Source organism: Cupriavidus sp. GW823-FHT07B10 (assembly GCF_058794355.1).
In genome coordinates this window covers 394920-451506 of record NZ_JBXAGS010000004.1, presented here as the reverse complement: position 1 = coordinate 451506, position 56587 = coordinate 394920, and the positions used below count along the sequence as shown (strand labels likewise).

General features: G+C 67.7%; 48 protein-coding genes (2 of these 48 only partly in view). 25 read left to right on the top strand and 23 right to left on the bottom strand.

What is annotated here, in order from left to right; genetic code table 11:
- From AC1Q6V_RS12145 to AC1Q6V_RS12125, 5 genes are all read left to right on the top strand, one after another.
- Nucleotides 1-558 carry the 3' portion of a branched-chain amino acid ABC transporter permease gene (locus AC1Q6V_RS12145; RefSeq protein WP_010812722.1) on the top strand. Its footprint begins 306 nt before the window's first position, so the window shows 558 of its 864 coding nt (coding positions 307-864); its start codon lies off the left edge, out of view; its stop codon occupies nt 556-558.
- Between the two features lie 13 nt (nt 559-571).
- Nucleotides 572-1603 carry a branched-chain amino acid ABC transporter permease gene (locus AC1Q6V_RS12140; protein WP_439672053.1) on the top strand — a complete coding sequence of 344 codons (1032 nt, stop codon included), beginning with the start codon at nt 572-574 and terminating at the stop codon, nt 1601-1603.
- The gene (locus AC1Q6V_RS12135) at nt 1596-2360 is read left to right on the top strand and encodes an ABC transporter ATP-binding protein (protein ID WP_035824305.1); all 765 of its coding nucleotides are present in this window, start codon (nt 1596-1598) and stop codon (nt 2358-2360) included. The genes AC1Q6V_RS12140 and AC1Q6V_RS12135 overlap by 8 nt, the downstream gene beginning before the upstream one ends.
- The gene (locus tag AC1Q6V_RS12130) at nt 2347-3054 is read left to right on the top strand and encodes an ABC transporter ATP-binding protein (RefSeq protein WP_010812719.1); all 708 of its coding nucleotides are present in this window, start codon (nt 2347-2349) and stop codon (nt 3052-3054) included. Before AC1Q6V_RS12135 ends, AC1Q6V_RS12130 begins: the two co-directional genes overlap by 14 nt.
- 75 nt (nt 3055-3129) lie before the next feature.
- Nucleotides 3130-4302 carry an ABC transporter substrate-binding protein gene (locus AC1Q6V_RS12125; protein ID WP_454750803.1) on the top strand — a complete coding sequence of 391 codons (1173 nt, stop codon included), beginning with the start codon at nt 3130-3132 and terminating at the stop codon, nt 4300-4302.
- 156 nt (nt 4303-4458) lie between these two features.
- Here the strand turns inward: AC1Q6V_RS12125 and AC1Q6V_RS12120 are convergent, their stop codons facing one another.
- Together AC1Q6V_RS12120 and AC1Q6V_RS12115 are read right to left on the bottom strand one after the other, a co-directional pair.
- Nucleotides 4459-7245 (bottom strand): DUF6600 domain-containing protein, encoded by a 2787-nt coding sequence (locus tag AC1Q6V_RS12120; protein WP_492350765.1) that lies wholly within the window; start codon nt 7243-7245, stop codon nt 4459-4461.
- Between the two features lie 287 nt (nt 7246-7532).
- On the bottom strand, nt 7533-8861 hold the full coding sequence (locus AC1Q6V_RS12115) for a putative bifunctional diguanylate cyclase/phosphodiesterase (protein WP_010811092.1): 1329 nt from the start codon (nt 8859-8861) through the stop codon (nt 7533-7535).
- Between the two features lie 245 nt (nt 8862-9106).
- Here AC1Q6V_RS12115 and AC1Q6V_RS12110 point away from each other — a divergent pair, with 245 nt between their 5' ends.
- The 8 genes from AC1Q6V_RS12110 (at nt 9107) to AC1Q6V_RS12075 (ending at nt 18661) form a co-directional block, all read left to right on the top strand.
- On the top strand, nt 9107-10762 hold the full coding sequence (locus AC1Q6V_RS12110; RefSeq protein ID WP_011617610.1) for a methyl-accepting chemotaxis protein: 1656 nt from the start codon (nt 9107-9109) through the stop codon (nt 10760-10762).
- 18 nt (nt 10763-10780) lie between these two features.
- Complete coding sequence (locus AC1Q6V_RS12105; protein WP_010811090.1) at nt 10781-11257, top strand: chemotaxis protein CheW; 477 nt, start codon at nt 10781-10783, stop codon at nt 11255-11257.
- A complete protein-coding gene (locus AC1Q6V_RS12100; protein ID WP_454750801.1) occupies nt 11254-12525 on the top strand; it encodes a CheR family methyltransferase in 1272 nt (423 codons plus the stop codon). Before AC1Q6V_RS12105 ends, AC1Q6V_RS12100 begins: the two co-directional genes overlap by 4 nt.
- On the top strand, nt 12518-13204 hold the full coding sequence (locus tag AC1Q6V_RS12095) for a chemotaxis protein CheW (protein ID WP_454750800.1): 687 nt from the start codon (nt 12518-12520) through the stop codon (nt 13202-13204). The genes AC1Q6V_RS12100 and AC1Q6V_RS12095 overlap by 8 nt, the downstream gene beginning before the upstream one ends.
- A complete protein-coding gene (locus AC1Q6V_RS12090; RefSeq protein WP_454750799.1) occupies nt 13201-15456 on the top strand; it encodes a hybrid sensor histidine kinase/response regulator in 2256 nt (751 codons plus the stop codon). Before AC1Q6V_RS12095 ends, AC1Q6V_RS12090 begins: the two co-directional genes overlap by 4 nt.
- Nucleotides 15453-16472, top strand: a complete 1020-nt coding sequence (locus AC1Q6V_RS12085) for a chemotaxis response regulator protein-glutamate methylesterase (protein ID WP_010811086.1) — start codon at nt 15453-15455, stop codon at nt 16470-16472. Before AC1Q6V_RS12090 ends, AC1Q6V_RS12085 begins: the two co-directional genes overlap by 4 nt.
- Nucleotides 16473-16526: 54 nt before the next feature.
- On the top strand, nt 16527-17546 hold the full coding sequence (locus AC1Q6V_RS12080; protein WP_454750798.1) for a diguanylate cyclase domain-containing protein: 1020 nt from the start codon (nt 16527-16529) through the stop codon (nt 17544-17546).
- A 335-nt stretch (nt 17547-17881) separates the two neighbouring features.
- On the top strand, nt 17882-18661 hold the full coding sequence (locus tag AC1Q6V_RS12075) for a DUF4397 domain-containing protein (RefSeq protein ID WP_010811084.1): 780 nt from the start codon (nt 17882-17884) through the stop codon (nt 18659-18661).
- Nucleotides 18662-18758: 97 nt separating this feature from the next.
- On the opposite strand, the gene AC1Q6V_RS12070 is transcribed toward AC1Q6V_RS12075, so the two are convergent.
- From AC1Q6V_RS12070 to AC1Q6V_RS12055, 4 genes are all read right to left on the bottom strand, one after another.
- Nucleotides 18759-19061 carry a helix-turn-helix transcriptional regulator gene (locus AC1Q6V_RS12070; protein WP_010811083.1) on the bottom strand — a complete coding sequence of 101 codons (303 nt, stop codon included), beginning with the start codon at nt 19059-19061 and terminating at the stop codon, nt 18759-18761.
- Nucleotides 19062-19278: 217 nt separating this feature from the next.
- The gene (locus AC1Q6V_RS12065) at nt 19279-20781 is read right to left on the bottom strand and encodes a tripartite tricarboxylate transporter permease (protein WP_010811082.1); all 1503 of its coding nucleotides are present in this window, start codon (nt 20779-20781) and stop codon (nt 19279-19281) included.
- 12 nt (nt 20782-20793) lie between these two features.
- Nucleotides 20794-21255 (bottom strand): tripartite tricarboxylate transporter TctB family protein, encoded by a 462-nt coding sequence (locus tag AC1Q6V_RS12060; RefSeq protein WP_010811081.1) that lies wholly within the window; start codon nt 21253-21255, stop codon nt 20794-20796.
- A gap of 443 nt (nt 21256-21698) precedes the next feature.
- Nucleotides 21699-23189 (bottom strand): MATE family efflux transporter, encoded by a 1491-nt coding sequence (locus AC1Q6V_RS12055; RefSeq protein ID WP_010811080.1) that lies wholly within the window; start codon nt 23187-23189, stop codon nt 21699-21701.
- Between the two features lie 229 nt (nt 23190-23418).
- Between AC1Q6V_RS12055 and AC1Q6V_RS12050 the strand changes: the two genes are divergently transcribed.
- Both AC1Q6V_RS12050 and AC1Q6V_RS12045 read left to right on the top strand, forming a co-directional pair.
- Complete coding sequence (locus AC1Q6V_RS12050; RefSeq protein ID WP_010811079.1) at nt 23419-24207, top strand: MHYT domain-containing protein; 789 nt, start codon at nt 23419-23421, stop codon at nt 24205-24207.
- A 122-nt stretch (nt 24208-24329) separates the two neighbouring features.
- Nucleotides 24330-25757 (top strand): NAD-dependent succinate-semialdehyde dehydrogenase, encoded by a 1428-nt coding sequence (locus AC1Q6V_RS12045; RefSeq protein ID WP_011617618.1) that lies wholly within the window; start codon nt 24330-24332, stop codon nt 25755-25757.
- A gap of 66 nt (nt 25758-25823) precedes the next feature.
- Here AC1Q6V_RS12045 and AC1Q6V_RS12040 read toward each other — a convergent pair whose 3' ends face one another.
- The 6 genes from AC1Q6V_RS12040 to AC1Q6V_RS12015 all read right to left on the bottom strand — a co-directional run bounded on the left by AC1Q6V_RS12040 (nt 25824) and on the right by AC1Q6V_RS12015 (nt 31484).
- Nucleotides 25824-26207: a cytochrome C oxidase subunit IV family protein gene (locus tag AC1Q6V_RS12040; protein ID WP_010811077.1), complete on the bottom strand. Its 384-nt coding sequence runs from the start codon at nt 26205-26207 to the stop codon at nt 25824-25826.
- Nucleotides 26208-26212: 5 nt separating this feature from the next.
- Nucleotides 26213-26920 (bottom strand): heme-copper oxidase subunit III family protein, encoded by a 708-nt coding sequence (locus AC1Q6V_RS12035; protein ID WP_011617619.1) that lies wholly within the window; start codon nt 26918-26920, stop codon nt 26213-26215.
- Nucleotides 26921-26946: 26 nt separating this feature from the next.
- Nucleotides 26947-27594 carry a cytochrome c oxidase subunit 3 family protein gene (locus tag AC1Q6V_RS12030; RefSeq protein WP_011617620.1) on the bottom strand — a complete coding sequence of 216 codons (648 nt, stop codon included), beginning with the start codon at nt 27592-27594 and terminating at the stop codon, nt 26947-26949.
- Nucleotides 27591-29348 (bottom strand): cytochrome c oxidase subunit I, encoded by a 1758-nt coding sequence (gene ctaD / locus AC1Q6V_RS12025; protein ID WP_010811074.1) that lies wholly within the window; start codon nt 29346-29348, stop codon nt 27591-27593. Before ctaD ends, AC1Q6V_RS12030 begins: the two co-directional genes overlap by 4 nt.
- 10 nt (nt 29349-29358) lie before the next feature.
- On the bottom strand, nt 29359-30717 hold the full coding sequence (locus AC1Q6V_RS12020; protein WP_439669291.1) for a cytochrome c oxidase subunit II: 1359 nt from the start codon (nt 30715-30717) through the stop codon (nt 29359-29361).
- Nucleotides 30718-30980: 263 nt separating this feature from the next.
- A complete protein-coding gene (locus tag AC1Q6V_RS12015) occupies nt 30981-31484 on the bottom strand; it encodes a membrane protein (RefSeq protein ID WP_011617622.1) in 504 nt (167 codons plus the stop codon).
- A 284-nt stretch (nt 31485-31768) separates the two neighbouring features.
- Between AC1Q6V_RS12015 and AC1Q6V_RS12010 the strand changes: the two genes are divergently transcribed.
- Both AC1Q6V_RS12010 and AC1Q6V_RS12005 read left to right on the top strand, forming a co-directional pair.
- Nucleotides 31769-31948, top strand: coding sequence for a hypothetical protein (locus AC1Q6V_RS12010; RefSeq protein WP_010811071.1), 180 nt, complete (start codon nt 31769-31771; stop codon nt 31946-31948).
- Between the two features lie 42 nt (nt 31949-31990).
- Nucleotides 31991-32155 (top strand): hypothetical protein, encoded by a 165-nt coding sequence (locus AC1Q6V_RS12005; RefSeq protein ID WP_010811070.1) that lies wholly within the window; start codon nt 31991-31993, stop codon nt 32153-32155.
- A 57-nt stretch (nt 32156-32212) separates the two neighbouring features.
- Here the strand turns inward: AC1Q6V_RS12005 and AC1Q6V_RS12000 are convergent, their stop codons facing one another.
- Complete coding sequence (locus tag AC1Q6V_RS12000) at nt 32213-33229, bottom strand: LysR family transcriptional regulator (RefSeq protein WP_010811069.1); 1017 nt, start codon at nt 33227-33229, stop codon at nt 32213-32215.
- A gap of 130 nt (nt 33230-33359) precedes the next feature.
- Between AC1Q6V_RS12000 and AC1Q6V_RS11995 the strand changes: the two genes are divergently transcribed.
- The 3 genes from AC1Q6V_RS11995 to AC1Q6V_RS11985 are packed head-to-tail and all read left to right on the top strand — an operon-like array spanning nt 33360 to nt 36967.
- Nucleotides 33360-34670, top strand: coding sequence for an MFS transporter (locus AC1Q6V_RS11995; protein ID WP_454750019.1), 1311 nt, complete (start codon nt 33360-33362; stop codon nt 34668-34670).
- Nucleotides 34671-34697: 27 nt separating this feature from the next.
- A complete protein-coding gene (locus AC1Q6V_RS11990; RefSeq protein ID WP_454750020.1) occupies nt 34698-35729 on the top strand; it encodes a histone deacetylase family protein in 1032 nt (343 codons plus the stop codon).
- Nucleotides 35726-36967 carry a Zn-dependent hydrolase gene (locus tag AC1Q6V_RS11985; RefSeq protein WP_010811066.1) on the top strand — a complete coding sequence of 414 codons (1242 nt, stop codon included), beginning with the start codon at nt 35726-35728 and terminating at the stop codon, nt 36965-36967. The genes AC1Q6V_RS11990 and AC1Q6V_RS11985 overlap by 4 nt, the downstream gene beginning before the upstream one ends.
- A gap of 39 nt (nt 36968-37006) precedes the next feature.
- Here the strand turns inward: AC1Q6V_RS11985 and AC1Q6V_RS11980 are convergent, their stop codons facing one another.
- A complete protein-coding gene (locus tag AC1Q6V_RS11980; RefSeq protein WP_010811065.1) occupies nt 37007-37189 on the bottom strand; it encodes a rubredoxin in 183 nt (60 codons plus the stop codon).
- Between the two features lie 121 nt (nt 37190-37310).
- Complete coding sequence (locus AC1Q6V_RS11975) at nt 37311-41300, bottom strand: DUF748 domain-containing protein (RefSeq protein WP_454750021.1); 3990 nt, start codon at nt 41298-41300, stop codon at nt 37311-37313.
- 271 nt (nt 41301-41571) lie between these two features.
- Between AC1Q6V_RS11975 and AC1Q6V_RS11970 the strand changes: the two genes are divergently transcribed.
- On the top strand, nt 41572-42882 hold the full coding sequence (locus AC1Q6V_RS11970; protein WP_439672065.1) for an MFS transporter: 1311 nt from the start codon (nt 41572-41574) through the stop codon (nt 42880-42882).
- A gap of 82 nt (nt 42883-42964) precedes the next feature.
- Here the strand turns inward: AC1Q6V_RS11970 and AC1Q6V_RS11965 are convergent, their stop codons facing one another.
- On the bottom strand, nt 42965-44053 hold the full coding sequence (locus AC1Q6V_RS11965) for an extracellular catalytic domain type 1 short-chain-length polyhydroxyalkanoate depolymerase (RefSeq protein WP_010811062.1): 1089 nt from the start codon (nt 44051-44053) through the stop codon (nt 42965-42967).
- A 240-nt stretch (nt 44054-44293) separates the two neighbouring features.
- Here AC1Q6V_RS11965 and AC1Q6V_RS11960 point away from each other — a divergent pair, with 240 nt between their 5' ends.
- Nucleotides 44294-45073, top strand: coding sequence for a Crp/Fnr family transcriptional regulator (locus AC1Q6V_RS11960; protein WP_058696572.1), 780 nt, complete (start codon nt 44294-44296; stop codon nt 45071-45073).
- Between the two features lie 30 nt (nt 45074-45103).
- Here AC1Q6V_RS11960 and AC1Q6V_RS11955 read toward each other — a convergent pair whose 3' ends face one another.
- From AC1Q6V_RS11955 to AC1Q6V_RS11940, 4 genes are all read right to left on the bottom strand, one after another.
- A complete protein-coding gene (locus tag AC1Q6V_RS11955; protein ID WP_011617628.1) occupies nt 45104-45973 on the bottom strand; it encodes a DUF2950 domain-containing protein in 870 nt (289 codons plus the stop codon).
- A gap of 3 nt (nt 45974-45976) precedes the next feature.
- On the bottom strand, nt 45977-47323 hold the full coding sequence (locus AC1Q6V_RS11950) for a DUF3300 domain-containing protein (protein WP_454750022.1): 1347 nt from the start codon (nt 47321-47323) through the stop codon (nt 45977-45979).
- Nucleotides 47324-47372: 49 nt separating this feature from the next.
- Nucleotides 47373-47747, bottom strand: a complete 375-nt coding sequence (locus tag AC1Q6V_RS11945) for a hypothetical protein (protein ID WP_041688188.1) — start codon at nt 47745-47747, stop codon at nt 47373-47375.
- Nucleotides 47748-47823: 76 nt separating this feature from the next.
- On the bottom strand, nt 47824-48114 hold the full coding sequence (locus tag AC1Q6V_RS11940) for a transposase (RefSeq protein WP_010811057.1): 291 nt from the start codon (nt 48112-48114) through the stop codon (nt 47824-47826).
- Nucleotides 48115-48943: 829 nt separating this feature from the next.
- Between AC1Q6V_RS11940 and AC1Q6V_RS11935 the strand changes: the two genes are divergently transcribed.
- A complete protein-coding gene (locus AC1Q6V_RS11935; RefSeq protein ID WP_010811056.1) occupies nt 48944-49903 on the top strand; it encodes a LysR family transcriptional regulator in 960 nt (319 codons plus the stop codon).
- Nucleotides 49904-50301: 398 nt separating this feature from the next.
- Nucleotides 50302-50967 carry a response regulator gene (locus AC1Q6V_RS11930; RefSeq protein ID WP_454750023.1) on the top strand — a complete coding sequence of 222 codons (666 nt, stop codon included), beginning with the start codon at nt 50302-50304 and terminating at the stop codon, nt 50965-50967.
- 26 nt (nt 50968-50993) lie between these two features.
- Here the strand turns inward: AC1Q6V_RS11930 and AC1Q6V_RS11925 are convergent, their stop codons facing one another.
- Complete coding sequence (locus AC1Q6V_RS11925) at nt 50994-51455, bottom strand: MarR family winged helix-turn-helix transcriptional regulator (protein WP_010811054.1); 462 nt, start codon at nt 51453-51455, stop codon at nt 50994-50996.
- Nucleotides 51456-51478: 23 nt separating this feature from the next.
- A complete protein-coding gene (locus AC1Q6V_RS11920) occupies nt 51479-53005 on the bottom strand; it encodes an MFS transporter (protein WP_454750026.1) in 1527 nt (508 codons plus the stop codon).
- Between the two features lie 266 nt (nt 53006-53271).
- Here AC1Q6V_RS11920 and AC1Q6V_RS11915 point away from each other — a divergent pair, with 266 nt between their 5' ends.
- Nucleotides 53272-54393 (top strand): hypothetical protein, encoded by a 1122-nt coding sequence (locus AC1Q6V_RS11915; RefSeq protein ID WP_010811052.1) that lies wholly within the window; start codon nt 53272-53274, stop codon nt 54391-54393.
- A 233-nt stretch (nt 54394-54626) separates the two neighbouring features.
- Here the strand turns inward: AC1Q6V_RS11915 and AC1Q6V_RS11910 are convergent, their stop codons facing one another.
- Nucleotides 54627-56587: the 3' portion of a hybrid sensor histidine kinase/response regulator gene (locus AC1Q6V_RS11910; protein ID WP_454750024.1), read on the bottom strand. The gene runs 1360 nt beyond the window's last position; 1961 of the gene's 3321 nt are visible here — the last part of the coding sequence; its start codon lies off the right edge, out of view; its stop codon occupies nt 54627-54629.

Below are 56587 nucleotides of genomic sequence, written 5' to 3'. Positions count from 1 at the left end.
CTGCTGTTCCTGGAAGCCGGGGCGCAGGCGCTGTGGGGCGCGGACTTCCACCGCATGCCCACGCCCTATGGCCAGATCGTCGACGTGTTCGGGCTGACCGCGCCGCTGCAGCGCCTGCTGATCATCGGCGCCGCCTTTGCGCTGATGGTGCTGCTGCACCTGTTCCTGACGCGCACCATGACCGGCGCCACCATCATGGCCATGGCGCAGAACCGCGAAGGCGCCGCACTGGTCGGCATCGACGCCACCCGCGTGACGCTGCTGGTGTTTGCCATCTCCGGCGCGCTTGCCGCAATCGCCGCCACGCTCTACGCCCCGATCAACCTGGTCTACCCCAGCATGGGCAACCTGGTGATCACCAAGGCCTTCGTCATCATCATCCTGGGCGGCATGGGCAGCATCCCCGGGGCCATCGTCGGCGGGCTGATCATCGGCATGGCCGAGAGCTTCGGCGGCTTCTACGTTTCCACCGACTACAAGGACATCATCGCCTTCGTGCTGCTGGTGGTGATCCTGTCAATCCGGCCGCAGGGCCTGTTTGCCGGCAAGACGGCCTGAGGAGCACAACACAATGAAAGCACTGCAAGGAAAAACCGGCTGGACGCTGCTGCTGGCGCTGGCCATCGCCTTCCCGCTGATCACGCCCAACAGCTACTACCTGACCGTGATGACGCTGGCCTTCATCTATGCCATCGCCACGCTCGGGCTGAACCTGATCACCGGCTACACCGGGCAACTGAACCTGGCCCATGGCGGCTTCATGGCCATCGGCGCCTATACGCTGGGCATCCTGACGGTGGACCACCAGGTGCCGTTCTGGCTGGCCTTCGTGCTGGCCGGCGTGATCTGCATGGTGCTGGGCTATGTGATCGGCGTGGTGTCGCTGCGCCTGAAGGGCCATTACTTCTCGATCTTCACCATGTGCGTGGGCTACATCATCTACCTGCTGATCGAGAAGTGGGAAAGCCTGACGCATGGCACGGTGGGCCTGATCGGAATCCCGGTGCCGGCCGCGATCGGGCCGCTCAGCTTCGACAGCGTGCAGGCGCAGTACTACCTGGTGCTGTTCTTCCTGGCGGTCGGCACCTTCCTGATGCACCGCATCGTCACCTCGCTGCTGGGCCGCAGTTTCATGGCGGTTCGCAACAGCGACGCCCTGGCCGAGGCCCTGGGCATCAACCTGATGCGCACCAAGGTGCTGTCGTTCGTGCTGTCGGTGGGCTACGCCGGCTTTGCCGGTGCGCTGTACGCCGGGCAGGTGCGCTTCCTGGGGCCGGATATCGCGCGCACCGACCTGACCTTCGACATGGTGATGTCGATGCTGGTAGGCGGCATCGGCACCATCTTCGGGCCGCTGCTGGGCGCGGTGCTGGTGCCGTGGATCACGCAGTCGCTGCAGTTCATGCAGGACTACCGCATGCTGGTGTTCGGCCCGGTGCTGATCCTGCTGATCATCTTCGTGCCGGACGGCATCGTGGGTTCCTGGCTGAAGAAGCAGGCACGCAAGGCCGCGGCCGAACGGCGTGGCAAGCTGGCGGCGCAGTTCCCTGCACAACCCGTCACCGCTGTCCCGACCACCCGCGCCGGAGCCGACCATGCTTGAGATCCGCAACCTGACCAAGAAATTCGGCGGCCTGACCGCGGTGCACGATGTCTCGGTGACCTTCGAGCCAGGCCATATCAACGCCATCATCGGCCCCAACGGCGCTGGCAAGACCACCTTCTTTAACCTGGTGGCGGGCACGCATGCGCCCAGCTCCGGCCAGATCCTGTTCAAGGGCCAGGACGTGGCCGGCCTGCGCGCCGACCAGATCGCGCGCCTGGGCGTGGCCCGCACCTTCCAGGCCACGGCGCTGTTCGACCGCGCCACGGTGCTCGACAACCTGATCGTCGGCCACCGCCTGCGCACCCACTCGGGCCTGCGCGACGTGCTGTTCAACACGCGCCGCCTGCGCGAGGAAGAGCGTTTGTGCCGCGACAAGGCCGAAGCGGCGCTGGACTTCGTCGGGCTGTCGCACCTGGCGCATGAGGTCGCCGCCGATATCACGCAAGAGGCGCGCAAACGGGTGGCCTTTGCGCTGGCGCTGGCGACCGACCCGGAACTGCTGCTGCTCGACGAACCCGCTGGCGGCGTGAACCCGGAAGAGACCGTGGGCCTGGCCGAGCTGATCCGCAAGATGGTGCGCCATGGCAAGACGGTCTGCCTGATCGAACACAAGATGGACATGATCATGCGCCTGGCAGACAAGATCATGGTGCTGAACTACGGCGAGAAGATTGCCGAAGGCACGCCCGCGCAGATCCAGCAGGATCCGCATGTCATCGAGGCCTACCTGGGAGCCGACCATGTTGCAGCTTGAACGCGTCTCGCTGTCGTACGGCAGCTTCCGCGCCCTCGACAACATCACCCTGCACGCCGGCGCCGGCGAGCTGGTGGTGCTGCTGGGCGCCAACGGCGCCGGCAAGAGCTCGATCTTCCTGGCGATGAGCGCGATCCACCGCATCAGCGGCGGCAGCATGCGCTTCGATGGGCGCGAGCTGTCGGGCATGAAGCCGTCGCAGATCGTGCAGGCCGGGCTGGTGCACTGCCCGGAGGGCCGCAAGCTGTTCCCGGCGATGAGCGTGGAGAAGAACCTGGTGCTGGGCGCCTACGTGCACCGGCGCGATGGTGCGGGCATCCGCAAGACGCTGGAAGAGGTCTATGAACTGTTCCCGATCCTGCGGCAGAAGAAGGACGACCCGGCCGGCTCGCTGTCCGGCGGGCAGCAGCAGATGGTGGCGCTGGGCCGCGCCCTGATGAGCCGCCCGCGCGCGCTGTTGCTGGACGAACCGTCGCTGGGGCTGGCGCCGCTGGTGGTCAAGCAGATGTTCGAGATCATCCAGCGCATCAACCGTGCCGGCACCACCGTGCTGCTGGCCGAGCAGAACGCCTACGCAGCGCTGGGCATCGCGCATCGCGCCTATGTGATCGAGAGCGGGCGCATCGTGATGGAGGGGGATCGGGATACGTTGCTGAAGGATGAGGGGATTCGGAAGGCGTATATCGGGGGGTAGGTTCAGAGGAGCCGGCCTCGCGACAGCAAAACACAACCAGACCTAGCAAGCGCAGTACTTTCAGGAGACATAGCAATGCAAAGCAACATCATGCGCCGTATCTTCCCGCTGGCCGCCACCGCCGTGGCCGCCATGCTGGCCTCTGGCGCCGCATTGGCGCAGGAAGTGGTCAAGATCGGCTATACCGGCCCGCTGTCCGGCGGCGCCGCGCTGTATGGCAAGAACGTGCTGTCGGGCGTGCAGATGGCGGTGGACGAGATCAATGCATCCGGCCTGGAAGTCAAGGGCAAGAAGGTCAAGCTGGAGGTGGTGGCGCTGGACGACAAGTACTCGCCCGCCGAGGCCGCCATCAACGGCCGCCGCCTGGTGCAGCAGCACAAGACCCCGGCGGTGTTCGTCCCGCATTCGGGCGGCATCTTCGCGCTGCAGGCCTTCAATGAGCAGGAGAAATTCCTGGTGATGGCCTACTCCAGCGTGCCGCGCATCACCGACGCCGGCAACAAGCTGACCATCCGCATCCCGCCCGCGTACACGGGCTATATCGAGCCCTTCGTCAAGGCACAGATGAAGCGCTACGGCAAGAACGTGGCGCTGGCCCCGGCCGACCACGACTACGCCAAGGCCTGGGTGCAGGCCTTCGTGCCGGCGTGGGAATCGGCCGGCGGCAAGGTGGTGGCCAACAATCCGATGTCGTACACCAAGGCCACAGACTTCTACAGCGGCGTGTCGCGCGCGATGAGCGAGAAGCCGGACGTGATGTTCGTCGGCGGCCCGTCGGAACCGACCGCACTGGTGGTCAAGCAGGCGCGCGAACTGGGCTTCAAGGGCGGCTTTATCGTGATGGACCAGGCCAAGATGGACGAGATGGCCAAGGTCACCAACGGCCTGGGCATGCTCGAGGGTTCCATCGGCGTGCTGCCGCTGGTCAACGACAGCCGCCCCGCCGCGCAGAACTTCAACGCCAAGTACAAGAAGCTGCATGACGGGCGCGATGCCACCACCGAGATGTCGCTGAACTACACCATGGTGTACGCGCTGGTCGGTGCGATGAAGCTGGCCGGCACCACCAGCGACGCGGCAGCGATCCGGGCGAAGATGCCCGACGCGGTCAAGGGCCTGGCCAAGGAGGTCAACCCCAACGAAGTCGACGGCATCGACGCCAAGGGCGGTTCGATGGCCGACACCATCGTCGGCTGGGTGCAGAACGGCAAGATTTCGCAGGTCCGGCTGTCGGAGCTGGCGAAGTAAGCCAGGCCGCGGCGGCGCCCGCGCGGCACCGCGCAAGAACAAACCCCGGCAGGCCGCGAGGCCTGCCGGGGTTTCTGCCTTCCGGGCTCCGTCAAGCGGGCCGTGCTACTGCCGGCGATCGCCGTCGCGCCCGTTGCGCGCCTCCATCTGGCCGCGTTAGTTCTGGGCGCGCTGTTGCTGCTGCTGGCGCTGCTGCTCCATCTGCTGCCGCTGGCGCTCCTGCATCTGCCGTTGCTGGTCCTGCTGGTGCCGCTGCTGCTCCTGCATTGCACGTTGCTGCTCCTGCATGTGGCGCTGCTGCTGTTCCGCCTGCTGGCGCTGCATGGCCTGCTGCCGTTGCTGCTCCTGCATCTGCCGTTGCTGCTCCTGCATCTGCCGTTGCTGCTCCTGCATCTGCCGCTGCTGCTCCTGCATCTGGCGTTGCTGTGTCATCTGCTGGCGCTGGGCCGCCTCGGCCTGCCGCTGCTGCGCCTCCTGCATTTGCCGCTGCTGCTCGAAACGCTGGCGCTGCATCTCCTGGCCCTGCCGCTGCTGCTCGGCCATCTGGCGCTGGCGCTCCGCCTGCTGGCGCTGCTGGTCGGCGGCCTGGCGTTGCTGGGCTTCGGACTGGCGCTGCTGCTCCATCTGCTGGCGCTGGATGTCTTGCGCCTGGCGTTGCCGCGATTCCTGCATCTGCCGCTGCTGCTGGGCTTCGGACTGACGCTGTTGCTCCATCTGCTGGCGCTGGGCGTCTTGCGCCTGGCGCTGCCGCGATTCCTGCATCTGCCGTTGCTGCTGGGCCTCCTGCATCTGGCGCTGTTGCTGGGCATCCTGCATCTGCCGTTGCTGCTCAAAGCGCTGCCGCTGCATTTCCTGCGATTGCCGCCCCGGATCGGGACGGTCCTGCCCATCCGCCCACTGGCGCTGCTGCATGCGCTGCTGATCCTGCTGGCGTTGCTGGTCGCGGGCCTGGTCCTGCCACTGGCGTTGCTGGGCGTCGCGTTGCCGGGCCTCCTGCTGTTGCCGCTGCAGATCAGGCGCCTGCCGCTGCTGCTCGCGCAGCGCGCGCTGCTGTTCCCGCTGCTGTTCCATCTGCTGGCGCTGCAAAGCCTGCTGCGGTTCGCGCTGCATGCCCTGCGCCTGCCGTTGCGGGTCCGCCGGTCCGCCCGGCTGGCCAACCAAGCCGCGGGCTTCGTCGGGCCGGCTGCTCTGGCCGCGGCCGTTGCCGCGCCAGGGTTCGCCCGGAGCGTTCGAATAGTTGCGATCACCGCGATCGCCACGTGCGGGGCCATCGGCATCGCCGCGGCCGGCGCGCGGCTGCGACGGCGCCTGGTCGCGCGCGGCGATGGCCGCCTGGCTCATGCGCACATCGGGCGCCCGCTGCACGTCGCGCCCGGGCCGCCGCTCATTGCCGCCGCGCCAGGCCGGGCCGGCGCCGGGCACAACCCCGCCCTCGCGCGCGAAGCGGCGGGCCAGGTCGTCCGTGGCGGGCCGGCCCGGCGGGCGGGCGGCGATGGCCTGGCGCTCGAAGCCATGGCGGGCCTGCGGCGGCAGCGGCCGCATCGGGGCCGATCCCACCAGGCTGCCCTTGACCGGCGCCACCGGCGGCGCCCCCCTGGCCTCGCCTGCCGGCAGGCTGCGCCATTCGTCGCGATGCATGCCGCGCACCGGGCGGCCTTCGACGAAATTGCGTGCCGGCATGCCGGTGATGGCGCCGGGCACGTTGCGGTTGGCGTAAGGCGGAGGCCGGCGGTCGCCCATCACGAAGTTGTTCACGGTGACGCGATTGATGCGGGCGACATAGGTCGGGCTGGCGCGATAGACCGGCCGGTACGCGTCATGCGGCCCCAGCGGATACCAGGCCACGCCCGGCCCGCTGCCAACGCGCACGCTCCAGTTCGGGCCGCTAACGCCGACAAAGGCCACCACCGCGGGGGCGTAGCACGGGCGCACGCGCGGGCCCGGCACCCAGCCCCAGCGCGAGCCCACATAGGCCCAGCGGCCGTAGTGCGAAGGCGCGAAGCCCCAGGGCGCGTCGTCGATCCAGGTCCAGCCCCACGGCGCGATCCAGGCCCAGTGCCCGGCGCTGTACGGCGCCCAGCCGGCGCTGACCACGTGCGGGAACCAGACCGCGCCGTAGCCGGGGTCTTCCTGCCAGTCGCCGTAGCCGTCCAGCGCGGCGTAGCCCGGCATCTCGCGCGGCACGTAGCGGGCGGACGGCGAGGCGTCTTCGCGCGCGTCGCGGGCCGCGGTCCAGCGGTCGAAGGCGTCTTCCGGCGCGCCGCCGCCACCGGCGTCGGCCAGGTCGGTGCCGGCAAAGCGCATGCGGTCGCCGCGCTGCAGCTCGATCGAGCGGCTGTCGCCGTAGACCACGGCGCTGCCGTGGCGCATGGTCACGGTGGTGGTGCTGCCGTCAGGCGCCACGTCCAGCCGGTAGTCGCCCGGCTCGCGCGGCACGAAGGCCAGGTTGGGGGTGTCGACCTCGACCGTCTGGCCCGGCGGCAGCGCGCGCACGCGCAGCTGCAGCGTGCCCTGGGTCAGCTTGACCTGCGTGGCGCTGTCGTCCAGGTTCAGGATGCTGGCCGCGGTGGCACCGCCCAGCCGGACCGCCACCGTGCCGGCATGCACCTCGGCACGGCCGCCGTGGTCAAGCCAAAGCCGGTCGCCGGTGGTGAAGGGCCGGTTCAGGCCTGCGGCAGCCCAGTCGTCCGAGCCTGCCGGCGCAAAGCTGAGATTGCCGTCGACGGCGGTCAGCGTGGCAATGCGCGAGGAAGGATCGGCTTGCTGGAATGGGGCATCAGCCCCCGGCGCATCAAGATAGGCCTCGCCGGGGGGGCCGGCGGGCACCTGGGCCAGTGCAGCAGCCGCCACCGCCAGGCCGGCGGCTGCGGCCAGGGCCGTCAGCGCCAGCCTGCCACGGCGTTGGCCACGAGCAGGGCGGACAGATTGGGAAGGATCGAACATGGAAGTCAGGACCGGGACAATACGCATAACGCACCGGGGTGGCCGGCCGATGTCAGCTGCAACCCTAATGTCACCATACATTGCCTCGGAGGCCGCGGCACGCGCGGCGCGGCAGACTTTGTAAGTTCGTATTTCGCCATGCGGCCATGCTGCGCAGGCAGGACCGCTATGCCAGGCAGGCTGCGGGCGGGCGGGGGGTCAGCGGGTGCCCGGGACGGGCAGGCTCGCCGTCAAAGGTGGAAACAACTTCCCTGACAGGGCGGGGACGAAACGGGGGCAGGGGCGGCTCAGCGGCCGGACTGCTGGCGCAGCATTTCGGTCAGGCGCTCGGCCGGCATCGGGCGGCCGTACAGGTAGCCCTGCGCCTCATGGCAGCCGTTGGCCAGCAGGAAGTCGCGCTGCTCGGGCGTTTCCACGCCTTCGGCGACCACGCCAATGTGCAGGCTTGCGCCCACGCTGATCACCGAGCGCACGATGGCGGCATCGACCGGGTCTTCGGTCACGTTGCGGATAAAGGACTGGTCGATCTTGAGCCGGTCCACCGGGAACGACTTCAGGAAGCTGAGCGAGGCATAGCCGGTGCCGAAGTCATCGCAAGTCAGCGTCACGCCGTCGCGGCGCAGCGCCTGCAGCTGGTCTGCGACCTCGTCGCCCTGCTGCAGCGCGATGGTTTCGGTGATCTCGATCTCCAGGCAGTCCGGGGCCAGTTCCAGCGCGCGCAGCACGTGGCGCACCTCGGTCAGCAGCCGGCTTTCGGACAGCTGGGCCGCGAACAGGTTGATCGCCACCCGCGGCGGCTGGGGAAAGGCCAGCGACCACGCGCGCGCCTGGGCGCAGGCGGTCTGCAGCAGCCACATGCCGACATCGCTGGCGATGCTGCTGCCGGCCAGCGCGTCGATGAAGGCGGCCGGCGCCAGCAGGCCGCGGGTCGGATGGCGCCAGCGCATCAGCGCCTCGGCACCGTGCACGCGGCCGTCGCGCAGGTCGACCTGCGGCTGGTACAGCAGCTCGAACTGGCGCTGGGCATAGGCTTCGTGCAACGCCTGCACCAGCGACAGCCGCGTGGTCACGTCCGAGCGCATCTGCGGCTTGAAGAAGCGGATGGTGCGGCCGCCGTCGTGCTTGGCGCGGGCCAGCGCCAGGCTGGCCGCGGCCAGCACGTCTGACCCCTGTTCGCCGGCGGCGGGGATCACGCAGGCGCCGATGCTGGCCAGCACATGGTGGCGGCCACCCGCGTTCTCATGCGGGGAGGACAGCATCGAGAGGATCGCCGCGCCGACATGGCGCACCAGCGTGGGATCCGCAATGGAGGGAAGCAGCACACCGAACTCGTCGCTGCCAATGCGGCCGATGGCAGCGTCGCGCGGCGAGGCGTCGCGCAGGCGGCGGGCCACGCGCTGCAGGATCAGGTCGCCTTCGGCATGCCCGTGCATGTCGTTGAAGGCGCGGAAATCGTCAATGCCGATCAACAGCAAAGCACAGCGGGGCACCGCCTCGCTCTGCAGGCGTGCCTCCAGCCGCTTCAGAAATCCCTGGCGATTGTCAACGCCGGTCAGCGGATCGAGATCCGAGCCTGGCGAGGCGCCAGTCGCCTTCGCCCCCGACTTGGCCACCATCCCTGCCCCATCTGTAATTGTCGACATTGTTACCCGCTAGCAATTTAGCAAGTGTGACGAAAACTTGGAAAAAATCAAGCAGTTCCGATTGTGGCGGGAATGGCTATGCACCCGCGCAACGGCGCCGCATTGCGCGTTGAATCGGGTCCCGGCTTACAGTACCCTACCGCGCGTCGAGGCCGCCCGCCGCCGCCGCGCTGCCCCTTGCTACCCCGAGAGGCGCCCCTGAGGCGGCTTTGCGGGGAATGGCCGCTCCTGAACAAGAACATCACCGGGACCACACCGTGAACGAATGGACCATCCGCACGCGCATCCTGGCAAGCTTTTCGCTGATCCTGCTTGTCATGGCGCTGATGGGCGTTGTCTCCTACACCCGCCTGAGCGCCATTGAGCGCGAAACCACGCTGATGCTGAAGGACGCGCTGCCCGGACTGAACCACAGTACCGGCATCCGCGGCATCTGGGGCGAGCGCTACGTGCTGGCGTGGCAGACCATCAATGCCGCCGACGAGGCCGAGCGGCGCAGCTTCCAGCAACAGGGCCAGGACGCCGCAAGCCGGCTCGACAAGGTCGAGCAGCAGTACGAGACCTCAATCACGCGCGACGAAGACCGCGCCGCCTTCAGGGCCTATCGGGACGTGCGCGCGCAATACGAACAGGCAGCCCAGATCCTGACCCGGACGGGCGAGTGGAACGGCGCCGCCGCCTCAGCCGCGTTGCGCGGCACCGTGCATGACCGCTGGATCGAGGCGCGCAAGGCCGCCCAGCACCTGGTGGACGACAACAGCGCGGTCAATGCGCGGGCGGCGCGCGGCATCGACGACGCCGTCAATGCCGCCAAGATCGGCATCGAAGCGGCACTGATCGTGGCCCTGGTGGTCGCCATCGTCTGCGGCTACCTGCTGCTGCGCGCGATCACAGTGCCGATGCAGTCGATCGTCAACCTGCTGTCCGGCATCCGCGGCGGCGACCTGCGCCTGCGCATGGCGCTGCGCCGCAAGGACGAATTCCAGGAAGTGGAGGCAGGTTTCAACCAGATGACGGGAGAGCTGACCTCGCTGGTGGGCCAGGCGCAGCGCACCGCGATCCAGGTCACCACCTCGGTCAACGAGATCGCCGCGACGGCGCGCCAGCAGCAGGCCACCGCCACCGAGACCGCCGCCACCACGACCCAGATCGGCGCGACCTCGCGCGAGATCTCGGCCACCGCGCGCGACCTGGTGCGCACCATCCATGAAGTCTCCAGCGCCGCCGAGCAGGCGGCCGGGCTGGCCGGCACCGGCCAGGTCGGGCTGTCGCGCATGGAAGGCACCATGCAGCATGTGATGGACGCCGCCGGCTCGGTCAATGCCAAGCTGGCCACGCTCAACGAAAAGGCCAGCAATATCAACCAGGTCGTGACCACCATCGCCAAGGTGGCCGACCAGACCAACCTGCTGTCGCTGAACGCCGCGATCGAGGCCGAGAAGGCCGGCGAATACGGCCGCGGCTTTGCCGTGGTGGCGACCGAGATCCGCCGCCTGGCCGACCAGACCGCGGTGGCCACCTACGATATCGAGCAGATGGTGCGCGAGATCCAGTCGGCGGTGTCGGCGGGCGTGATGGGCATGGACAAGTTCTCGGAGGAAGTGCGCCGCGGCATGTCCGAGGTCACGCAGGTCGGCGACCAGCTGTCGCAGATCATCGCGCAGGTGCAGTCGCTGGCGCCGCGCGTGCTGATGGTCAATGAAGGCATGCAGGCCCAGGCCGGCGGCGCCGAGCAGATCAACCAGGCGCTGATGCAGCTGTCCGAGGCCGCGCAGCAGACCGTGGAGTCGCTGCGCCAGTCGAGCCAGGCGATCGACGAACTGACGCTGGTGGCCAACGACCTGCGCAGCGGCGTCTCGCGCTTCAAGGTCTAGGGCCTGCGCCCCGCCGCCATGAAACTTTTCCTGCTGTTCCGCCTCGGCGCTGACCACTATGCGCTCGATGCCGCCGAGGTGGCCGAGGTGCTGCCGCTCACGCGGCTCAAGCAGATCCCCGGCGCGCCGGCCTGGGTGGCGGGCCTGATGGAGCGCCGCGGCCAGCCGGTGCCGGTGATCGACCTGCCGGCGCTGGCCACCGGCGTGCCGGCGGCGCTGCGCACCAGCACGCGCACGGTGCTGGTCCACTACCGCCGCCATGGCGGCGAGGCCGGCCGGCTGCTGGGCCTGCGCCTGGAATCGGCCACCCAGACGCTGCGCTGCCCGGTGAAATCGTTTGTCGACGGCGGCATCGCCGGAGCCAGCCCGCGCTACCTTGGGCCGGTGCGGCACGACGCGCGCGGCCTGCTGCAGTGGGTGCGGGTCGATGCCCTGCTGCCGGACGACGTCCATGCCATGCTGTTTGCCGACACCTCCGGGGAGGCCGCGGCATGAGCACTGCCACGCACATCGAGGCCCTGCTCAAGGCCCGCATCGGCCTGGACGCCGGCGCCATCGGCACCGGCGCGGTAGCACGCGCCGTGCGTGAGCGCCAGCAGGCACGGCAGGCGCCGGACACCCAGGCCTACTGGGACTTGCTGCACGGCACCGCCGATGAATTCCAGGCCCTGATCGAGGCCGTGGTGGTGCCCGAGACCTGGTTCTTCCGGCATCGCGAAGCACTGCTGGCGCTGGGCCGCCTTGCCGCCGAGCGCGCCTTTGCCGACGGCAGGCGCACCCTGCGCGTGCTGAGCCTGCCCTGCTCCACCGGCGAAGAGCCCTACTCGATCGCCATGGCCATGCTCGATGCGGGCGTGCCGGCGGGCCGCTTTGCCATCGATGCGGTGGACATCAGCGCCCGCGCGCTGGCCCGCGCACGCCAGGGCGAATACGGCGCAAACGCGTTTCGCAGCGCGCCGCTGGATTTCCGCGACCGCTATTTCACGGCCACGCCCAGCGGCTATGTGCTGGATGCACGCGTGCGCGCACAGGTGCGGCTGCTGCAGGGCAACCTGGTCGATCCCGGCCTGCTGGCCGGCGAGCGGCCCTATGACTTCGTGTTCTGCCGCAACCTGCTGATCTACTTCGACGCGCCGGGGCAGCGGCATGCGGTGCAGACGCTGGCGCGGCTGGCCGCTGCCGACGGCATTCTCTTTGTCGGGCCGGCCGAGGCCAGCGTGCTGAGCGCGCAGGGCCTGGAGCCGGTCGGCCTGCCGCTGACCTTTGCCTTCCGCAAGCCGTCCGCCGTGCCCGCCGCCAGGGCGGCGCCGCGTGCGCCCGTGCACGCGGCCCAGCCGCCGCGCATGGCCGCACCGCCACGGCTGCCGCGGCCGCCTGCCTCGATGCGGCCCGTCCCGGTCACGCCCCCGCCCCTGCGGCCCGCAGCGCCCGCGCCTGGCAACGATCAGCGCGCCGCGCTGGCTGCCATTGCCGCCCAGGCCGACCGCGGCGAGCTGGAGGCTGCCACCGCAGCCTGCCTGGCGCTGCTCGAGCGCACCGCGGATGCCAACGCCGACGCCTATTGCATGCTGGGTGTGCTGCACGACGCCGCGCGCCGCGCCGCGCAGGCCCATGCCGCCTACCGCAAGGCGCTGTACCTGGACCCGGCGCACCAGGAAAGCCTGTACCACCTGGCCGCGCTGCTCGATACCGAAGGCGATCACGCTGGCGCCATGCACCTGCGCCAGCGCGCGCAACGCCACACCCGCAAGCACCATGGCTGAGTCCCCAGGCATTCTCCGGCGCACCGAAAACGTCGACGACTGCTGGCGGCGCATCGGCGTGCGCGGCGACGGCTCGTGCCCCGCCCTGGCCGAGCACGCGCACTGCCGCAACTGCCCCACCTACGCCCGGGCCGCGGCCATGCTGCTGGACGCGCAACGGCTGGACGTAATTCCGGAGGCACTGCCCGATGCCGCCACGTTCACCGACGATGACGGGGCCTTGCCGGCAGAACGCGGCACCGCGCTGGCCTGCCTGGTGTTCCGCATCGGCGATGAGTGGCTGGCCTTGCCAACCGCAGCGCTGAGCGAAGTCACCGCCCCCTGCCCGATCCATTCGCTGCCGCACCGGCGCGATGCCGCCGTGCTGGGGCTGGCCGCGGTGCGCGGCAACCTGCTGGCCTGCCTGTCGCTGGCCCGGCTGTTCGACGCGGGCGCCGGTGAAAGTGCCAGCGGCAGCCGTTTCCTGATCCTCGGGCAGGGCCGCGCCGCGATCGCGCTGCCGGTGGCCGAGGTGTCTGGCATCGCCCGCGTGCCGCAGCCCGCGCTGCAGCCGCTGCCCGCCACCCTTGCGCGAGCCTCGGCGCGCTACACGCAGGCGCTGTTCCTCGACCAGGGCCGCAGCGTCGGGCTGCTCGATGCCGCACTGGTACGCCAGGCGCTGGCCAGGAGCCTGGCATGAATTCCGAGCAACTGCGCGACGCCTCGCTGCTGGAACTGTTCGCGCTCGAGGCCGATGCCCAGGCCGAAGTCCTCAATGCCGGCCTGCTGGCGCTGGAGCGCAACCCGGCAGCCGCCGAGCAGCTCGAAGCCTGCATGCGTGCCGCCCACTCGCTCAAGGGCGCGGCCCGCATCGTCGGGCTCGATGGCGGCGTGCGCGTAGCACACGCCATGGAAGACTGCCTGGTCGCCGCACAGGGCGGCATGCCGCTGACCGCCGCGCATATCGACGCGCTGCTGCAAGGCACCGACCTGCTGCTGCGCATCGGCCATCCGCCCGGCGGCAATCCGGGCTGGGCCGAGCACGCGGGCCGCGCCGAGATCGATGCAGTGGTGCAGCGGCTGGGCACGGTCGATGGCGGTGCCGCGGCGCCGGTCGTGCAGGCACAGCCAGCGCCGGCCCCGTTACCGGAACCAGCGCCCGCGATACCGGCGCCGCCGGCACCGGCAGACGACACACAGGAGCGCATGCTGCGCGTGAATGCCGACGCGCTTGACCAGTTGCTGGCGCTGTCCGGCGAGGCCATGGTCGAGTCGCACTGGCTGCGCCCCTTCGGCACCTCGCTGCAGAAGGCAAGGCGGCAACAGGCACGCGCACTGCGCGCCGTCGATGCGCTGCAGCAAGCCTTGCAGGACGGCAACGCGGGCGCGGCTGCGCACACCGCGCTGGCAGAACTGCGCCAGCTGCTGGACGAAAGCCACGATCAGCTGGCCGCGCGGCTGGAAGAGTTCGAACAGTACGATCACCGCGCCACGCGGCTGGCACGCCGGCTCTATGACAGCGCGCTGGCCTCGCGCATGCGCCCGCTGGCGGACGCGCTGACCGGCTATGCGCGCATGGTGCGCGACCTCGGGCGCGCGCTCGGCAAGCCGGTGCACCTGGACCTGATCGGCGCCGGCACCCAGGTGGACCGCGATATCCTGGAAGCACTGGACGCGCCGCTGGCGCACCTGCTGCGCAACGCGGTGGACCACGGCATCGAAGCGCCCGAGGTGCGCGCGGCGCAGGGCAAGCCGGCGGAAGGCCGCGTCACGCTGCAGGCGCGCCACAACGCGGGCCGCCTGGTGATCGAAATCTTCGACGACGGCGCCGGCGTCGACCTGGAAGCCCTGCGCCACGCCATCGTGCGGCGGCGGCTGGCGTCCGCAGAGACCGCGGCACGGCTGTCGCAGGCAGAGCTGCTCGACTTCCTGCTGCTGCCGGGCTTCAGCATGCGCGACTCGGTCTCCGAGGTCTCCGGCCGCGGCGTGGGCCTCGATGCCGTGCAGGAGATGGTGCGCCGCGTGCGTGGCAGCCTGCGCCTGACGCAGCAGCCGGGCCAGGGCCTGCACTTCCGGATGGAGTTGCCACTGACGCTGTCGGTGGTGCGCGCTCTGCTGGTGGAGGTCGCGGGCGAAGCCTATGCCTTCCCGCTGGGCCGCGTGCTGCGCGCGGCCTCGGTGGCGCGCAGCGAGATCGAGCAGACCAAAGGGCACCAGCATTTCCGCCACGAAGGCCGCGCCATCGGGCTGGTCAGCGCGGCGCAGGTGCTGCAACGCCCCGAGGCTGACGCTGCCAATGCGCACGCGCAAGTGCCAGTGGTGGTCATCGGCGAGGCCGAGCGCATCTATGGCATTGCCGTCGACCGCATGCTGGGCGAGCGCCTGCTGGTGGTGCAGCCGCTGCCGGCGGCACTGGGCAAGGTCCGCGACATCGCCGCCGGCAGCCTCACCGACGACGGCACGCCGGTGCTGATCTTCGATGTCGAGGACGTGATCCGCTCGGTCGAGAAGCTGGTCTCCGAGGGCCGCATCGAAGGCGTGCGGCAGGCGGCCGTGGCCAGCGTCCAGGCGCGCGCGCGGCGCGTGCTGGTGGTGGATGACTCGCTCACCGTGCGCGAGCTGCAGCGCAAGCTGCTGGCCGGGCGCGGCTATGACGTGGCGGTGGCGGTCGACGGCATGGACGGCTGGAATGTGCTGCGCGCCGAGCCCTTCGACCTGGTCATCACCGATATCGACATGCCGCGCATGGACGGCATCGAGCTGGTGCGCCGGATCCGGCAGGACGCCGCGCTGCGGCAGCTGCCGGTGATGGTGGTGTCGTACAAGGACCGCGAACAGGACCGCCAGCGCGGGCTCGAGGCCGGCGCGGACTATTATCTGGCCAAGGGCAGTTTCCACGACGCCGCGTTGCTCGACGCGGTCCATGACCTGATCGGCGAGGCACGCCCATGAAGATCGGCATCGTCAATGACTCGGCGCTTGCGGTAGCCGCGCTGCGCCGCGCGCTTGCGCTGGATCCGTCGTTCGAGATCGCCTGGGTCGCCGGCGACGGCGAACAGGCGGTGCAGATGGCCGCGCGCCAGACCCCGGACCTGATCCTGATGGACCTGCTGATGCCGGTCATGGACGGCGTCGAGGCGACCCGGCGCATCATGTCCGCCACCCCCTGCGCCATCGTGGTGGTGACCATGGACCTGGGCCGCAATGCCTCGCAGGTGTTCGACGCAATGGGCCACGGCGCCATCGACGCGGTCGACACCCCCACGCTGGTCGAGCCCGACGCCCAGCTTGCCGCCGGGCCGCTGCTGCGCAAGCTGCGCAATATCGGCCGCCTGCTGGCCGGCCGCGTGGCCCCGCAGCATAGGCTGACGGCAGCGCCGCGCGCAGTGGCCGCACCACGGCTGGTGGCGATCGGCGCCTCGGCCGGCGGCCCGGCCGCGCTGGCCACGCTGCTGGGCGCGCTGCCGGCGGACTTCGGCGCCGCGGTGGTCACCGTGCAGCATGTGGACGAAGCCTTTGCCGCCGGCATGGCCGACTGGCTCGACGGACAGTGCAAGCTGCCGGTGCGCATTGCCCGCGCCGGCGACGCGCCCCAGGCCGGCACGGTGCTGCTGGCCGGCACCAACGACCACCTGCGCCTGGCCAGTCCCACGCGCATGGCCTACTCCGAACAGCCCTGCGACTACCTGTACCGCCCCTCCATCGATGTGTTCTTTGAAAGCGTGGTGGAGCACTGGCGCGGCGACGTGATCGGCGTGCTGCTCACCGGCATGGGCCGCGACGGCGCGCTGGGGCTGAAGGCGATGCGCGAGCGCGGCTTCCTGACCATCGCCCAGGACCGCGCCACCAGCGCCGTGTACGGCATGCCCAAGGCCGCCGCAGCCATGGGCGCGGCCGCGGAGATCCTGCCGCTGCCGCGCATTGCGCCGCGGCTGGTGCAGGCATGCGGCGGCACCGTGCCGCTTTGACCCGATGCAATACGTCGCGGCCGGCACCGGGACCGCGACACCCAGGAACTGAACATGCAACCCGAATTACCCAACCGACCCGCAGCGCCTGCGGCCGACAAGGACTACCTTGCCATGGTGCTGCTGGTGGACGACCAGGCCATGGTCGGCGAAGCGGTGCGCCGCGCGCTCTCCACCGAAGCCGACATCGACTTCCACTACTGCGCGCAGCCCGACGAGGCCGTGGCGGTGGCGCAGCGGACCAAGCCCACCGTGATCCTGCAGGACCTGGTGATGCCGGGCGTGGACGGCCTGACGCTGGTGCAGCGCTATCGCGAGAACCCCGCCACGCGCGACATCCCCATCATCGTGCTTTCGACCAAGGAAGATGCCGCGACCAAGGGCGCGGCATTTGCCTCCGGCGCCAACGACTACCTGGTCAAGCTGCCCGACAGCATCGAGCTGATTGCGCGCATCCGCTACCACTCGCGCTCCTACCTGAACCAGCTGCAGCGCGACGAAGCCTATCGCGCGCTGCGGCAAAGCCAGCAACAACTGCTGGAAACCAACCTGGAGCTGCAGCGGCTGACCAATTCAGACGGCCTGACCGGCTTGTCCAACCGGCGCTATTTCGATGAATACCTCGGCGCGGAATGGCGCCGCGCGCTGCGCGAGCAAACCCAGGTGGCGCTGCTGATGATCGACGTCGACGCGTTCAAGGCCTACAACGGCACCTACGGCCACGTCGCCGGAGACGAGGTGCTGCGCCGCGTGGCCGCCGTGATCCGCGACAATTGCGTGCGCCCCACCGACCTGCCCGCGCGTTTTGGCGGAGAGGAATTCGCCATGGTGCTGCCGGCGACCTCGCCGGGCGGCGTGCGGCTGCTGGCCGAAAAGGTGCGGCGCGCAGTGCAGGGGCTGGCCATTGCCCACGGCGGCTCCCCCACCGCCGACTGCGTCACCGTCAGCATCGGCGGCGCCGTGCTGGTGCCCCAGCCTGACCAGGCGCCGAACCAGGTAGTGGAAGCCGCTGATGCAGGCCTCTACCAGGCCAAGCGCAATGGCCGCAACCAGGTGATGATGGCGCAAGGCTGAGTCACTGCAGCAGCACAGCCGCAACAACCAGTTACACACTGGCGGCCACCGGCCAACCGGGCCACCAGCCCGGCCAACGTCCCGCCAGGCCCCGCACCTGCGGGCCTGGCCGGCCCCGCCACGCACGCGCGCGTCACCGCTTGTCGGAATTGTCCGACATGCGATTCGGAGCCCCGCGCCTGTCTCGCCCCTGGGTTGATACCTATCGTTGCATCACGACAGGTGCAATCGCTGCGCCTGCAACAACAGACAGCCAACTGGCCACGCGACCGGCGCGCCCCCGCGCGGGCATGGGCCAGATCGTCTCTGACTCCTCCAACAGCAAGAGGTGACCCATGTTCCGATCCAAGACCCTGTTTATCGGCCTCGCGTTAGCTGCCACTGCAGTCCTGACTGCCTGCGGCGGCGGTGATGACGGCATCGACGACCGCATCGGGCTGAGCAAGCCGACGATCCGCGTGATCCACGCCATCACCGGCGGCCCGAACGTCGACGTGCTGCAGAACGGCACCCTGACCAGCTTCGTGAACAAGCCTTACAAGTTCGTCTCGACCTACTTCAATGTCGAAACCGGCAACCAGCTGATCTCCTTCAACACGGCTGGCACGCAGACGGAACTGGGCCGCGCCACCCTGACCGCCGCCACCGGCCACAAATACACCGTGGTCGCGCTGCCGGGTGCGAGCTCCGCTGAAACGCTGACGATCGACGATCCGTTCGAGAAGGGCCTGCTGTCGCACAAGGCACGCGTGCGCAGCCTGAACGCCTCGTTCAACGCGCAGAACATTGACATCTACCTGACCTTGCCGGCCATCGACCTGAACTCGGTGGGCCCGACCTTCGCCAACGTGGGCTACAAGCAGGCTGTGCCAGCCTCGGGCACCGACTCGATCGACGTGGATGGCAACACCACCTACCGCCTGCGCATCACCACCGCGGGGACCAAGACCGTGATCTTCGATTCCGGCGCACTGACCCTGGCCAACAACGCTGACTGGCTGATCACCACGATCCCGGTGGATGGCATTGCCGGCCTGACGCCGAACAAGATCAAGGTGCTGGTGGCACGCGGCGATGATGAGTCGCAAGCTGGTCTTGAACTCGTAACGCAGTAACAGCGTGCTTGCAGCTGCCTGCGGCAGGCGGGCAGCATGCAGAAGGCCGGTCCGATGGGCCGGCCTTTTTTGTCTGACGGGTGGCAGCTGACTGCCCCTACTCTTCTGCCCCCGGCTCCAGCTCCGCCTTCAGCACCGCCAGGTGCGACATATAAGCCTCCAGCTCCGCCCGCCCCTGCTCGGTGATGCAATAGACGCGGCCACAGCCTTCAACCAGCTCGGCAGTAATGGCCCGCGCCATCATCAGGCTGCGCAGGATCGGCCGCAACGAGCGGATATTCTTGTCGATGCCGCGCTCGCGCAGCCGGTCGACCAGGCTCAGGACCGTGGACGGGCTCGACTGGACCAGCTTGAGCACATGGATGCGTGAGAAAAGCCGGTCAAAGATGGGCGGTTTCATGGGCGCTGTCGGCGCACCCGATGGTGCGGGAATCCTGATCATCATGCGCAGCCCATGACTGCTGCCGCAGTCGGGCGCTCTCTGGTCTTGATGGCGGGCGGATACGCGATCGGCCCGCGAAAGCAAACGGGGTGCGCGAAGGCACCCCAAATGCTTGCATTGCGTGCGCCGGCCGGCATCAGACAGGCCGGCGCCCTTCCGGGGAGCGCGCGTGGCGCTATTCTTCCTGGAACGCTTCTTCGCGCTTGGCCTTGATCGAGGGCAGCGCCACTACTGCAACCAGGGCAGCGGCTGCGATCAGCAGTCCGACCGACAGCGGCCGGGTCACGAACACGGTGAAGTCACCACGCGACAGCAGCAGCGTGCGGCGGAAGTTCTCTTCCATCATCGGCCCCAGCACGAAGCCGAGCAGCAGCGGAGCGGGTTCGCAGCGCAGCTTCAGGAACAGGTAGCCGATGATGCCGAAGCCGGCGGCCATGAACACGTCGAAGGTCTGGTTGTTGACCGAGTACACGCCAATGCCGCAGAACACCAGGATCGCCGGGTACAGGAAGCGGTACGGCACGGTCAGCAGCTTCACCCAGATGCCGATCATTGGCAGGTTCAGGATGATCAGCATCAGGTTGCCGATCCACATCGAGGCGATCAGGCCCCAGAACAGCGCCGGGTTGCTGGTCATCACCTGCGGGCCGGGCTGGATGTTGTGGATGGTCATCGCACCCACCATCAGCGCCATCACCGCGTTGGGCGGAATGCCCAGCGTCAGCAGCGGGATGAACGAGGTTTGTGCCGCGGCGTTGTTGGCAGACTCCGGACCTGCCACGCCTTCGATCGCGCCCTTGCCGAATTCATGTGCGTACTTGGAGGTCTTCTTCTCCAGCGAGTACGCCGCGAACGAGGCCAGCGCCGCGCCACCACCGGGCAGGATGCCAAGCGCGGAGCCCAGCGCGGTGCCGCGCAGCACAGCCGGGATCATGCGCCTGAAGTCTTCCCTGGTCGGGAACAGGTTGGTCACGCGGTTGGTGAAGGTCTCGCGCGCTTCCTTCTGCTCCAGGTTGGCGATGATCTCGGCAAAGCCGAACATGCCCATGGCCAGCGCCACGAAGTCGATGCCGTCGGTCAGTTCCGGCACATCGAATGAGAAGCGCGCCGCGCCCGAGTTCACGTCGGTGCCGATCAGGCCCAGCAACAGCCCCAGCACGATCATCGAGATCGCCTTGGGCAGCGACCCCGAGGCCAGCACCACGGCGCCGATCAGGCCCAGCACCATCAGCGAGAAGTATTCGGCAGGGCCGAACTTGAATGCCAGTTCAGACAGCGGCGTGGCAAAGGCTGCCAGGATCAGGGTGGCCACGCAGCCGGCAAAGAACGAGCCCAGGCCGGCGGTGGCCAGCGCCACCCCCGCTCGTCCTCGCCTTGCCATCTGGTAGCCGTCGATGGTGGTCACCACCGATGACGATTCGCCAGGCAGGTTGACCAGGATGGCGGTGGTCGAACCGCCGTACTGGGCGCCGTAGTAGATGCCGGCCAGCATGATCAGCGCGGCCACCGGCGGCAGCGTGTAGGTGATCGGCAGCAGCATGGCGATGGTGGCCAGCGGCCCCAGGCCCGGCAGCACGCCGATCAGGGTACCCAGCACGCAGCCCAGGAAGGCGTAGGCCAGGTTCTGCAGCGACAGGGCCGTGGAAAAGCCCAGCGCAAGGTGATCAAACAATTCCATGGTCGGCGCTCCTTAACCGGTGATAAAGGCCGGCCACACCGGCATCTGCAGGTTGATGCCGTAGACGAATGCGCCAAGGCTGATCAGCACCAGCACCACGGCGTTGAGCAGCGCGCCCTTCCAGCTGAATTCATGGCTGGCCATCGACGACACCATCACCAGCACGAACACCGACAGCACCATGCCCAGCGGCTTGAGCAGCAGGCCGAACAGCACCACCGAACCGAGGATCCACAGCAGCGTCTTCAGGTCCCAGCGCGCCAGATGGTCTTCCTCGCCCTTGGGCGACAGCGAGGACAGCAGCACCACCGCCCCCAGCACTGCCAGCACCAGTCCCAGCAGGAATGGAAAATATCCGGGTCCCATCTTCGCGGCCGTTCCCATGGAATAGCCGCGAGCGACCCAGGAAAAGCCCAGACCGACCAGAACGAACATCAGGCCGGAGGCAAAGTCCTTTTGGCTGCGTATGCGCAAAACGATTCTCCTCAAAGTTCACGAAATGCCATGCCGGGGACGCACTGGCTCGAGCGGCAAGGCATGCGGCGCGCATGCTCCCCGACGGTTGACCCGAACCTTAGAGACGTGATCTTTCAGGTGCCTTTCATTTGTCTTGGTTTAGGGGTATTCACCGATACCCCTTGGAAACAAGGGCAAATCCAGCCTATTCATGAAAAAAATACATCACAACGTGATGTATTTTTTGATGAAGAATCCGGAAGAAAAGTCGACGGGAATGTCAGGCGAACAAGACGGCACGCGCACTTGCATCAAGGCAAGGCGCGGCCGGAAGGATGCGCGCCTGCTCTGGCCAGGCAGGCGACACGTGCGCTGGGAGGGAGTGCCAGCGATGACACGATGACACACCGATCTTTCGAATGGCTTTCAAAGCCGGCGGCACGATCGCGGGCCGCTGCAGCTCAGCGCACGACTGCGGGCTCGGGCGTTGCAGAGGCGGTCTCCTCGACGACCTCGCCCGCGTCTTCGCAGGGCGTTCCCATGCTGGTATCGGGCGCCTGCCCCACGGCTTGCGCCGGGTGCGGCACGGTGGGCAGGATATGGCTGCGGCGCCAGTTGCCGAAGCGGTAGTAGCCGGCCGCCAGCACCAGCGACACCACCGAGCCCAGCGGAAAGCTCCACCAGATCGCCTCGGCGCCGATGCGCGGTCCCAGCAACCACGCGAACGGCAGCCGGATCACCCACATCGACAGGAACAGGATCACCAGCGGCGCCATCACCGCGCCGGTGGCGCGCACCGTGCCGAAGATGACGATGGTGAAGCCAAACAGGATGAACGACCACAGCACCACCACGTTGATATGCTGCGCGATGCCGATGGCGACGCCGTCAGTGCCCAGGAACAGCCCCAGCGAATGCCGGTTGAACAGATAGATCAGCGCGACCAGCGCACCGGTCATCACCACATTGATCAGCAGCCCCACGCGCGTGATGCGCGACACCCGCTGCCACAGTCCGGCGCCGACGTTCTGCGCCACCATCGATGACACGCTCGCGCCTACCGCCAGCGCGGGCATCTGCACATAGGTCCACAGCTGCGAGGCCACGCCGTAGGCGGCGGTGGTCTGCGAGCCATAGGCATTGACCAGCGCCATCATCACGATCGCCGACGACGAGATCACCACCATCTGCAGGCCCATCGGCAAGCCCTTGACCACCAGCGCCCGCAGGATTGCCGGATCAGGCCGCAGCAGTGCAAGCTGGCCACGGTGCAGCAGCAGGAAATGGTGGCGCCGGTACAGCAGCACCATCATCGCCGCCAGGCTCGCCAGCTGTGCCATCAGCGTGGCCAGCGCCGAGCCCGCGATACCCAGCGGCGGGACCGGGCCCATACCGAAGATCAGCACCGGGTTGAGCGCCACGTCCAGCACCACCGACAACAGCATGAACCAGAACGGCGTGCGCGAATCGCCCGCGCCGCGCAGCGTCATCATCACGAAGTTGTAGAAGTACATGAATGGCAGCGCCAGGAAGATGATGCGCAGGTAGCTCACCGCCAGCGGCGCGGCGTCTTCCGGCGTGTGCATCGCCGCGAGGATGGCCGGCGTATAGAAATAGCCCAGCGCCGAGGCCAGCACCGACAGCCCGACAAAGAAGGTGGTGCTGGTGCCGACCACGCGACGCGCCTCGTCCAGGTCGCGCGCGCCCACGGCCTGTCCGATCATGATGGTGTTGGCCATGCTGATACCGAACACCACGCCCAGCAGGAAGAACAGAATGATGTTGGCGTTGGAGGTTGCCGTCAGCGCGGCCTCGCCCAGGAAGCGGCCGACCCAGACCGAATTGATCGAGGCGTTCAGCGACTGCAGGATGTTGCTGCCGAGCACGGGCAGCGAGAACAGCAGCAGGGTGCGGCCGATCGGGCCGGTGGTCAGTCTGGCGTCTGGCTTCATGAGGCGTCGCGCATGGGGAAATCCGCCCAGTCTATTCCTGCCCGGAGGCAGCTACAAGGACACACGGCCGGCACGGCGCCGTGCTCTTTACCTGAATGAGTTATTCCCCTCCGGTTGCGGCCCCCTGCATACTCGGCACGGGACCACCGCGTCCCAGGCCGGCTGCCGGAAGCAATGCCCGGCACGCGCGTGCGCCCTTCAGTCGCAGTCAAAACGAGGAGGTGGGGTCATGTTTGTCGGTTTCCAGCCTGTTTCCGGCGCCCTGGTGCCGTTTGCCTATGACTGGCCGATGGTGGGCCTGTCGTTCCTGATCTCTGTCTGCGGCGCCTACGTGGGCCTGCGCTGGTCGCGGCGCGTGCGCATGCCCGACGGCCGCCTGGACGTGGACCGGCTGTTGTGCGCCAGCGTGGCGCTGGGCGGCGGCGCGGTCTGGTCGATGCATTTCATCGGCATGGTGGCCTACCAGACCCCGACGCACCGCGAGTTCGGACTGTTCATGACGCTGGCTTCGCTGGTGGTCGTGATGGTGCTGGCCGGCGCCGGACTGGCGATCGCCTCGCGCCCGTGCGGCAGCCGTACCGACAACGTGGTCAAGGGCGGCGTGCTGACCGGGCTGGGCGTGGTGGCGATGCACTACACCGGCATGGCCGCGATCCGCTCCAACACCCGCTTCGACTGGGACCTGGCCATCATCGGGCTGTCGGTGGTGATCGCCGTGGTGGTGTCGGTGGTGGCGCTGTGGCTGGCCACCACGGTGAAGACCCGCGGCAAGCAGCTGGCAGCTGCAGTGGTCATGGGCGTTGCCGTCTGCGGCATGCACTACACCGGCATGTCTGCGGGCACCATGATCTGCACCAGCCCGACCTACGCGCCCAGCCTGTTCGCCATCGAGGGCGACAGCATCGGCTATGCGGTGTTCGGCCTGACGCTGATCACGCTGCTCGTGATCCTGGTGGTGGAAGCCACCCGCACCGGGGCTGAAGTCGTGCCGGTGGCGCGCACGCGCGATGCCGCCTGACATCGGCTGAACCGGCCGCGGGGACATTCCCGCACATTCCTCCTGGGAACACACCCGGCGCGCTGCATGAACGCGGCCGCCGGGTTAAGCTTGCGGTTTCACCGCCCACCAGGAGAACACGCATGTACCAGGATCTCGCCCTCTATATCGACGGAGAATTCATCAAGGGAGGCGACCGGCGCGAGCAGGATGTCATCAACCCGGCCACGCAGGAAGTGCTGGGCAAGCTGCCGCACGCCAGCCGCGCCGACCTGGACCGCGCGCTGGCCGCCGCGCAGCGCGCCTTTGAAACCTGGAAGAAGACCTCGCCGCTGGAGCGCGCCAGGATCCTGCGCCGCGTGGGCGAGCTCACCCGCGAGCGCGCCAAGGAGATCGGCCGCAATATCACGCTGGACCAGGGCAAGCCGCTGGCCGAAGCCGTCGGCGAAGTGATGGTCTGCGCCGAGCACGCCGACTGGCATGCCGAGGAATGCCGTCGCATCTACGGCCGCGTGATCCCGCCGCGCCAGCCCAATGTGCGCCAGATCGTGGTGCGCGAGCCGATCGGCGTGTGCGCCGCCTTCACGCCGTGGAACTTCCCGTTCAACCAGGCCATCCGCAAGATCGTGTCGGCGCTGGGCGCGGGCTGCACGCTGATCCTGAAGGGGCCGGAAGACTCGCCCAGCGCGGTGGTGGCGCTGGCGCAGCTGTTCCATGATGCGGGCCTGCCCCCGGGCGTGCTCAACATCGTCTGGGGCGTGCCCAGCGAGGTCTCGACCTACCTGATCGAATCGCCGATCGTGCGCAAGATTTCATTCACCGGCTCGGTGCCGGTGGGCAAGCAGTTGGCGGCGCTGGCCGGCGCGCATATGAAGCGCGTGACCATGGAGCTGGGCGGCCATTCGCCGGTGCTGGTGTTCGACGACGCCGACATCGACCCCGCCGCCGAGATGCTGGCGCGCTTCAAGCTGCGCAATGCCGGCCAGGTATGCGTGTCGCCGACGCGCTTCTATGTCCAGGAGAAAGCCTATGACCGCTTCCTGGCGCGCTTTACCGAGGTGATCGGCTCGATCAAGGTCGGCAACGGCCTGGAGGACGGCACCCAGATGGGGCCGCTGGCGCATGAGCGCCGCGTGCTGTCAATGGAGCAGTTCCTGGACGATGCCAGCCAGCGTGGCGGCAAGGTGGTGGCAGGCGGCTCGCGCCTGGGGGACAAGGGCTATTTCTTCGCGCCCACCGTGGTCACCGACCTGCCCGACGACTCGCGTCTGATGACCGACGAGCCGTTCGGCCCGGTGGCGCCCGTGACGCGCTTCAAGGACACGGCCGAGGTGCTGCGCCGCGCCAACAGCCTGCCCTTTGGCCTGGCCTCGTATGTGTTCACCAACTCGCTGAAGACCGCGACCGAAGTATCCAACGGCCTGGAAGCCGGCATGGTCAACATCAACCACTTCGGCATGGCGCTGGCCGAGACCCCGTTCGGGGGCATCAAGGATTCGGGCATCGGCAGCGAAGGCGGCCAGGAGACCTTCGATGGCTACCTGGTAACCAAGTTCATCACCCAGGCCTGAGCGCCCGGGCGCGGTGCAAGGCGGCTTGCCGCCGGCTCCCTCCCCGGGGCCGGCGGCGCCTCCCCGTCAGCGGAAGAAGATACCGCGCGTCAGGAACGTATGATTCGCTTCTTCCGCCATCAGCCAGACCAGCACCAGCAGGCACAGCGGCGGTACCAGGATGGCGCAGATCAGCGCCATGCGCTCCCATGCCATGTGCATGAACACTGCCACGATCAGCCCCGCCTTCAGCCCCATGAACACCAGGATCAGCGTCCAGCGCAGGTAGCCGGTGACATGGAAATAGTCGACCAGGTACGACAGCGTCGACAGAACGAACAGCAGCAGCCAGATCTTCAGGTACAGCCCGATAGGATGCTGCTGGCCGGAGTGCGCGGCATGCCCGGCATCGTTGCCGGAGCCATGCGCTGGCGTCACCGGGGTTGCGGGAGTTGCCGGATTCGATGCCATGGCCGTCACCAGAGATAGAACAACGCAAAGATAAACACCCAGACCAGGTCGACGAAGTGCCAGTACAGGCCCGCGATCTCCACGATCTGGTAGTTGCCGGTGGCCTCGTAGCGCCCGCGCAGCACGCGCGTGGCCACGATCAGCAGGTACACCACGCCGCACGACACATGCAGCCCGTGGAAGCCCGTGATCATGAAGAAGGTCGAGCCGAACTGCGCCGCCCCCATCGGGTTGGTCCACGGGCGCACGCCCTCGTCCACGATCAGCTTGGTCCATTCGAAGGCCTGCATGCCGACGAACATGACGCCGAACAGCGCGGTGACGAACATCAGCAGCGCGCACTCGCGGCGCGCGCGCCGGTAGGCAAAGTTGACCGCCATCGCCATGGTGCCGCTGCTGGTGATCAGCACGAAGGTCATGATGGCGATCAGCAGCAACGGAATGTCGGCGCCACCCACGTGCAGCGCGAACACCTCGCTGGGGTTGGGCCACGGCACCGTGGTCGACATGCGCACGGTCATGTAGCCGGTCAGGAAGCAGCTGAAGACGAAGGTGTCGGACAGCAGGAAGATCCACATCATGGCCTTGCCCCACGACACCTTGAAGGCCTGCTGGTCCGACGACCAGTCGGCCAGCAGGCCGCGCACGCCGCCCACCGGGGGCGCGGGCGCCACGCCGGGTGGGCTCGATGGTGAAGACAGTTGCGTTGACATGCCGGTCCTCCTTGCTGCCGCCGCCGCTAGGCCGTGCCGCAGATATAGCGCACCAGTTCGGGCGTAAGCCACCCCAGCGCCGCCAGCAGCACCACCCATACCGCCAGCAGGAAATGCCAGTAGCGCGCGCACAGCCGCATGCGCAGCACCGCGGCCTCGCCGCTGCCGCGCGACGACATGGCAAAGCCCCAGCCGGCCAGGCCGCCCAGCACGTGCAGGCCGTGCATCGCGGTCAGCAGGTAGAAGAAGCTGCCGGCCGGGTTGCCGGCAGGCATCACCTGCATCGCGCCCAGTGCCTGCCAGGCCCACAGCTGCGAGGCGACGAAGCCGGCCGCGCCCAGACCCCCCAGGCGCAGCGCCTGCCTGGCCACGGCCATCTCGCCCCGGCCCGCGGCGCGCGACGACACCGCCATCGCCACGCTGCCGGCGCCCAGCAGCGCGGTGGACAGCCACACCTGCCAGGGCAGCCCGATGCGGTGCCAGTCCGGGCTGTCCATGCGCAGCGCATAGGCGGTCAGGAACAGCGCAAACAGCGAGGTCACCACGCCCATGAACACCCACAGGCCGATGCTCGCGGGGGCGCGCCCTTGCGGCCGGTGGTTGGCGGCATTCTCGTCGGACGGGCTGCCGCCGAAATCGTCGCGGCTGACCTTGTACAGGGCTTCGGCGTTCATGCGACGGCTCCGCGGCTGGCATGCGGTTCAGGCTCGGCCCCGCCCTCTTCCGGCGGCGCGTTCTGCGCGATAAAGTCCTCGCGCGCGCCCGGCACGCTGTAGGCATAGGCCCAGCGGTACACCACCGGCAGGTGCGGCCCCCAGTTGCCGTGCGCGGGCGGCGTCTGCGGCGTCTGCCATTCCAGCGAGGCCGCGCGCCACGGGTTGGCGTCGGCCTTGCGGCCATGCCACAGGCTCCACACCAGGTTGAAGACAAAGAGCAGCTGCGCCGTGGCGACGATGAAGGCGGCCACCGAGATGTACATGTTCATCACATGCGCCGACTCCGGGATAAAGGCGTAGTTCTCGTAGGCGTAGTAGCGGCGCGGCATGCCCAGCACGCCCAGGTAGTGCATCGGGAAGAAGATGGCGTAGGTGCCGACGAAGGTGACCCAGAAATGGATCCGGCCCATGCTGTCGTCCAGCATCCGGCCAGTGACCTTCGGGTACCAGTGGTAGAGGCCGCCGAACACCACCAGGATCGGCGACACGCCCATCACCATATGGAAGTGCGCCACCACGAAGTAAGTGTTGGACAGCGGGATATCCACGCTGACATTGCCCAGGAACAGCCCGGTCAGGCCGCCGATGACGAAGGTGCTGATGAAGGCGATCGCGAACAGCATCGGCACGGTGAAATGGATATCGCCGCGCCATAGCGTGATGACCCAGTTGTAGACCTTGATCGCGGTGGGGATGGCGATGATCAGCGTGGTGGTGGCAAAGAAGAAGCCGAAGTACGGGTTCATGCCGCTGACGAACATGTGGTGGGCCCACACCACCACCGATAGCACCCCGATCGCCAGGATTGCCCACACCATGGTGCGGTAGCCGAAGATGCTCTTGCGCGAATGCACGCTGACCAGGTCCGAGACGATGCCGAAGGCCGGCAGCGCGACGATATACACCTCGGGGTGGCCGAAGAACCAGAACAGGTGCTGGAACAGCAGGGGGCTGCCGCCCTTGTACTGCAGCTGCTGCCCCATCGACACCATCGCCGGCATGAAGAAGCTGGTGCCGAGGGTCTTGTCCAGCAGCATCATCACCGCCGACACGAACAGCGCCGGGAACGCCAGCAGCGCCAGGATGGTGGCCATGAAGATGCCCCATACCGACAGCGGCATGCGCAGCAGCGTCATTCCTTCCGTGCGCGCCTGCAGCACGGTGGTGACGTAGTTGAGGCCGCCCATGGTGGCCGCGACGATAAAGATCGCCAGCGACACCAGCATCAGGATGATGCCCCAGTCATGGCCTGGGGTGCCGGGCAGGATGGCCTGCGGCGGGTATAGCGTCCAGCCCGCGCCGGTGGGCCCTCCGGGCACGAAGAAGCTGGCCAGCAGCACGATCACCGACAGCAGGTAGACCCAGAAGCTGAGCATGTTGAGGAAGGGGAACACCATGTCGCGCGCCCCCACCATCAGCGGGATCAGGTAGTTGCCGAAGCCGCCCAGGAACAGCGCCGTCAGCAGGTAGATCACCATGATCATGCCGTGCATGGTGACGAACTGGTAGTAGCGGTTGGCGTCGATGAACTCGAAGCGCCCCGGGAAGCCAAGCTGCATGCGCATCAGGTTGGACAGCGCCACGCCCACCAGGCCCACCACGATCGCCACGATGGTGTACTGCACGGCGATCACCTTGTGGTCCTGGCTCCAGACATAGCGGGTCCAGAAGCTCTGCGGCGCGTGATGGGCGGCATCGTCGGCGTAAGCCATGCGGGTCTCCTCACTTCCTGGCGGGCGCGGGTGCCGCCGAGGGCGGCACGGCCACGGCCGTCGAAGTCGTATAGGTGCCGGACGCGGCCCCGGGCGTGGCGGCGGGCGCCCCAGAGCCAGCGGTTGCCGTGGTGGCGGCGCTGGTCGCGGCAGCCGGGCCGGCGGGCACGTCCGCGGGCGCCACCGGCGCCACCGTGCCGGCTTCCGCCGCGCCGCTGCCGGCCGACTTGATATAGGCGGTCAGTGCCGCGACCTCATCCTCGCTCATCGGCAACTTCGGCATCACCGGGCCGAAGCCCTTGACCAGCCGCGCATTGGGGTCGGTGATCTCCTTGTGCAGGAAGGCATCGTCCACCTTGGCGCTGCTGCCGTCGACAAAGGTCTCGGTCTTGCCGTACAGGCCCTTCCAGGTCGGCCCCACGCCCGGATTGCCGTCGATGCTGTGGCAGCCGACACAGCCCTTGCTCTGCGCCAGCGCGCGTCCCTTCTCGACGGTGCCGGCGTCGCCCGCGGCGCCGGGTGCGGCAGCGGCCATTGCCGCCGGCGGTGCCGCGGCCTTCGCCAGCGTCATGGCAAAGGTCTGCTGCCTGGCCAGCCATGCCTCGTACGCAGCCGGTTCTTCCACCACCACCGTGCCGCGCATGTTGTAGTGCCCCACGCCGCACAGCTGCGCGCACAGGATATCGAAGCGCCCCGCCTGCGTCGGCGTGAACCAGAACGACGTCACCATGCCCGGCACCATGTTCATGCGCGCGCGGAACGGCGGCACGTAGAAGTCATGCAGCACGTCCTTGGAGCGCAACAGCACTTTGACCGGCTTGTTCAGCGGCAGGTGCACCTCCGGTCCGACGATCACGATATTGTCCAGGCCGCGCGGATCGTCGGGGTCCAGCCCGAGCGGATTCGCACCGGTGACAAAGCGCGCATCGGAAGCACCCAGCTGGCCGCTCTTGCCGGGAAAGCGGAAGGCCCAGGACCACTGCTGCCCCACCACTTCCATCACCATCGCTTCGCGCGGCGGGCGCACGTAGTCGGCGTAGACGAACAGGCCCGGCGCCAGCAGCAGCACCACGCCCAGCGTGGTGCCGCCGATCAGCCACAGTTCGAGCTTGCTGTTCTCCGGGTGGTAGGACGCCCGGTGGCCGGTGCCGCCATTGGGATGCGGCGCCTCATGCCGGAAGCGCCAGACGATGTAGCCGACAAACAGGTTGATGCCGATGAAGAAAATGCCGGTGATGACCAGGGTAATGGTCAGCGTGTCGTCCATCTGCTGCCAGTTGGACGCCAGCGGGGTCGCCCACCACGGGCTCATGAAATGGAAGAGCACCGAACCGACGACCATGACTACGAGTGCGATGGCCAACGCCATATCCACCCTCCTCCTCGCGCGCGGCGAGGGATGCGCAAGTCACGCAGGTAGACATAAGACTAGTGCATGCCGTCAGGTCACTGCAAGGCGACATGCCAATGCATTGGTGTCGCACTGCACAAGCGCGCAGCGCGAGAAAAAGCGGCGGCGGGAACCCCTGGTTCCGGCCGCCGCAGGTCTTGCGCGCGTACCCGCCCAAAGGCTGGCGCGCGCAACGCAACCGCCATGAGCCGGCGCTCGCCGCGCCCTGCCCCGAAGCGCTGTCAGTGCGATACGTCCTTGCTCTCCAGCTTCCAGTAGCATGCCGCCGCGGCCATCCCGAAGATCAGATGCCCGATGAAGGTATGCCACCCGCGCACCTCGACAAACCAGTGGAAGGCCAACGTCATCACATAGAAATTGAAGAAGTACACTACCATGCCAAACACGGCGCCCGCCAGCATTGCCATGCCCAGGCTCGAATCCAGCGTGAATGGCGCGATGATGGCCGCCAGGATCATGCCCAGCACGGCGCCCAGCACGAAATGGATCACCAGCGCCGCGGCCACCGTGCCGACGGTAAACGTTGCGCTCTGCAGCACGTCCTGGCCCATCAGGATCCCGGCGATCATGCGCGTGGCGATCCACGGGTTCACTCCCGACACCATCGACGACCAGAACAGCTCCAGCACCAGCAGCAACGCCCCGGCCGCCAGCCCCGAGACCGCTGCCGCGGTCCAGTCCGGCTGCCGCCGCACGTAGTGGTGCGATTGCATGTGAAGTTCCATAGCCACCTCCGTCTCTCTCGGTCCGCGGGGCATTGGACTTGAATGGGAACGGGGCCCCGCGTCTCTGATCAGCATAGGACACGTGTTTCCCGCTTCGGGGGTTCGCATGGCGAAAAACGTGGGGCATGCGTACGCAGCGCAACGCCTGAACCGTCCTAAGTGCGCGCATCGGTACCTGGGTGGCATCCGCATCTCCCGGGTTCGGGACAATCCCGATGCACGCAGCCATGCATCGGGCACACAGTGCCTATACTGGAATCACAAAAGAGAGACAGGAGACCGCCATGCACTTCACCGCGCATGATCTTGTATTCCTGATTCCGATGGCGCTGGTAGGCGTGATCGCCATGGGTTCGATCCCGGTGACTGCCAAGTACCTGCGCATCAGTTGCCGGACCATGGGCGCCCTGATCGGCGCACTGGTTGCCGTGTTGGTGCTAGAGGCATTACCGCTGCTGATCTGACCCCAGAGGTCGGACAGACGGTTTTTGGGGAGGAGGGCCGTTATGTCGATCGGCCTGCTTGCTGCCGTCATGGCGGCGCTGCTGTTCATTACCGTCTTGCGGGCCATCTGGCGCTGCAGCCATCCGTACCGGATGCGCTACCGGCGTTGCGCTGCACAACGGCAACGCGCCGGGCTGTGCCGGCATACGCTGCGACGGCACGGCTAGGCGCCAGCAAGCGTTCTTCTGCGCCATTGCCCGGTACGCGAACCGGGCAGTAGTCCATCATGCCGTCGGCGCGCGCAACGCCGCCAGCGGCGCGTTCACTGACTCCCCCAGCCGCTCCATCAGCGAATAGCGCGCCACGTAGTGGCGGAAGTGCTCGATGAACGCGGCCTCGGCCGGCGTCTGGCGCCGCTCCGGATTCCACAGCAGGTACATGTCGATATCGGCCACGCCCTCTTCGGGCGGCAGGCGCCACAGCCGTTGCTGGGCGACATCGTCGGCAACGATATGTTCGGGCAGGCAGCCAATGCCATAGCCCGCGAACACCAGCCGCCGGATTTCATCGAGGCTGGGCGAGGTCGCGACGATCTGGCCGGAAAAGCCGTGCTGGTCGCGGAATACGGCCAATGGCGCCAGCACGTCGCCAAGCTGGTCGCTGCTGAACGAGACGAAGTGCTCGGCCAGCAGGTCGGCAATGGCCAGCCCGGTGCGCCCGAACAGCCGGTGATGGCGCCCGCAGAAGATGGCATAGCGCTGGCGCAGGAACAGCATGTGCTCAAGCCCGTCGCCCGACTGCCGGCCCGGCTGCCGGTACAGGCTCAGGCCCACGCCGCCAGCCTTCTGCGCGAGCGCGTCCGCAATCTCGGTGCTGCGCATCACGTCCACCTGCAGCGTGACGCGCGGATGCTGCCGATGGAACGCGGCCAGGCATTCGTCATAGACGCCTGAATGGATACGGCTCACGGTCAGCAGCCGCAGCAGGCCGCTGACTTCGTCCTGCTGCTCCGCCAGTTCAGCCCCCAGCCGCGCCACGCTGCCATAGACGTCGGTGGCGATGCGCAGCACTTCTTCGCCGGCCCGGGTCAGGCGGAAATTGCTGCCGCGCCGCTCGATCAGCGTGTGTCCCAGATGCTCTTCGAGCCGGCGCAAGGCCAGGCTCACCGCCGGCTGGGTGATATGCAGCCGCACCGCGGCGCGGCTCAGGCTGCGCTCGTGGACGATGGTCAGGAAGGTGCGCAGCAGGTTCCAGTCGAGCCGGTCGGTCAGCAGGGCCCGGTCCAGGGCAGAACGCTCCATCACGCCACGTATAAATTGAAGTTATATGAAAAATAAATATTAGAAATTTGACTGATATTTGTCAACGCGCGATAACTCCTCCCACAGCTGCCCCTGATGCAGCGGCACAAACATAGTGAGGAGCCAGTCCATGCAAGTGTCCCCTTCCGGCACGCGCCAGCCCGTGCGCGCCGCCACCGCCGCCTTTGTCGGCACCATGATCGAGTGGTACGACTTCTACATCTACGCCACCGCCGCCGCGCTGGTGTTCGGCCCGTTGTTCTTTCCCGGCGGCGATCTCTTCCTGAGCACGCTGGCGTCATTCGGCACCTTCGCGGTCGGCTTCTTTGCCCGTCCGCTCGGCGGCATCGTGTTCGGCCACTGGGGCGACCGCATCGGCCGCAAGCAGGCGCTGATGATCACGCTCATGATGATGGGCGTGGCCACCATCGGCATCGGCCTGCTGCCGACCTACGCCACCGCGGGCGCGATCGCGCCGGTGCTGCTGGTCCTGCTGCGCGTGGTGCAGGGCATCGCCGTGGGCGGCGAATGGGGCGGCGCGGTGCTGATGGCGGGCGAGCATGCCCCCAAGGGCCGCCGCACCTTCTTCGCCTCGTTCGCGCAGCTCGGCAGCCCGGCCGGCCTGATCCTGTCGCTGCTGGCTTTCCGCGCGGTCACGTCGATGGAGCACGAGGTGTTCATGGACTGGGGCTGGCGCCTGCCATTCCTGGCCAGCGCGGCGCTGCTGCTGGTGGGCGTGGCGATCCGGCTGGGCGTGAATGAATCGCCCGAGTTCGCGCAGGTGCAAGCGCAGCGCAAGACCGCCAGGCTGCCGCTTGCCGAGGTCTGGCGCACGGCCCGCGTGCCGGTGCTGCTGTGCATCGGCGCCAATACCATCGGCATTGCGGGGGTGTACTTCACCAACACCTTCATGATTGCCTACACCACGCAATACCTGTCGCTGCCCAGGACGCTGATCCTCGACTGCCTGTTCGCCGTCGCCATCATCCAGTTCCTGGCGCAGCCGCTGGCCGCCTGGCTGGCAGAGAAGCTTGGCGGCGCGCGCTTCCTCAAGCTGGCCGCGCTGCTGGCGATGGCTTCACCCTATCCGATGTTCCTGCTGGTGCAGACGCGCCAGGCGCCGGCCATCGTGCTCGGCATCGCGCTGGCGGTGGTGTGCATGGCGAGCTTCTATTCGGTGATCGCGGGCTTTGTCAGCGGTGTCTTCGAAACGCGCGTGCGCTACTCGGCGATCTCGTTGTCCTACCAGGTCTGCGGCGCGGTGGCGGGCGGGCTGACACCGCTGGTGGGGACCGTCCTCGCGCAGCGCTTCCAGGGCCAATGGTGGCCGCTGGCGGTGTTCTACACCTTGCTGGCCGGCGTGTCGCTGCTGTGCATCGCCAGCATCGATGCACGCCAGCGCCAGCAACCACAACCGGCCGCGCAAGCCGCGCAGGCCTGACGCCTTTCCACGGACATTGCAAACCCCATGCTGACGTTTTTCCATCCCGAGCAATTGCTGCACCATCCGCAGAGCTACTACTCGCGCGGCAGGATGCGCTCGCCGCAGGAGCTGCCTGCGCGGGCGCAGCGGCTGGTCCAGGCGGCAGAGGCGCTTGGCTTCGCGCTCCACGCCCCCGCCGACCACGGCCTCGCGCCGCTTGCCGCGGTGCACGACCAGGCTTACCTGCAGTTCCTGCAGGACGCCCATGCCAGCTGGCGCGAGCTGCCGGAGGACTGGGGCGACGAGGTCATGTCCAATATCTTCGTGCGCGAGCCCAACGCCCTGCGCGGCGTGCTGGCGCAGGCCGCGCGCTATCTCGCCGATGGCAGCTGCCCGGTGGGCCTGAACACCTGGCGCTCGGCCTACTGGTCGGCGCAGAGCGCGGTGGCCGGGGCCCGGGCGCTGCTGGACGGCGCACGCCGCGCCTACGCCTTGTGCCGGCCGCCTGGCCATCATGCCCGGCGCGACGCGGCGGGCGGCTTCTGCTACCTGAACAATGCCGCGATCGCCGCCCAGGCCCTGCGCGCGCGCCTTGGCCGCGTAGCCATCCTCGATACCGACATGCACCACGGCCAGGGCATCCAGGAGATCTTCTACGACCGGGCCGATGTGCTCTACGTGTCGATCCACGGCGACCCGACCAACTTCTATCCGGTGGTCGCGGGCTTCGACGATGAGCACGGCCGCGGCGCCGGCACCGGCCACAACCTCAACCTGCCGATGCCGCACCGTTCGCCCGAGTCCGTCTTCTTCGACAAGCTGGACACCGCACGCGGCGCCATCGAACGCTTCCAGGCAGACGCGCTGGTGCTGTCGCTCGGCTTCGACATCTGCCGCGAGGATCCGCAGTCGCTGGTGGACGTGTCCACCGCAGGCTTCGGCCGCCTCGGCCGCGCCGTTGCCGCACTGGGCCTGCCCACGCTGGTCGTGCAGGAAGGCGGCTACCACCTCGATTCGCTCGCCGCCAATGCAACGGCCTTCTTCGGCGGCATCCAACAGTCAGGGACGGGCGTATGAACGCAATCACGATCAATGGCGAACGCCTGTCGCAAGCGCTGATGGACCTGGCGCGGATCGGCGCCACGCCCAGGGGCGGCAATGCGCGTCTGGCCCTGACCGCGCTGGACGGGCAGGCGCGCGACCTCGTCACCGGCTGGATGCGCGACGCCGGCCTGGCGGTGCGCATCGACCGCGTGGGCAATATCTTCGGGCGCCGGGCGGGCCGCAACGACGCGCTTGCCCCGGTCATGACCGGCAGCCATATCGACACCCAGCCCACCGGCGGCAAGTTCGACGGATGCTATGGCGTGATGGCCGGGCTGGAAGTCATGCGCACGCTCAACCAGCACGGCGTGACCACCGAGGCGCCGCTGGAACTGGCGATCTGGACCAATGAGGAAGGCGCGCGCTTCGTGCCGGTGATGATGGGATCGGGCGTGTTCGCCGGCGTTTTCCCCGAAGCCACCGCTTTGACGGCAACCGACAACGCCGGCAAGTCCGTTGCCGGCGAACTCGCGGCGATCGGCTATGCGGGCACCGCGCCGGTCGGCCACAAGGTTGGCGCGTACTTCGAGGCGCATATCGAGCAAGGCCCGATCCTCGAGGCCGAGGACAAGGTCATCGGCGTGGTGACGGGGTCGCTTGGCCTGCGCTGGTATGACGTCACGGTGACGGGCATGGAGGCGCATGCCGGCCCCACCCCCATGCCGCTGCGCCGGGACGCCCTGCATGGCGCTTCGTTCCTGTTCCAGGAAGTGGCGAAGATCGCGGACGACTTTGCCCCCGATGGCCGGGGGACGGTCGGGGTGGTCAATGTCCACCCGTCTTCACGCAACGTCATTCCGGGGCGGGTACAGTTCAGCGTCGACCTTCGCCATCTCGATGGCGGCCAGCTCGACCGGATGGAAGCAAGGCTGCGCGCAGCGTGCGCGGCGCTGGCCAGCGGCAGCACTACAGGTGCCGCGCTGGCGGTGGAAGTTGAAGCGATCCAGCGCTTCGAGCCGACGCCCTTCGCGCCCGAGCTTGTGGCCCATGTCCGGCACGCGGCCGCGGCGCGTGGCTACACGCATTGCGACATCGTCACCGGCGCTGGCCACGACGCGGTCTACCTGGCCAGGGTAGCGCCGGCGGCAATGATCTTCGTGCCGTGCAAGGACGGCATCAGCCATAACGAGATCGAGGACGCCAGGCCCGAGCATCTCGAGGCGGGCGCCAATGTGCTGCTTGCCGCCATGCTGGCGCAAGCCCGGGGCTGAGCCCGCATGGGTCGGCCGGACAGGAAAGTGCGTGCGGCGTTACAGCTCGATCATGGCGAATTCGGCCTTGCCGACGTCGCATTCCGGGCAGCGCCAGTCCTCGGGGATGTCTTCCCAGCGCGTGCCGGGGGCGATGCCGTCTTCCGGCCAGCCCTGTTCTTCGTCGTAGACCCAGCCGCAGATCACGCACACCCAGGTCTTGTAGGCGACGGCGGCTTCCAATTGATCCTGCTGCAAAACACACTCCTGAATCGGCTATGGAACGGATTGTCCGGGCCGAATCATACCGGTTTTCCGGGCCGGGCCTGTGGCGGCGCCGCACCGTGCGGCGCCGCCGCGCCGGCTAGCCGCGAATGGAGAAGTCCACGCGGTTGGGCGCGCCCTTGTCCTTGATGCCCTCGGCGCTGAGCTTGGGCGCGGTCAGGAACAGCCGGCTCTCCGACACCTTGCCCTCGCGTTCGAGCGACTGCTTGACCACCAGTGCGCGTTGCTCGGCCAGGCGCTTCAGGTCGGCCTCGGTGACCGTGGCGTTGGCCATCAGCAGCTTTTCCATTTCCTCGGGCGGCAGGGATTTGGTGAAGCCGACGAAGTTGCGCGGCTTCTTCATCGATGTGCGCTTGTAGACCTGCTCCAGGTACTTCGGGTACTCCTGTTTCGAGACCTTGATCTCGGCGCCCTGCTCGCCGGCTTCGTCGTTGTCGGCCTCGCCGCCCACCTGTGCGCTGTCGCGCTGGTCGCGCCGCTTCTGCTCGGCCACGCGCGCATCCAGCCACGCGCGGCGCGCGCCGGCCTCGTCGGTGGCCGGGTCGATGCGGCCGCTGATTTCCAGCCGCAGCGCGGGCCTGTCATTGAGCGCCTGGCCCAGCTTGGTGATCTTGTCCCTGGCCGCCGGCGTCAGCGCCGCGGTGCCGGGCGCGAACTCGACATAGCCCAGCTCCTCGCCCCCGCCGCCGCCAAAGGCCGAGGCGATCAGCGAGAACGGCGACGTGATCGCCTTGGTCAGCAGATTGACGATCACGCGCACGATCACGCCGCCGATGCTGAACTCCGGATCCGACAACGAGCCCGACACCGGCAGGTTCACGTCGATCACGCCGTTGCGGTCCTTCAGCAGCGACACCGCCAGCAGCACCGGCAGCTTGGTCGCATCCGGGCTGTCGACGCGCTCGCCGAAGGTGAGCTGGTCCAGGAACAGGTGGTTGCTCGCATCGAGCTTGCCGTTCTCGATCTTGTAGGCCACGTCCACCGTCAGCTTGCCCTTGGTGATCGGGTAGCCGGCGTACTTGGCCGCATACGGCGTGAGCCGCGTCAGTTCCACGCCCGAGGCCTTGGCGGCAATGTCCAGGAACAGCTGCTCACCCAGCGGATTGAGCTTGCCGCTGATATTGACCGGCGCATCGTCGTCGATGCGGCCATCCAGCACCAGGTCGGCCGGCGTGGGGTCGCCCGACGACACCTTGGACACCTTGCCCTTCATGCCGGTCAGGTTGGCCGTGTAGTTGGGCTTGACGAAGAAGTCCGAGAAATTGATATTGCCCTTCTCGACCGAGACCCCGCCGATGCGCACCTGCGGCTTGGGGCCGCCCGGCTTCTGCTCGACCTGGGCCGTACGCGTATCACCGGTCTGCACCGGCGGCGTTGCCGGCGCCGAGGCCGGGTTGGCCTGCGTCAGGCTGGTCGATGGCGCCGCCTCGCCCTTCTCGGCGCCGCCGGCCATCACGTCCTGCAGGTTCAGGCGGCCGTTGGCGTTCAGGATCACGCGGGCATAGAAGTCAGACAGCGCGACATTGCCCAGGCTCACGCGCATCGGGCCCTTGCTCTCGTCCATGGCGAAGTCGATGCCCGATACCGCCAGCGAACGCCAGCGCAGGAAGTCTTCGCCGCTGACGCGGTCCACCGTGCGCACGTTGCCGGTTTGCACGTTGCCGCTGAACTGCGCGGCGATGGGCTTGCCGGTTGGCGCATCGACATTGAGCTTGCCCCTTGCCGTCAGCGTGCCGGTGCGCAGGGCGGCGTTGAAGCGGTCAGCCAGGTAGGGCTGGAGCGGGCTCACCTCGACCTCGCGCAGGTCCAGCTGCAGCCGGCTGGCGGGGACGGTCGGCAACACCGTGCCATCCACGCCGATCACGCCGCGGCGACCGGATTCGGCATGCAGCTTGAGCGGCACCGCCGCCGGCGTCAGCGGCCAGGCGACCGAGCCGGTGCTCAGCGCGATATTGCGGAACTGGTGGATCACCGGGCGGCCGCGGTTGGCCCCGGCCGGCTGGTAGTCGGCCAGGCGGGCGCTGCCGCCTTCCACCGTGACCTTGCCGATGTCTGCCTTCCAGCCGCCACCCGCTGGCTTGCCGTTGGTGGCGGGTGCGGCTGCTCCATTCCGGCGCGGCGTGGCGCGCACCTGCTGCGCCGATTCGGTAGCCCACAGGCGCGCCATCTCGATCAGCTCGCCGCTGTGGTCGCGCGTGGCAGCGAGCTGCGGCCTGGCCAGGGTGACCTGGCTGGTGGCGAAGGTCTGCTTGGCCAGGTCGAACTGGATATCGTCCAGCACCAGTTTTTCAGCCTGCAGCAGCGGCAGGTTGGCGCCCTCGCGGTCGGCGGCGCGCTCACGCGCGCGGCGTGCGCTGCGCGGGGCGGCATTGTCGTTGCCGGCGGGTCTTGCACTGGCATCGGCATCGCGTGCGGCGGCCGGAACCGGCATCGTCACCGGATCGCGCGTGGCCACGTAGAGCGGCGCCAGTTCCAGCCGCGATTTTTCCAGCACGAACTGGAACTGCGGCGTGCCCCACGACATGCGGTAGTTCAGTTCGGCATTGACCGCGGTAGTGCCGAACTGGCTGCGCAGCTCGCGCGGCCACCATGCGGCAAACCCCTGCGGCCGCAGGCCGGTGGTTTCCAGCGTGCCGGCCATCGAGCCGTCGCGCAGCAGCAGGTCGCCGGCATGGTGCAGGGTCTGGCCATCGGCCACGGTCAGCGTGGCCTCGATCCTGGCCGGCTTGTCGCCGTCGGTGCCGGCGAAGCCCTTGACCTCGGCATCGAGCGGGCCGAGTGCAAGCTTGCCCGGGCCCGATGGCGCCAGTGCATCTTCAAACCCCAGCCGGGCCTGCCTGACGACGATGCGGTCGACCGCATAGCGCCACGGCACGTCTTTTGGCGCCGCCTTGGCCGGCGCCGCCTGCACCCCCGAGGCGGCGGCCGCTGCCGGCGCCGAGGCAGGCGCCGGCGCGGGCGCCACGCCATCCGTGGAATTGCTGACCGCCTGTGGCAGGAACGCCGTGGCCAGGTTCAGCGAGCCATCTGCGCGCCGCGCGGCTTCCACGCCCAGCCCCTCGATCTCAACGCTGCGCAGCTGCGCGCGGTGAGCCAGCGGCTCGAGCTTGCCGATATCCACCGCCAGGCGGCCGCTCTTGACCAGCGGCTGGCCGGCGCGCGTGACGACCTCGGCATCGCGCAACGCGGCCGTGCCCATCACCAGCATCTCCTGCGTGTCCTTCTGCTGTCGGAAGGCCACGGTCAGGCGCGTGTCGAGCTTGCCGGACTTGACCTCGGCATCGCGCAGCGGCGGCGCGAACGCCATCAGGCGCGCGACCTCCAGGCCGTCTAGGTTGACGTTGAGCCGGGTCTGGCGCGAATCGGCAAACGGCAGCACTTCGCCGTCCAGCGCCAGCGGCGTGCCGTTGACCCGTGCGCTCAGCGTGGGCCGCGTCACGATCTCGACGTCATGCGGCAGGTTCGACAGGAACGGCAGGGTCAGCGTCAGGTTGTCGACGCGCAGGCTGGAACCGAGCTGCTTGTCGTCATAGCCGAAGCTGCTGCCGGTAACTGCGATGTTGTTGACCGAAAAGCGCGCCGGCTTGGCATCGGGCGGCTTGGGCGGCAGGGCCGCAAGCTTCTCCTGGACGTCGGCAAAGCTCATGCGGCCGTCGGCGTCGCGCACCACGTGCACGGCCAGCCGGTCGACGTGGAGGTTGTCCACCACCGGCGCCAGATGCCAGACCGAGGCCAGCGAGGTATTGGCCTCGGCCTCGCCCAGCGTCAGCGCGGGGGTCTTGCCGTCGCGCTCATAGATAGTGAGGTCGGTCAGCGTGGCCGCCAGCTCGAACGGGCGCACGTGGGCCCTGCCCAGCGTGACCTTGCGCCCCAGCGCGTCGGTCGCGTTCTTTTCAATCAGGTATTTGAGCAGCGGCGGGCCGCCAAAATACCCGGCCAGCCCAAACACCGCGAGCGCCGCGACCACGCCGCCGGCGACGCGCGTCGTCAGCCGGCCGCGTGGCGTGGCAGCCACTGCCTGGATGGATTGCTTGAAAGCCATGTCGTTCCAGAAGATCTGACCCCGCATTCCGGCGCTGCACGATGGTTTGTGCCCCGGATTTCACATTTTTCGACATTATGGCAACGGTTTCGGACAAAGCAAAGAAATCAGAATTGACCCCTCAACGCTGCGTAGGCCGATCTGGTATCTTTACGCCCTTTGCGAAGCGTTTCGTCGCAAGCCTGCGGCTTACCCGCCACATCGGGCCTGCCTCCCCTGTGCTGTACCCTCCGGCCACACCCATCACGTATTCCGTGCTGCGCGCTTCGCATGCGATCTCTTCCATGCGAGTCCATTCATGTCTACCACCAGCAGTACCGCCGCAGGTGTCGGCGCGCCGCGAGCCAGCGCGCGCCCGCTGACCGGCCAGGATTACAAGACCCTTGCCCTTGCCGCGCTTGGCGGCGCCCTTGAGTTCTACGACTTCATCATCTTCGTTTTTTTCGCGACGGTCATCGGGCAGCTGTTCTTCCCGCCGTCGGTGCCGGACTGGCTGCGCCAGTTGCAGACCTTCGGCATTTTCGCGGCCGGCTACCTGGCCCGGCCGCTGGGCGGCATCATCATGGCGCACTTCGGTGACCTGCTCGGCCGCAAGAAGATGTTCACACTGTCGATCCTGCTGATGTCGGTGCCCACGCTGCTGATGGGCCTGATGCCCACCTACCAGTCGATCGGCCTGGCCGCGCCGGTGCTGCTGCTGGTGCTGCGCATCCTGCAAGGCGCGGCCGTCGGCGGCGAAGTGCCCGGCGCCTGGGTGTTCGTATCGGAGCACGTGCCGGCGCGCCATGTCGGCTATGCCTGCGGCACGCTGACCGCGGGGCTGACTGCCGGCATCCTGCTGGGTTCGCTGGTCGCCACCGGCATCAACAGCGTCTTCACCCCGGCCGAGCTGGCCGACCACGGCTGGCGCGTGCCGTTCCTGATCGGCGGCGTGTTCGGCATCGCCTCGATGTACCTGCGGCGCTGGCTGCATGAGACGCCGGTCTTCGCCGAACTGCAGAAGCGCAAGGCGCTGGCCGCGGAAATGCCGCTGAAGTCGGTGGTGCGCAACCACCGCGGCAGCGTCGCGGTGTCGATGCTGCTGACCTGGATGCTGTCGGCCGGCATCGTGGTGGTGATCCTGATGACGCCCACCTTCCTGCAGAAGCTGTATGGCTTTGACGCGCGCACGGCACTGGTCGCCAACAGCGTCGCCACGCTGTGCCTGACGATCGGCTGTGTCGTCTCCGGCGCATTGGCCGACCGCATCGGTGCGCGCCGCACGCTGTTCGTCGGCGGCCTGCTGCTGGCCATCTGCGCCTATATGTTCTACACGACGATCTTCACCCGCCCCGACCTGCTGCTGCCGCTCTATGCGCTGACCGGCTTCCTGGTCGGCACCATCGGCGCGGTGCCGTTCGTGCTGGTCAATGCGTTCCCGGCGCAGGTGCGCTTCTCGGGCCTGTCATTCTCGTACAACGTGTCGTATGCGATCTTCGGCGGGCTGACGCCGATGGTCGTCACGCTGCTGCTGAAGCAGGATCCGCTGGCGCCGGCCCACTATGTGGTCGCGCTGTGCGTGCTGGGCATGGTGACTGCGCTGTTCGTCAAGGACCGCTCGCGCGGCTGACGCGGCTGCTGCAAGGAAAAAGGGAGGGCAGGCGCCCTCCCTTTTCTTGTGCGCGCTTGATGCGCATTGGTGCTGCCCGACTTCAACGGCGGTGCTGGCTGAAGAACTGCCACATCATCGTGCTGGCATCCGGGCCGATATCGCTGTGGTAGCCATAGCTGGCATCGCCGCCGCTCCAGGCGTGGCCCAAGCCCTCCACTTCCACCAGCGTGACCAGGTCGCGGCGCCAGCGGCCGAAGCGGTATTCATGAGACCGGCCCGGCGCTTCGTCCTCCGGGCCGGACTGCGCGGGCGCACCGGCGAGCCGGTCTTCCAGGCCGTTGTAAGCCAGGAACTGCCGCGCCAGCAGACGGCCATTGACCGGATGGACCGCGTCGTCGGCCAGGCCGTGGATCACCAGCGCGGGCATCTCGGGACCGCCCGGCGTCACGCCGGCGGCATCCAGCAGCCATGACGGATCGGCCGCCGAGCCTTGCTGCATGGCCCGCAGGCCGGCGCGCGGGTTGTCGGCGGCGCCGATGACCACGCCGGAATGCAGCGCCGCGGCCGCCACCTTGCCCGGGTAGCGCAACGCCACCACCGCGGCCATGGCCGCGCCGGCGGACATGCCGGCCAGGTAGATCTCGCGCTCGCGCACGTCGTGGCGCGCAGCCAGCGCATCGATCAGCGCGGCCACCGCCTGCGCCTCGCGTCCGCCCTCAGCGGCGCCCAGGTCGAACCACTGCCAGCAGCGCTGCACCTGGCGCCGCAAGGGCTGTTGCGGGTAGGCCACGATAAATCCCTCGCGCTCGGCCAGCGCATTCATGCGGGTGCCGGCCGACAGGTCATCCGGCGTCTGGCGGCAGCCATGCAGCACCACCACCACCGGCAACGGGCCGCGATGGGCCTTGGACGGTATGTAGAGGTGATACGAGAGTTGCGGCACCAGTTCGCCCGGCAGCGGCGCCAGGCGCAGCCTGTGCGCCTGCCAGGTACCGGGCAGGGAACCCGGCGCGGGTGCTGGCCGGGCGGGCCGGACCTTGCCCGGCGGGCGGTCAGGCCGAGCCGGCGTGAGCGGATTAAGCGAATCCACGCGGTCCAGCCAGGACTTCACCTGGGCTTCCGTGCGGGCTTGCGCACGGCTCAGTCGCCGGATCTGCGCGTGCCAGTCAGCGGCAAAGCTTTTGGTCATGAGGACTCCTGATCGTGTGACGCGATCTCCTCCTATGCCTTTATTGTTGCGTTGCAGCATATCACAATCCGCATTACGCCCGCCGGCGTGCTCCCGCGCTTATGGCACAAACGCAACGAGCCTCGCCCCCGTAATGCGAAATTTTTAAACCAGCCATACGAAAGAATGCAGATCGCAGCGAGATGGCTTGCGTTGCCGGCGTTTTATACTTGGCCATCGTCACCGGAGGACAATGACACCATGCCGGACAGCGGCGCCCCAGCCTGCCTGCTCTGCCTCTTTCGCCACGTTTGCCACAATGCCAGGCCACAAGCCCCGCTGCCGCACGCGCCGATGGCGCTGCAGCCGGAGCTGGTAGAGGTGCGCACCGGCGAGCATGTGTTTCGCCAGGGCCGCCCTGCGCTGACGGTCTACCCGCTGCGCCATGGCAGCGCCAAGCAGGTCTATGAATCGCCGCTGGGCTGGCGGCAGGTAACGGGTTTTTCGCTGCCCGGCGACGTGCTGGGGCTTGAGCCGCACGAAGGTCCGGTCTATGGGACTGGTGCAATCGCGCTGCAGGATGCAATGGTTTGTGCGGTCTCGGTCGAATCCCTGCGCACCCTCATGCAGGCCGCCCCATTCCGTGAAACGGTGCTGGAAGCGATGCGCCGCAACGCCGAGCGCGAACGCGTGCTGCTGGTGGCGGTGGGGTCGATGAGGGCGCCACAGCGCCTGGCCATGCTGCTGCTCGACCTCGCCGGCGAGCAGGCGCGCCGCGACGGCAACCGCGACGGCGCGCTGACGCTGGCGATGTCGCGCACGGACATCGCCAGCCTGCTTGGGCTAACCCTGGAAACGGTGTCGCGGCTGCTGTCGCGCTTTGCCTCGGTCGGGCTGATCTCGGTGCGCCAGCGGCACCTGCGCATCATCGACCGCGACGGGCTGGCCGCGGTCTATGCCGACCTGGATCCGGCCCCGCGCCAGGCGGCGGCCAGATCAGAAGCCTACGGCGGGGAGTTCGGCGAACCCCGGCTGGCCTAGACGGCTGGCCGGGGCGCAGGGGCCAAGGGCTCAGCGGTCCGCCACGCGCTGCCAGCCGGCAGGCGAAAAACTGCGGATGGCCTTGGCGCGCGATGCGGTGCCGGGCCCGAGGTCGCGCTCATAGAAGACGCGGTCGCTGCCGAGCATGAAGCTATGCACGCCGGTATCGCCATAGCGGGCCGGCCAGGCAATCAGGCCGTACTTGGCGTCGCTGCCCTTGGCCGGCGGCAGGATCCGGTAATGGTAGCCGTAGAAAGCATCTGCGGCGGGCGTATCCGGGCCCATGGCAAGCGCATCGGGGCCGATCGGGCTGGCGTCCTGCTCGCTGGCCGCGGGCCAGTACAGGCCGTTGGTCTTGCCCGGCGCGCTGATCAACTGGGTCGCGTAGCGCCCCAGCCCCACCTGCTCCGCGTAGCGCTGCTGGGCATCGGCCAGCTGCAGCAGCGTTTCCATCGTCACCAGTTCATTGCGCCCGAGCCGGCGGCGGCGCACTTCCTGCTGGCCGGCACGCAGGTCGAACTGCCAACCGTCCTTCTGCTTTGCCAGCGGCACGGGGAAGGTCCATCCGCTCTGCCCGACCGCGATCAGCGCGCGGCGCTCGCCATCGGGCTGCACGGCATGGTGGCGCGCCCAGGCGCCAAGGAATTCGTACACGTCGTCGCGGTTGATGGAGCCCTCCGGCACCAGCGACTGGTATTGCTTGCCCAGCACGCGCTGCAATGCATCGCCGTCGCTGCGCGCGATGGCATCACCCAGCGCCTCGGCGGCAGCGTCAGGGCTGGGGAAGACCTGCTGGGCCATCGCCGGCAGGGCCAGGGACAGGGCCGCGGCCGCCGCCAGCGTGCGCAGCGCGCGCGCTCGGGCTGCGGCAGAGAAGGGATTAGCGGTCATGTGCATCATGACTTACCTCCGACCATGGCCGAAATGTTCGCCGCCGCCGAGCCGGCCTCCACCGCCGCCGCCCAGACCACCGCCCTGGTGCCCGCCGCCCTGGTGGAGCCCGGCCGGGCGCGCTTGCGGCGCTTCCCGCTGCGGCATCGCCGCGCGCTGGGTCTGCTGGCGCACGCGGTCGCCGTTGCCGGCATCGCGCAGCGCGCTGTCCCGGTTGGCATTGCGGGCGCGGTCGCGGGCCTGGGCCTGGTCTGCGCGCTGGCGGTCGGCACCGGCCGGCCGCGGATTCTGCACGCCACCGCCGGCGGCACCCGGGCGCGAGCGGTCTGCCACCCCGCCCGCATGGCCCGGTATGGATTGTCCGGTACGGCCCTCGAACGACTGCGCGGCGCGCTCACGCGCCTGGTCGCGCTCGGAAGGCTGGCGCTGCACCCCGCCGCCGGCGGCCCCCACGCGCTGGCCGGGTTGCGCAGCCTGCTGCCGGCTGGCGAGGCCGGACTGGCGCTGCTGGTCATAGCGACCGCGCACCGCCGCATTGTTGTAGGGCACGTTGCCGCGGTTGGCGGGGTTGTGCTGCCAGTTCACGTTGGCACGGTTGACGTCCAGGCGCTGGTTGACGTTGATGTTGTTGTAGCGGTTCACATTGATGTTGACGTCGTGGCTATTCCAGTTGAACCCGCCCCACATCGCATCGACCGCCGCCACGCCAAGCCCGAAGCCGATGCCCGTTACCAGTGCCGTGGCAAACACGGAGCCGGGCGGCGGCGGGTAATAGGCCGGCGGATACGCGGGATACGCCCAGGTACCGTAAACCGTGGTCGGGTTGTAGGTCGGCACGTAGACCACTTGCGGATTGGCCGGCTCGATCTGCACGATCGTGGTGCCGCCGGTGGTCTGCGTCACGACCTTCTGCTGCTCGGTCGTCTTCAGCGTGCCGGCCTTCTGCGCCTGCACCCGCAGCCGCTGCACCGAATCCATCACGTCATTGGGCTGGGCCAGGAAAGCGTCGCCGACCGACTGCACCCACTGCGGCTGGCGGCCCATCATGTCGAGCACGGAGGGGAACGCGGCCAGCGACTGCACGCTGGGGTCCCAGGCCTGGCTGGCGACCGCCTTGGTCGCGGCATCGCCAGACAGGCTGGGATTGGCCTTGGACCATTGCGCCGCAGCTGCGACGTCGGCCGGATAGGTGGCAGCCATCAGCACCTGCGACAACAGCGCATCGGGATACAGGGCAATCGGCGCGGTCAGCTGGTCAAGCTGGGCATTGCTCAGCTTGGACTGCGCCATCGCTGGCCCGAGCGGCGCCATCAGCATCAGTGCCAGGCACCATGCGAAGAGGTGTTTGAAACGGTGCATGTCGGCTCTCCACAAATACGCAGGTGACGGCCCGCTGCCGGGGGGCGCCTCAGCGGCGCTGCTGCGTGCATTCCTGGCGATACGCCTCTTCCAGGCGCTTGCGGTCTGCCTGGCGTTCCAGTGTCGGATATGTGCGCCCGTCGGCAGTGGTTACCGACGACTTGCCAGTGGACCACTGCGGCCCGCCGGGCAGCGCGTTGACCTGGTCCAGCAATGACTGGCAGTGCTGCCGCTGCGACGCAGACACCTTGCCATCAGGTCCTTCCACCACGGCCGTGGCTTCGTCCAGCATCCGTGGCGGCGGCGGGGCCACCATCGGAGTGCCGGCGGCCGCAGCCGCCGATGCAGCACTGGCTGCCCACGCCGGGACAACCACCATGGCGGCGCATGCCAGCACGCCCGCCTTGATCAGAAACTTCGTCAAACCAATACTCCAGAACCCTCCGCGGCACGTGGAAGCGACACCGCGGCGCATTGCAAGTTGCAAGAACCGTCCGCCGCTAGCGATCCTTGCCAGTGCCATTGCGGCGGCCGGTACGGTTGCGCATCAGCTCAAGCTTGAGCAGCGCATCCGCAAGCATACTCTTCAGCCGGGCATTCTCTTCCTGCAGCTCGCGCAGCTTGCGGCCGTCACGTGCATCACCCTGGCTGGGCTGGCCGTAACGGGCCCGCCATCCGTAGAACGAAGCATCGCTGAAACCATAGCGCGCGCACAGCTCACGCACCGGCACGCCGCTGGCCGCCTCGGCCAGGTAGCCGCGGATCTGCTCTTCCGAATACCGTCTGTTCACGAATCTCTCCGCATCACAACGGCGGGCCACAAGCGGCGCCAGCCGCGCCGCCAACCGTGCCGACTCTGGCCCTACGTTAGCCCACGGCCGCGCCAAAAAGCAATTCAGTGTCTTCGCTGCGCGAGTTAAGAAAATTATCTCTGCACAAGCTGCCGCCGGCGCTGGCGCGCATTGCCAAATTTCGTTAAGCCAATTTGGAGTCCAGTTAGATCATTCGCGCTGCGCATCGCGGAAACGAAGATGCCGGCCGCGATAACACATGGGCATGACGACCTTCTGCACGGCAGTGATCGTGGATGAATCGCCCGGTGGCCCCGATTTCAAGCCATGTATTGATGTACAGACAAAGAGGTACTAAACAAAATTAGAAGACTGCCATCAATTCAAGTTTCTATGACTTTTGCTGAGCATGTATTAAGATTCCTCGGCACAACTAAATTTCGCACGCCTTCGCGCGGCGCCCTGGCGGCGCCGGCAGAAGAGCGGCCAGGCAGCCCGCACCACCCAGACGTGGTGCGCGTTCACGCTGCCAACAGTACCGGGCCTGAAGGATCGAATCGTCACTGCGCCATTTGTCGACGCAAGTCGGACATTCAGGAGTCGTGCCATGCGTTTTCGCAGCATCCTGCCCGGGCTTTCGCCCACCTGTCTTTCATCCGGACATGCCCGCAGCGCGCGCCGCGCATGCCGCTTGCGCCTGTCACTGTCAGGGACCGGATCATTGCCCTGACACCAGGCCGCGCTTGCGCCCTTTGTCCGACGCAGTGCTGTAGGTGTCGGACCAACAAGAAAATAGAGAAAACAAAGTCATGGATCGGGAGAAGTCGGAATGCGTCACGTCAGCACGAAGTTGTTGCATGTCTTTGTCCTGGTCATGGAATACCGGGACCTCAGCGCCGTTGCGGCCTGCACGCAGGGACGCGTGCCGACGGTGGCCTACAGCCTCGCGCGCTTGCGCGAAATCACCGGCGATCCGCTGTTCGTCAAGCGCAACGGGATGCTCGAACCCACACCGCATGCGCTGCGCCTGGAGCAGACGGCGCGGCAGATCCTGGCCAAATGGAACCAGCTGGTGCGCCCCGGCGAGCCTGGCCTGAGCAAGCGCCGTGACGACGGCAGACGCGTTTCGATCGGCTTTTCATCGTCGATCGGCGACCCGGTCATCACCGAGATCCTGACCGCACTGTGCGAGCAGTTTCCGCGCGACAGCTTTATCACGCGCCCGGTGATCGCCGACGCCACCCTTGCCGGCCATCTCGGCAGCGGCGAACTGGACTGCGCCTTCATCGTCGACAGCGGCCACGACCCCGAACGCGTGCGCCAGCACAACATCATGGCCACGCCGCGCCGGCTGGTCAGCGCCACGCGCGGCGGCAGCCATGACGAAGGCGAAAGCGACTGGATCCTGCTGCAGGAAGACTGCGAGGCCGGCAGCCCGCTGCGGGCCTTCCTGAGCCGCCAGGCCAGCACTCCGGGGCATCGCGAGACCGTGGTCCCATCATGGCATACCCAGATCACGCTGCTGCATTCGGCCGGGGGCATCTGCCCGGTGCTGGACTTCAACGTGCCGCTGGTCACGCGCGAGCGCAAGACGCGCCTGCTGGCACCGCCGAGCAGCTTCCCGGAATGGGCCGCACTGCATTTCTGGGCACCGGAGCGCAGCGGCGACAAGGGCGTGCTGCGCGACATCATGGATGTCGGCAGCGCCGTGCTGCGCGCCCCTCTCAAGGCCATCGACAGCCGCCGCAACGGCCGCGCCGCAGCCCACGCGCAATCCGCACTGGCGTGACGCAACGCCCCGCAGCGGCGGCGCCCGCAAGGCGCTGGCAGCCCCATGGCGCCAGCGCCTTTTTCTTTGGCTGCGCAGAAGCGGCGTTCTTATTACAGTCTTGAGACATTTTTCCGAGCGCTGACCCTGCGCTACACTCGCGCCAATTTGACCGGTGCAGGCCGCTGCGCCACGGCGGCGCTTTGCGAATCCTCCTAGTTTCGCCAGACCGCGCGGCCGATATCCTGCAATGGCATTGCCGCGGTCCGGCCGTCTCCCGTTTGGCCCGGTCCCGGGGCAATGCACGCAGTTGTCTGGCGTCGTATTGTTTGGCGTCGTTTTTGCGCCGCACGTCTCGCTGACGTGCGGCGTTTTCTTGATGCCGGCGCTGCCACGAACAAGAATCGAGGAGCAACCAGATGACATTGAGGATCCTGCTTGCCGACGACCACCCCCTGGTCAGCGCAGCCGTCGCGGACCGCCTGCATACCCAGACCGGGTGGGAGGTGTGCGGCTGCGTGACCAGCGCGACGGCCTTGCTGAACAGCGTGGAAAGCCTGCGTCCCGATGTCGTGATCACCGACTACCACATGCCCGCGCACGGCGAAGGCAACAGCGACGGCCTGCGCCTGCTTGCCAGCCTGCGGCGGCGGCATCCGTCGCTGGCCGTGATCGTGCTGACCATGATCACCAATCCGCTGGTGCTGCGCTCCATCCTGGACACCCAGGTGCACGGCCTGCTGCTCAAGGACTCGCCCGTGTCAGAACTGGTGACTGTGGTTTGCCGTATCCAGCGGGGCTTCCACTACATCGGCAAATCCGCGCTTGAAGTACTGTCGCAGGCCGATCCCGGCAACCCGGCCACACCCGGCCAGGCCGGCGCGGAGCGCCTGTCCCGGCGTGAAATGGAAGTATTGCGGCTATACCTGGCCGGACGGTCCGTGAGTGAGATCGCCGTCCTGCTCTGCCGCAGCGTCAAGACCATCAGCCGGCAGAAGAACTGCGCCATGCAGAAGCTCGGCGTCACCAACGACCGGGAACTGTTTGAATTCGCGGCGCTGAACGGCATGCTGCTGACTGCCTGAGCGCCAGCGGCACGGGCGCGGCCGTATCAGGCGGCGTCGGCTGCCTGTGCCGCATGGGCTTGCGCGTATGCAATGCCGGCCTCCAGCCGCGCCAGTCCGCGCGACAGCTCGCGCATGGTCGACGGCGACACCTCGGCAAGCACATCCTCCAGAAAGGCTGAGCGCAGCGGCATGGCGTGCGCCACCACCTGCTGGCCGGTCCGTGACAGCGTGACGTGGGTCACGCGGTTGTCGCGTTCCGAGGTGCTGCGCTCCACCCAGCCAAGTTCCTGCATGGCCTTGAGCTGGCGCGTCAGCGCGCCGGGGTCCATGCCGACCAGGTCAGCCAGCGCCTTCTGGCCGATCGCGCCCTCCTGGTGATGCAGCGCATGCAGGATGCGCCAGCGGGGCAGCGGCAGCCCCAGGCGCTGTTCGAACGCGGCCGCGTAGGCGCGGTAGGTGCGGCCGAACTGCTGCAGTACGGCCACGCTTTGTCGCTCCAGTTCCATCCGTTTTCCTCAGGTTACGTTCTTCAGTCGGCTGCCATGGCGGGCGCCGGCGCCCGGGTCAGCTTGATCGACGGTACCCGGCGGGCGCACCACACACCCAGCGCGGCAGCCACCGCAGCCACCACCAGGCCGAGGTGGATGGCGCTGACCAGCGATACGCGCGCCTGTTCCAGCAGCAGGGCGCCATTGTGCCCGGCCTGCTCCAGCTGGCCGAGCAACGCGACTTGCGAGGCCTTGTCGATCAGCACCTGCGGATCCGCCATGTGCGCCGTCCATTGTCCGGCATTGGCGGCGGACAGCGCATGTTCCACACCACCGGTATAGCTGCGCGTGACCAGCGTGCCCACGATGGCGGTGCCCACCATGCCGCCCACCATGCGCAGCGATTGCAGCATGGCCGTGGCAATGCCCAGGTGCTCGCGCCCTGCCGTCTGCTGCGCAAACACCGTCAGGTTCGGCATGATGAAGCCTAGCCCGAACCCCCCGATCAGCATGATCGTCAGCAAGACGCCGTGCGGCATGCTGCGCGTGGCCTGCGACAGGCCAAGGCAGGACACCGCCAGCATGCCAAAGCCGGCATAGAGCATGGTATTCGGGCGGTGGATGCGCGTGACGATGCGGCCGTTAAGTATGCTGCCCGCGGTGATGCAGACCACCAGTGGCGTGATCAGGATGCCCGCCTCCTTCGGCGAATAGCCAAAGCCGCCCTGGAACAGCAGCGGCGCATAGAGCAGCAGCGCGAACATGGTGAAGCCCGTGAACACCGCCAGCCGGAACAACGGCGCCAGCCCCGGGTTGCGGAACATCTCCACCGGCAGGATCGGGTTGGTACAGCGTTGCTCCCACCGCCACAGCGCCACCAGTGCCACCGCCGCCAGCACCAGCAAGCCCCCCGTATAGGCATCGAACCCGCGCGCCGGCAGCAGTTCAACGCTCAGCTGCACGCACCCCAGCCCGGCTGCGATCAGCAAGGCGCCGAGCCAGTCCACGCGGATCGGCCCGCTATGGGCCTGCTGGCGCAGGTGCGGCAGGTAGCGCCACGCAAACCACAGCCCCAGCACGCCGATCGGCAGGTTGACATAGAACACCGCGCGCCAGCCGTACCACTCCGTCAGCAGCCCGCCCAGCGACGGCCCCACCGCATTGGCAATGCCGAAAGCCGCGCTCATCATCACCTGCCAGCGCAGCCGCACATGCGTATCCGGAAACAGGTCGGCAATGCAGGCAAAGGCAGTGCCGACCAGCATGCCCCCGCCAATCCCCTGCAGCGCGCGCGCCAGCACCAGGAACGGCATGCTCGGCGCCATGCCGCACAGCGCCGAGGCCACCGAGAAGACCACGATCGATGCCAGCACGAACGGCTTGCGCCCGTAATAGTCCCCCAGCCGCCCGAACACCGGCACGGTGATCACCGATGTCAGCAGGTAGGCCGTGGCTACCCAGGCGTAGTACTCGAAGCCTTGCAGCTCGGCCACCACGGTCGGTAGCGCCGTGCCGACCACAGTCTGGTCCAGCGCCACCAGCATCACCACAAAGGCCACGCCCAGCATGGCCAGCAGGGACTCGCGAAACGGCAGCACCTGGCCGTTGGCCTCGGACTTTTCTGGCTGTGGGGTCACTTTTATTGCCCGATCAATCGTTGCGTTGTCAAGCATTATAGACACGGTTCGGCCAGCGCGTCATGGCGCGACCAAATTTGACGCCGCGCCCATGCCGCCGGCCTACCCGATTTCAGGGATTTCCGACCATTCCTGCGATAAGTAACATCGGGCTTGGCCGCCTGCTGGCACGCATTGACCGACCCGGAGAGAATCCCATGCCCCTTCCATTGTCCATGCCGCTAATGACAGCAGCCTCCCATCTGGTCCAGGCATACTCCATCGCCAACATTCAACATGGACAGGTCACCCGGCTGACGGGATATGGGCGCCCGATCCTGGATGCCGCGTACGATGCTGCCGACGAACTGCGAGCCTGCTGTGACAGAAAGTACCAGTGGCTGGTCTCCTTCCTGGATTACCTGCGGCCCAGCCAGTTCGCTACCATCAAGGTCGATGCAATCAAGCGCATAAATGCCGCATTCAACATCACGGCAAGCGCCCTCCCGGAGATCAACTCCCTGTCGCGATGGAAGGCGCTTGGCGAGGCATGCGCTCGCGTGGCACAGCAGGACAGGATCTATCTCGATCGCTTCTATCGGACTCGCAATGCCCGAAGCGCACTGTCGGATATCGAGGAAATCTTTTACACCGCCAACAAGGAAGGAATGGGCGATGATGCGCTGCGCGTGATGAAAGCCGTAATGCAAAACGGGGGCAACGCTGCCGGCATCACGTCCAGAACCATTGTTGCGCTGGCCAGGATGCTGCGTGCCCATCCTCCGTTGAGCGGATTCATGGGATATACGCGCTGGGGGCCGGGCGACCATGGCAATCCCGATGCCAACCTGCGCGCCCATGCGTTGAAGCATGTCTGCCGGCAACCGTTGCTGCTCGAAGTCGGCGTTGCCGAAACCATGTTCTGGTGGGATTTCCTGCGCATACAGCTGACCCTGGCAGATTACAACCGCCTCGCCGTCAACCCGAAACCACTGGTTCAAAGCCTGTTTGATGGCCTGAACCCTCTGGCTGGCGACCACTTGCGCCGCTTTCTCATCCATCAGGCATTCAATGACGAACCTCAGCTTGCCGATTTTGCCCTGCAACAGGCACTTAGGCCCTATCGGGACGTTGCCATTGAAACCAGCAGGGTGCTGAATCGGGTCATCATCCAGAGCAATGGCGAGAAGGTCTTCCTCAGCGGCGCCTCGGGAAACATCTTCATCATCGGCAGGTTCGAAGGCACTGAGCTGGGCATCTCCTCGTGCTATTGGGCGACTGATATTGAAAGCAAGCTCAGAGGGGCAAGATCCAACATCTGCTGGGAGGTCCGCAGGTAGGCTAAGCTGGGCTGGCTCCAGATTGCGGCCGGTCGCGTCGTCGAGCACATCCGCGCATCCGGGCTCGGCGAAGCGCTTTCATTTCACGAATTTGTGAAACACGCAAAAAAAACGCCTGCTGGGGAAGCAGGCGGCAGGGAAAATTCTCGCGACGGGACGCACCCGGGAGAATGCGGAGCGATCGGGAAGACGCTCCACAAATGCAGTATCGCGCCCGGCGCGTGACCGCTCCATCAGGCATGCCTTAAATCGGCCGTGTAGTTGGCACCCTGCGTGCCGCCTTGCGACTCCAGCCCGTCTGCCAGCAGTTCCAGTTCGGCATGGAAGGCCTGCCAGTCCGGACCGATGGCAACCAGCCCCGAGCGCCGGACCGCCTGCTCCAGCCAGCGGCACGCCTGGCTCTGCAGCGCATGGCCCATTACCGACAGCGCCCCGGCCAAGCCGTGCAAACGTTGGGCAAACGCTTCGGCGTCGCCCGCCAGCAGCGCCTCGGCCAGTGCGCGCTGGTCCCGCCGCAGCGCGTCGGCATGCAGCAGTGTGTCGCCGCCTGCATGCGCGCCCGGCGCTGCCCGCGTCGCCATATGGGTGCCGGACAGATCTTCCAGCAGCTTGCGCAGCGTGCCCAGCCCCACCGGCTTGGTCAGGCATCGGTCGATGCCGGCCTGCTGGCATCGCTCGGCGACATCGGGCCCCACGCTGGCGGTGACGGCAACGATCGGCGTGGCGAGGCCGGCATCGCGCAGGCACCGCGCCAGCGTGAAGCCATCCATGCCAGGCATCTGCAGATCGGTCAGGACCAGGTCGTAATGCCGGCCCGATGCCATCAACAGGGCCTCGGGCCCGTCACCGGCCAGATCGACCTTCTGCCCCAGGTTTTCAAGCTGTTCCCGCATCACCACCTGGTTGATCGGATGGTCTTCCACCAGCAGCAGCGCCAGCTGCACGGCAGGCGTATCGTCGCGCGCCGGCACGGGCGCCTGCGTTGCCGTCACCTCCACGCCTGCCGCTGCCGCGATCGCCGCCAGCAAGCCGCGCCAGGCATAGGGCGATGCCACCACCGGGGTCTGCGTCAGGTCCGGCACTGCCGGCGCCATGGCCGACACCACCACATCGGCGTCGTTGCAGCGAGGCATGGCCTGCTCATCGCACACCAGGACATCGACCGGCGTGGCCGGCGGCGCGGCGGGGTCATACTTGACCGCCCGTGCGCCATAGAACTGCAGCAACTGCTCCACGCCCTGGTAGAGTTCGCGCAAGGTGACATTGAGGCCGACCGTCAGTCCCCGCAACGCGGTCCGCGGCCAGGCATCGGCCGGCGCCTCGGCGCCAGCGCTGGCCAGCGGCAGGCTGACGGTAAAGCAACTGCCCAGGCCGGGCTCGCTGACCAGCCGTATCTCGCCAGACATCAGCCCGACCAGCCGGCGGCAGATCGACAGCCCGAGGCCTGTGCCGCCGTAGTGGCGCGTGTCCGGCTGCTCGGCCTGGACGAAGGGCTCGAACAGCCGGCGCTGGTCTCGCGCGGCGATGCCGATGCCGGTGTCGATGACGCGGATTTCCACGCCGCCGCCCGGCTTGCGCATGGCCGTGACGATCACCTTGCCTTGTTCGGTAAATTTCACCGCATTGCTGACCAGGTTGTTCAGGATCTGTTCGAGCTTGACCACGTCAGCCATCACCGGCTCAACCAGCGAAGGATCATTGACGCACAGCAGGCGCAGCTGCTTGCGCGCCGCTTCCACGGCAAAGCGCCGGGTCACGTCCTCGACGATCTCCTCGACGCGGCAGGGCCGCAACTGCAATGACATTTGCCCTGCCTCGATCTTGCTGAAGTCGAGCACGTCATTGATGATGTAGATCAGCGACTGCGACGCGTGCTGCATGACCGCCAGCTGGTCGCGCTGGCGCGAATCGAGCCGGGTCAGGCCAAGCAACTCGATGCTGCCCAGCATACCGTTGAGCGGTGTGCGGATTTCATGGCTCATGGTGGCCAGGAACGAGGACTTGGCGTGGTTGGCGGCATCCGCGGCGCGGATCGCCTCGCGCAGGCGCGCCTCGCTGCGGCGCGCGTCGGTCACGTCGTTCAGCGCGCGGAGCACGGCCGCCCGCCCTTCATAGGTAATCTCCACCTGGCGCACTTCCAGGTACCGGGTCTGGCCGTTGCGGCCGACCAGATCGACATCGAAACAAGGCTGCA

Excerpts from the sequence above, each read along its gene's own strand:
- AC1Q6V_RS12140 (WP_439672053.1), top strand. The coding sequence starts at position 572 with ATGAAAGCACTGCAAGGAAAAACCGGCTGGACGCTGCTGCTGGCGCTG.
- AC1Q6V_RS12135 (WP_035824305.1), top strand. The coding sequence starts at position 1,596 with ATGCTTGAGATCCGCAACCTGACCAAGAAATTCGGCGGCCTGACCGCG.
- AC1Q6V_RS12130 (WP_010812719.1), top strand. The coding sequence starts at position 2,347 with ATGTTGCAGCTTGAACGCGTCTCGCTGTCGTACGGCAGCTTCCGCGCC.
- AC1Q6V_RS12125 (WP_454750803.1), top strand. The coding sequence starts at position 3,130 with ATGCAAAGCAACATCATGCGCCGTATCTTCCCGCTGGCCGCCACCGCC.
- AC1Q6V_RS12120 (WP_492350765.1), bottom strand. The coding sequence starts at position 7,245 with ATGTTCGATCCTTCCCAATCTGTCCGCCCTGCTCGTGGCCAACGCCGT.
- AC1Q6V_RS12115 (WP_010811092.1), bottom strand. The coding sequence starts at position 8,861 with ATGGTGGCCAAGTCGGGGGCGAAGGCGACTGGCGCCTCGCCAGGCTCG.
- AC1Q6V_RS12110 (WP_011617610.1), top strand. The coding sequence starts at position 9,107 with ATGGCCGCTCCTGAACAAGAACATCACCGGGACCACACCGTGAACGAA.
- AC1Q6V_RS12105 (WP_010811090.1), top strand. The coding sequence starts at position 10,781 with ATGAAACTTTTCCTGCTGTTCCGCCTCGGCGCTGACCACTATGCGCTC.
- AC1Q6V_RS12100 (WP_454750801.1), top strand. The coding sequence starts at position 11,254 with ATGAGCACTGCCACGCACATCGAGGCCCTGCTCAAGGCCCGCATCGGC.
- AC1Q6V_RS12095 (WP_454750800.1), top strand. The coding sequence starts at position 12,518 with ATGGCTGAGTCCCCAGGCATTCTCCGGCGCACCGAAAACGTCGACGAC.
- AC1Q6V_RS12090 (WP_454750799.1), top strand. The coding sequence starts at position 13,201 with ATGAATTCCGAGCAACTGCGCGACGCCTCGCTGCTGGAACTGTTCGCG.
- AC1Q6V_RS12085 (WP_010811086.1), top strand. The coding sequence starts at position 15,453 with ATGAAGATCGGCATCGTCAATGACTCGGCGCTTGCGGTAGCCGCGCTG.
- AC1Q6V_RS12080 (WP_454750798.1), top strand. The coding sequence starts at position 16,527 with ATGCAACCCGAATTACCCAACCGACCCGCAGCGCCTGCGGCCGACAAG.
- AC1Q6V_RS12075 (WP_010811084.1), top strand. The coding sequence starts at position 17,882 with ATGTTCCGATCCAAGACCCTGTTTATCGGCCTCGCGTTAGCTGCCACT.
- AC1Q6V_RS12070 (WP_010811083.1), bottom strand. The coding sequence starts at position 19,061 with ATGAAACCGCCCATCTTTGACCGGCTTTTCTCACGCATCCATGTGCTC.
- AC1Q6V_RS12065 (WP_010811082.1), bottom strand. The coding sequence starts at position 20,781 with ATGGAATTGTTTGATCACCTTGCGCTGGGCTTTTCCACGGCCCTGTCG.
- AC1Q6V_RS12055 (WP_010811080.1), bottom strand. The coding sequence starts at position 23,189 with ATGAAGCCAGACGCCAGACTGACCACCGGCCCGATCGGCCGCACCCTG.
- AC1Q6V_RS12050 (WP_010811079.1), top strand. The coding sequence starts at position 23,419 with ATGTTTGTCGGTTTCCAGCCTGTTTCCGGCGCCCTGGTGCCGTTTGCC.
- AC1Q6V_RS12045 (WP_011617618.1), top strand. The coding sequence starts at position 24,330 with ATGTACCAGGATCTCGCCCTCTATATCGACGGAGAATTCATCAAGGGA.
- AC1Q6V_RS12040 (WP_010811077.1), bottom strand. The coding sequence starts at position 26,207 with ATGGCATCGAATCCGGCAACTCCCGCAACCCCGGTGACGCCAGCGCAT.
- AC1Q6V_RS12035 (WP_011617619.1), bottom strand. The coding sequence starts at position 26,920 with ATGTCAACGCAACTGTCTTCACCATCGAGCCCACCCGGCGTGGCGCCC.
- AC1Q6V_RS12030 (WP_011617620.1), bottom strand. The coding sequence starts at position 27,594 with ATGAACGCCGAAGCCCTGTACAAGGTCAGCCGCGACGATTTCGGCGGC.
- ctaD (WP_010811074.1), bottom strand. The coding sequence starts at position 29,348 with ATGGCTTACGCCGACGATGCCGCCCATCACGCGCCGCAGAGCTTCTGG.
- AC1Q6V_RS12020 (WP_439669291.1), bottom strand. The coding sequence starts at position 30,717 with ATGGCGTTGGCCATCGCACTCGTAGTCATGGTCGTCGGTTCGGTGCTC.
- AC1Q6V_RS12015 (WP_011617622.1), bottom strand. The coding sequence starts at position 31,484 with ATGGAACTTCACATGCAATCGCACCACTACGTGCGGCGGCAGCCGGAC.
- AC1Q6V_RS12010 (WP_010811071.1), top strand. The coding sequence starts at position 31,769 with ATGCACTTCACCGCGCATGATCTTGTATTCCTGATTCCGATGGCGCTG.
- AC1Q6V_RS12005 (WP_010811070.1), top strand. The coding sequence starts at position 31,991 with ATGTCGATCGGCCTGCTTGCTGCCGTCATGGCGGCGCTGCTGTTCATT.
- AC1Q6V_RS12000 (WP_010811069.1), bottom strand. The coding sequence starts at position 33,229 with ATGGAGCGTTCTGCCCTGGACCGGGCCCTGCTGACCGACCGGCTCGAC.
- AC1Q6V_RS11995 (WP_454750019.1), top strand. The coding sequence starts at position 33,360 with ATGCAAGTGTCCCCTTCCGGCACGCGCCAGCCCGTGCGCGCCGCCACC.
- AC1Q6V_RS11990 (WP_454750020.1), top strand. The coding sequence starts at position 34,698 with ATGCTGACGTTTTTCCATCCCGAGCAATTGCTGCACCATCCGCAGAGC.
- AC1Q6V_RS11985 (WP_010811066.1), top strand. The coding sequence starts at position 35,726 with ATGAACGCAATCACGATCAATGGCGAACGCCTGTCGCAAGCGCTGATG.
- AC1Q6V_RS11975 (WP_454750021.1), bottom strand. The coding sequence starts at position 41,300 with ATGCGGGGTCAGATCTTCTGGAACGACATGGCTTTCAAGCAATCCATC.
- AC1Q6V_RS11970 (WP_439672065.1), top strand. The coding sequence starts at position 41,572 with ATGTCTACCACCAGCAGTACCGCCGCAGGTGTCGGCGCGCCGCGAGCC.
- AC1Q6V_RS11965 (WP_010811062.1), bottom strand. The coding sequence starts at position 44,053 with ATGACCAAAAGCTTTGCCGCTGACTGGCACGCGCAGATCCGGCGACTG.
- AC1Q6V_RS11960 (WP_058696572.1), top strand. The coding sequence starts at position 44,294 with ATGCCGGACAGCGGCGCCCCAGCCTGCCTGCTCTGCCTCTTTCGCCAC.
- AC1Q6V_RS11955 (WP_011617628.1), bottom strand. The coding sequence starts at position 45,973 with ATGATGCACATGACCGCTAATCCCTTCTCTGCCGCAGCCCGAGCGCGC.
- AC1Q6V_RS11950 (WP_454750022.1), bottom strand. The coding sequence starts at position 47,323 with ATGCACCGTTTCAAACACCTCTTCGCATGGTGCCTGGCACTGATGCTG.
- AC1Q6V_RS11935 (WP_010811056.1), top strand. The coding sequence starts at position 48,944 with ATGCGTCACGTCAGCACGAAGTTGTTGCATGTCTTTGTCCTGGTCATG.
- AC1Q6V_RS11930 (WP_454750023.1), top strand. The coding sequence starts at position 50,302 with ATGACATTGAGGATCCTGCTTGCCGACGACCACCCCCTGGTCAGCGCA.
- AC1Q6V_RS11925 (WP_010811054.1), bottom strand. The coding sequence starts at position 51,455 with ATGGAACTGGAGCGACAAAGCGTGGCCGTACTGCAGCAGTTCGGCCGC.
- AC1Q6V_RS11920 (WP_454750026.1), bottom strand. The coding sequence starts at position 53,005 with ATGCTGGGCGTGGCCTTTGTGGTGATGCTGGTGGCGCTGGACCAGACT.
- AC1Q6V_RS11915 (WP_010811052.1), top strand. The coding sequence starts at position 53,272 with ATGCCCCTTCCATTGTCCATGCCGCTAATGACAGCAGCCTCCCATCTG.